Here is a 57,671-nt window from a genome sequence, read left to right on the forward strand (position 1 = left end):
AAGATGCAGGTCGTTACTTCTTCGGGCGAAAACCCGCCGGTGGACATCGCCGGCCGCCTGAACAGTGTGCGCCTGGGCTCGAACGGCAGCATTGTGCTGAACATCGCCAACGTGGGCGAAGTCGCACCGAGCGCAATTACCGCATTCAACGGTAAATCCACCTCCACCGCTGTCGCCGCTGCCGGCGCCGCCACCACCTCTCTGTAACAAGGACCCGCCATGAGCTTCAATATCGCACTGTCCGGCATCCAGGCCGTCAACGAGCAGCTGAACAGCATTTCCAACAACATCGCCAACGCCAGCACCTACGGCTACAAGGCGCAGCGTGCCAACTTCGCGTCGATGTACGCCGGCAGCCAGCCTACCGGCGTGCAGGTCGGCTCGACCACGCAGAACATCGGCCTGACCGGCGGCGTGCTGTCCACCGGCCGTTCGCTGGACGCCTCGATCAATGGCCGCGGCTTCTTCGTCAGCAAGACCGGCTCCGGCGAAACGGTGTACAGCCGCGTCGGCATCTTCACGAAGGACGGCTCCGACTTCCTGGTCGACAGTGCCGGCCGCCGCGTGCAGGGCAACCAGCTGACCCCGGGCGTGGAATCGGATGGCGTACCGGGCGATATCAAGGTGCCGACGCAGACGCTGCAGGCCAAGGCCACGACGGCGATCGATTTCGCCGCCAACCTGTCGGCCGACTGGAAGAAGCCGACAGTTGCCTTCAATGCCGCGGCACCCGATCCCGCCAGCTACAACATGACCAAGGTGACGCTGGCCTTCGACAGCCAGGGCAAGAGCCACACCGTCAGCCAGTATTTCGCCCGCACCGCCGATGACGCGAATTCCGTCAAGGTCTACACGCTGATCGACGGCAAGGCGCCGACGGCAGGCACCGACATCGAGCTGAAATTCGATGCCAACGGCAAGCTGACCAATTCGCCGACGACGCTGGACATGAAATTCACCCCGGCTCCCGCCGCGGAGGTGGCAATCAAACTGGACTACCTGGGCACCACGTTCCAGGCCGGCGAAGCCACCACCTCGGTCAATATCGCCGACGGCTACACCACCGGCCAGTATGTCGGCGTGGAACTGGCAGCGGACGGCAAGGTGATCGCCAAGTATTCGAACGGCGAACAGCAGGCTGTCGGCCAGATCAAGCTGGCCACGTTCTCGAACGAAGACGCGCTGATCCCCGTCAACGATACCAGCTGGACCGCTGACGGCGCCGACGTCGGCACCGTCAGCCTGGATAACCCGGGCAAGAGCGTGGCCGGCGCCCTGTCGACCGCGACGCTGGAAGGGTCGAACGTGGACATCACGTCGGAACTGGTGGGCCTGATGGGTTCGCAGCGCAATTACCAGGCCAATTCGAAGGTGATCACCACCGAGAACCAGATGCTGCAGTCGCTGATGCAGGCAATGTAAGGCTGAACTGACATGGATGCGCTGATCTATACCGCGATGAGCGGTGCCGAACGGGCCCTGCGGGGCCAGCAGGTACACGCCAACAACCTCGCGAACATGGACACGGGTGGCTTCCGCGCCAACCTGGAACTGGCCACGGCGCAGGCGGCGCCCGGCTACGGCTACGACGACCGCCACATGGCCACCCTGCAGGCCAACGCGATCTCGACCAAGCAGGGCACCCTGCGCCCGACCGGCCGCGAAATGGACGTGGCCATTTCCGGCACCGGCTACTTCGCCGTCGAAGGTCCGACCGGCGAGGCGTACACGCGCGCCGGCGCGATCACGCTGGACCAGGATGGCATGATGACCGTCAACGGCATGCCGATCCTCGGTGAAGGCGGGCCGATCACGCTGCCGATCCACAGCAAGGTGGAAATCGGCCAGGACGGCACCGTGTCGATCCAGAGCCCCGGCGGGCGCGGCGAAATGCAGGTGATCGACAAGCTCAAGCTGGTACGCGCCGAAGGCAGCGAACTGACCAAGAACGAAGCGGGCCTGATCGTCGCGCGCAATGGCGAGCCTTTGATGACCGACAACACGGTCACCGTGCGCTCCGGCCACCTGGAAGGCTCGAACGTGTCCGCCGTGGAAGAGATGGTCGCCACGATGAGCCTGAACCGTACCTTTGAAGTGCAGATGAAACTGTTCAAGGCCGCCGACGACATGACCCAGGCCGGCAACCGCCTGGTCAGCGGCAACTAGATCCAGCCACGCGGCATCCCGGCACCGGCCCGGTGCCGCTGCGCGCGGCCGTGCCGGCCGCGGCGTCTCGTTCGCACAACAACGTCGCCTGCCGGGCGACACAATTTTCCGCACGGCACTAAAGTTGCCGTACGGATTGTCGTAACCGGGTAAAGTTATCCCGGCACACAGAACACACCCAGGAGTATCGAATGAACCCAGCAATGTGGATCAGCAAGACCGGCGTGCAGGCACAGGATGCCAAGCTGCAAGCCATCGCCAACAACCTGGCCAACGCCAACACGGTCGGCTTCAAGAAAGACCGCGTGGTCTTCGAAGACCTGTTCTATTCGGTCGAAGGCCAGCCGGGCGCACAGCGTGCCGACAACAACACGCTGGCCCCGACCGGCGTCCAGCTGGGTAACGGTACCCATATGGTCGGTACCCAGAAGGTATTCACGACGGGCAGCACCCAGATCACCAGCAACCAGTACGACGTGGCCGTGCTCGGCAACGGCTTCCTGCAGGTGCGCCGGCCGAACGGCGAGGCAGGGTTCACCCGTGCCGGCCAGCTGGGCCTCGATGCGAACGGCGTGCTGATCAACGCCCAGGGCCTGCCGCTGGTTCCGCAGATCACCGTGCCGCCCAACGCCACGGGGATCACGATCGGCGAGAACGGTACCGTGACGGCGACCATTCCCGGCAATACCCAGCCGACCGAACTGGGCCAGCTGACCCTGACGAGTTTCATCAACCCGGCCGGCCTGCAGGCCCTGGGCGAGAACCTGTTCGCCGAAACCGCCTCCTCCGGCGCGGCAACCGAAGGCCGCCCGGGCGATGCCCAGTTCGGCAAGATCAAGCAGGGCGCGCTGGAAGCCTCGAACGTGCAGGTGGTCGAAGAGATGGTCGACATGATCGCGGCCCAGCGCACCTATGAAATGAACACGAAGGTGCTGTCGGCGGCCGACAACATGCTGCAGTACCTGGCCCAGGCCGCACGCTGATTATTTCCACCACCACCGAGGTTTCGAGTCTGATGATCAAAGCGCAACTGTGCGCACTGGCCGCGATGCTGCTGACCGGTTGCGCCTCCACCCTCGCCCCGCCCGCCGTGCGTCCCGGCCCGTTCGACGAACCGCCCCAGGTAACGCGCTCCAGCGCGCCGCGCGGCACCTCCGGCGGCGTGTTTGCCGCCGATGCCGGCCTGTCGCTGACCTCGGACAGCCGCGCCTTCCGCGTCGGCGACGTGGTCACCGTGATCCTGCAGGAAACCACGCAGGCATCGAAGAGCGCCGGCACCAAGCTGGGCAAGGATTCGGGCATCTCCGTGACGCCTCCTTCCCTGCTCGGCAAGACCTTCCCGAAGGCCGGCATCGACCTGTCGGCGGGCCACTCGTTCCAGGGCGACGCCACCGCCACCCAGCAGAACGCGCTGACCGGCGCGATCACCGTGATCGTGCAGGAAGTGATGCCGAACGGCTTGCTGAAAGTCGCCGGCGAAAAAGGCGTGACGCTGAACCAGGGCGAGGAATTCCTGCGCCTGCGCGGCTACCTGCGCGCCGCCGACATCGATGCCAACAACCAGGTGTCGTCGCAGCGCATCGCCAACGCGCGCATCGCCTACTCGGCGCAGGGCACGCTGGCCGATACCAACCAGCCAGGCTGGCTGCAGCGTTTCTTCCTCGGCCCCCTGATGCCGTTCTGAGGTCTTCCATGAAAAAACTGATTGCTACCCTGCTGGCGATGGGCGCGCTGGCGCTGGCCGCGCTGCCCGTGCAGGCCGCCCAGCCGCTGCGCAACCTCGTCTCGATCGAAGGCGTGCGCGAGAACCCGCTGGTCGGCTACGGCCTCGTGGTGGGCCTGAACGGCAGCGGCGATTCCACCCAGGTGAAGTTCGCCAGCCAGTCGGTGGTCAACATGCTCAAGCAGTTCGGCGTGAAGATGCCGGACGGCGCGGATGCTAAAAGCAAGAACGTGGCCGCCGTGATGGTGTCCGCCGTGTTCCCGCCCGGCTATCGCCGCGGCCAGCCGATCGACGTCACCGTCTCGTCGCTGGGCGACGCGAAATCGCTGCGCGGCGGTTCGCTGCTGCTGACCCCTCTGCGCGCGGCCGACAATGAAACGTATGCGCTGGCCCAGGGCAACGTGGTGGTCGGCGGCCTGTCCGCCGCCGGCAAGAGCGGCTCCTCGGTGACCGTCAACACGCCGACCGCCGGCCGTATCCCGAACGGTGCGATGATCGAGCGCGAGATTCCCACCGACTTTTCCACCAACGGAACCGTGCGCCTGTCGCTGAAGCGCCCCAGCTTCGAGACCGCCACCAATATCGTCGAGTCGATCAACAAGAGATTCGGCGGCATCGCCAGTACCGAGGATGCCACCAGCGTCGCCGTGGTGGCGCCGGAAAATCCGACCCAGCGCGTCGCCTTCATGGCCAAGCTGGAAGCGCTGGCCATCGAGGCCGGCCAGCAGAATCCGAAGGTGGTGTTCAATTCGCGCACCGGTACCGTGGTCATCGCCGACGGTTTGCGCGTGAAGGCGGCCGCCGTCACGCACGGCTCGCTGAAGGTGGTGATCTCGGAAAGCTCGAAAGTGAGCCAGCCGAACGCCTTCGCCGGCGGCCAGACCGCCGTCACGCCGGAGTCGAACGTGTCGGTGGACCAGGGCGGACGCCCGATGTTCAACTGGCCGGCGGGCGCCAAGCTGCAGTCGATCATCGACACCGTCAACAGCCTGGGCGCGACGCCGGACGACATCATGGCGATCCTGCAGGCGCTGGACCAGGCCGGCGCGATCGAAGGCGAACTGGTGGTGATCTGATGGACCCGCGCCTGACGTCCACCGCGCCGGCCGGCGGCGCGCTCGGCCTGAACGAGGCCAGTACGACGCTGCCGGCAACGGTGGCGCCGAACGACGCCGACCCTGCTGCCGCCGCCTACAAGAAAAAGGCCAGCGAAGCGGCCGTGAAGTTCGAGAGCTTCTTCATCGGCCACATGCTCAAGCAGATGCGCAGCTCGACGAAGGAACTGGCTGGCGACGACAGCATCTACAAGGATTCGATCAACAGCGACATGCTGGACATGGCCGACAACCTGGTGGCCGACCAGATGGCGAACCAGCGCGCGTTCGGGATTGCCGATGCGATCCTGCGCCAGCTGCTGCCCGCGGCACCGGTACCGGCAGCAACCACGCCGGCCGCCGCGGCAACCGCTCCCACGCAGAAAATTTCAACAAAGTCTTAATGCAGGGCAAGCTTTTGTCGCCTTGTTCAATTAAGAGAATGTCATAGCTTCGCCGGGCCCGGGTATCTTGCCCTTGTTCCGGCGGAGGCACTTCAACCGGATCAGTCCATGACCATCATCAATAACGCATTGTCCGGCGCCGTGGCTGCGCAGGCCGCCCTGAACGCTGCCAGCCAGAACGTGGCCAACCTGCAGACCAAGGGCTATACGCGACAGGGCGTGCTGCTGGCCGCCATCGCGCCCGGAGCAGGCTCGAAGCAGGCCGGCAATGGCGTGGAAGTCAGCGCCCTGCTGCGCATCTCGGACTCCTACAAGACCCAGCAGCTGTGGCGCGCCAATGCCGAACTGGGCCGCTACTCGACGCAACAGCCTTACCTGACCCAGCTGGAACAGGTGATGGGCGACGACAAATCGGGCCTGTCGTACGGCGTCGACAACTTCTTCAAGGCGCTGAACGCGGTTGGCGAGGAACCCACGTCGACGCCGCTGCGCGGCCAGGTGGTGGCGCAGGCCGGCGCACTGGCGGAGAGCTTCAACAGCATCTACCAGGTGACGCGCAACCAGCAGCTGTCGGTACAGCAGCAGCGCGATGCGATCCTGCCCAGGTTCAACACGCTGACGCAGAACATCGCCGCGCTGAACACGCGCATCGTGGCCGCCGGCGCGACCGGCACCAATGTTTCCGCGCTGATCGACGAGCGCGACATGGCGATCGACAGCCTGTCGCAGCTGGCCGCGGTGGAAGTGCTGGAACAGCCGGACGGCAGCCGCTCGGTATCGCTGCGATCCGGCCAGCCGCTGGTGGTCGGCAACCAGTCGGCCACGCTGGGCATCGACACCACCGGCGGCACGCCGCAGATGCAGGTCACGTTCGCCCGCTCCGTGTATGCGGTGAACGACACCGCCGTGGGCGGCCAGCTGGGCGGCCTCGGCGCATTCGAGAAGGACGTGCTGGCGCCGCTGCAGCAATCGATCGTGTCGATGGCCACGCAGCTGGCCACGAAGATCAACGACCAGCTCGCGCAGGGCAAGGACAGCGCCGGCAATCCGGGCAAACCGATGTTCGAGGTCGGCGCCGGAGGCGCCGGCATCCTGTCCGTCACGCCGGGCTACAGCGCGAGCGACCTGGCGCTGTCCTCCGACGGAACGCCGGGCGATTCCGGCAACCTGCAAAAGCTGGTCGCCATCAAGAACGCGACGATCGCCCTGCCCTCCGTCGGCAGCGTGATCATCGGCGACGCCGACACGCAGCTGGTGGGCAAGCTGGCCATCGACAGTCAGCAGAACAAGTCGCTGCTCAATACCGCGACAACGATCCGCCGGCAGGCGGAAGACGACTGGGCGTCGACGTCCGGCGTCAACCGCGACGAGGAAGCCATGAACCTCGTCGAATTCCAGAACATGTACCAGGCCAATATGAAAGTCATCGCGGTAGCGAACTCGCTGTTCGACGCCACGCTGTCGATGTTCGGCTGAAGGAGTCATTGATGCGCATCGCCACCACCCAGTTTCAAGCCACGCTGAGCCGCTCGCTCGATCTCAACCAGACATCGGTATCGCGCCTGACCGAGCAGATGGCAACCGGCAAATCCATGATGGTTCCGTCCGACGACCCGATCGCCAGCGTGCGCGTGTCGCGCCTGGCGCGCGAGGAAGCCATCATCGACCAGTACCGCGAGAACATCGGCGCGGTCAAGATCCGCATGTCGAAAAACGAAAGCTACCTGTCCGGCATGGTGGGCGACATGACCGAGGCCCACGACCTGCTGGTCTGGGCAGCCGACGCCAGCAACACGCCGGATGACCTGAAATCGATGGTTACCAGCCTCGAATCGCTGCGCGACAGCCTGCTGTATACCGCCAATACGCGCGACCAGGAAGGCAAGTACCTGTTCTCGGGCACGCTGACCAACACGGCGCCGATCGTCCTCGACGGCACCACGTACCGCTATGCCGGCAACGCCGGCGAGCAGAAAGTCGTCGTCGGCAACGGCATCACGCAGGCCGTCAACGTCAGCCTGGGCGGCCTGGAGACGCTGCTGAACAAAATGAACCAGGCGATCGATGCACTGAAGAACACCACCACCGGTTCTTCCGTGGAACCGCTGAAGTCGGTGATCGGCGAGACGATGACGCTGGTGTCTTCGACCCAGGATCAGGTGGCCGGCAAGATTGCCAGGCTGGGCGGCGCGCAGAACGTGCTGGCCACGCTGGACGGCAACCATGCCAATGTCAGCCTGTCGAACAAGATGGCGATGACCGAACTGTCGCAACTCGATTACGGTGTCGCGGCGACCGAGCTGTCAGGCTACAATATGGCACTGCAAGCCACGTATCAGTCGTATTCCAAGGTAAGCAATCTTTCACTTTTCAACGTTCTTTAATTGATTTAACACACCGCAATGCAAATACAGCGCTCCAGCACTGCCGGAATCAGCAAGGAATCGCCGGGCTCGGCGACCTCGCTGGATCAGGCCGGCCTGGCAGGCGCTGCCCAGGGAAAAACGTCGGCCAATGGTCCGGCGCCGGGAGCGCCGGCCGCGCCCCCCAACCAGGCCACGCCCTTGCGGCGCGGGCTGAGCAACTGGGACCAGCCCCTGCAGACCGATATTTCCAGCGCCCAGCAGGCGGTGGATTTCCTCGAACAAAGCGCGGCGCAGTTGCGCGCGCTGAAAACCGATCTCGCCACCAGGCTGGCCGCGCGCGAGATGCGGGACGGCCAGGTCGAGCAGCAGGTACGGCAGTTTGCCGATACCTGGCGCAACCGCCGCCAGGCATCCGGCGGATCGCTCGATGCACGGCTCAACTACAGCGGCGCGGAACAGTCGAGCCAGCGCTTCACCGTGCGCGGCATGTCGCTGGCGAACCTGCGCAACGGCGCGCGCGAGACGCTGGCGGTCGCCATCGGCGGCGGCGCGCAGGGGCTGCGCTCGGTGCACCTGTCGCCCGGCCTGTCGGACGAGGAGATCGTTGCGCGCTTCGACCAGGCCCTGGGCCCGGTCGGCGTGCGGGTGTCGTCGAACGACGATGGCGACCTGGTATTTTCCACCAGCGAAGGCAGCTGGCCGTCGGTACGCGATTCGATCGCCGTGCAGGGCAGCGGCATCCGCTTCCCGACCGGCCAGTTGAACCGGCTGAAAGCGGAGGCGGAGCCGCCCGCGGTGGCGCCCGAGAACTGGGACATCGCCGACATGGAATCGATGCGCGACACGCTGCAGCAGGTGATGCAGGCGCTGTCGCACGTGGAAGCCGCGCTGGCCAAGGTCCGCAAGGAACTGAACACGGCAACCCGGCGCGCCGAGAGCGCGATGCCGGACATCGAGGTGGCCGGCGTGGACGACCTGGCGACCCGTTTTTCCAAGATCGCCAACGAGCCGGGCTACCAGTCGCTGCTGGCGCTGACCTCGGCGCTGGTGGGAATCAACCGGGACCGGGTAGTTTCGCTGCTGGGCTTGCGCTAGAAGTACCGGCTTCGAGCCGCCCCAGCCGCGCCAGCGCCAGCAGTTCTGGCGCCGGCATCGGCCGGGCAAACACATATCCCTGCGCCAGGTCGCAGCCGGCGGCTTTCAGCAGCGCCAGCTGCGCCTCGGTTTCCACTCCCTCCGCCACCACTTCCAGTCCCAGCTTGTGGGCCAGCAGGATGATGGCTTCGCACATCGCCAGGTCGCCGGAATCGCCGGCCAGGCCGGCCACGAAGCTGCGGTCGATCTTCAGGTAGTCGATGTCGAACTGCTGCAGCTGCGCCAGCGCGGAGTGGCCGGTGCCGAAGTCGTCCAGCGCCACCTGCATCCCCATCGCATGCAGCCGGCCGAGGCGTTCGAAGACGTGCCCGGCCGGTTCGTTGAGGATGTCTTCCGACACGTCGGCAACCAGGCTGCGCGGCGGCAGACGCAGGCTTTCCACATAGGCGAGCCAGCCGTGCGCCTCGTCGCGCAACTGGGCCGACGTGACATTGATGGTGACCTGGAACGGCCGGGCCAGTTCGCGCTGCCACGCCAGCACCTGGTCGGCAGCCTGGCGGAAGGCCCGGTCGCCGATGTCGAGCAGCACGCCGGACGATTCGGCGCCGGCGATGAAATCTGCCGGATTCAGCAAGCCCCGCTCCGGGTGGCGCCAGCGCAGCAGCGCCTCGGCGCGCTCGACGACGCCCGTCTTCAGGTTGACGATCGGCTGGTAGTGCAGTTCGAATTCCTGCTGCGCGGCGGCACGGCGCAAGTCGAGCGCCAGCCGGGCGCGCTGCTGGGCCGCCGACTGCATGTCGTCGGTGAAATACATAAAGCGGTTGCGGCCGCCGTTCTTGGCCGCGTACATCGCCTGGTCGGCGTGCCGCAGCAATTCCTCGGCATCGCCCGCGTCCGACGGATACAGCGCGATGCCGACGCTGCCGGAGATATTCCCCTGCGCGCCGCCGGCCAGCTCGAACGGCCTTTGCAACACCGCGATGACGTCCTGCGCCACCCGTTCGGCATCCTGCACGTGGCCTAGGCCCGGCAGGATCGCCACGAATTCGTCGCCGCCGATGCGGGCCAGCGTGTCCGTGGCGCGCATGCAGGCCCCCAGCCTTGCCGCCGCCTGGACCAGCAGCGCATCGCCCTGCTGGTGGCCATGGCGGTCGTTGATCTGCTTGAACTGGTCGAGGTCGATGAACAGCAGCGCGAGCAGGCCGCGCTCGCGGCGCGCCTTCTTCATTTCATGGCGCAGCCGTTCCTGGAACATATTGCGATTCGGCAGGCCTGTCAGCACATCGAAATTGGCCTGCTGCCAGGCCAGCTCCGCCGATTCGCGGTGCTCGGTGATGTCGGACACCAGCGCCAGCGCGCCGAGGAAGGCGCCGCCGGCATCGAACAGGGGATTGGCGGTCAGGTGCGCCCACAGCGCGGTACCGTCGCTGCGCATGAACTTCAGCTCATGCCGCCCCGGCATGCCTTCCTGCTGGCGCGCGACGTTACGCTCGAGCAGCGAGCGCCCTTCCGCGTCGAGGAACGACAGCAGTGGGCGGCCGGCCATCGATTCGACCGGATAGCCCAGCATCTCGGCCATGCGCGGGTTGGCGAAACTGGTGCGCGCGGCGGCGTCGAATTCCCAGATGCCCTCGCGCGCGGTCTGCACGATGCGGCGGAACCGCTCTTCGCTTTGCTCGAGGGCGGCGAGGCGTCCTTCCGCCGGCTCCACGGTCAGGCGCAGCGCGCCCGCTACCGCGCAACCGAGCAGGGTGACGGGCACGCCCCGGTCGCCACGATCGCGCTGCAGCTGGACGCCGCAGCGAACCGGCTCGCGGCTGCCCAGGGCGCGCGCGGCAAACGCGTCGAAATCGGCGAGAAAGCGCTGCGCCACGTAGCTGCGGAAGCGTTCCCGCCCGGCGCCGGCGCGGTCGATGCCCAGCAGGCCGGCGCCGGCCAGGTTGGCCTGCAGGATCGTCCAGTCCTCCGCCAGCAGGAAGACCCCGACCGGCGCCAGCAGATAAAGTTCATCGAAGCGCTCGTTTTCCTGCCCGGCGCCGCTGGACGGCTGCAATTGGCCGCCGCCCCCGAGCGCGGCCAGCAGTCCTTCCTGGGACAGGCCGGCGGACAGGCCGGACAGCAGCGAGTCGGGTGGGTGGAGCGACGGCATCGGTTCGGGCGCGGGCATGGTGCTGTCCATGGGGTGATCCCTATCGTGATGAAACCCTCGTTTCGTGATGAAACCCTCGTTATCTGGCGGCTGGGCTTTCTGGAACGCCGAACCAGACTAGCATGCACGATTTGCCAAGTCGAGCACGCGCCGCACCCGCGCGCGCGCCCGCTTCTTTCAGGACCAGCGCCGGCGCCCGAAGTTGTGGCCGACCACCAGCGTGGTACTGGCGACCAACGTGGACAGGCCAAGGATCAGCTGTACCAGCTTGTCCGCCGGCAGGATCCACATCGACCCTTTCGGTGGCTCCGCCTGGGAGACCGCGGCGATCAGTGGCGCCACCCACTCGGCGTCAGGCGTAATATCGAGGACGACGGCGTCATCCGAAGTCTGCATGAAGATGTCGCCTCCGGCGGCCAGTGTGAAGCACACGCCATAGCCGGTTTCGTTCTTGCCGACGTGCTCCTGCAAGGCCAGGTCGTGCTCGGCGATCCACAGTTCGGCATCGGCGGGGGTTTCCAGTGCCGTCCACGGCACGGGGCGGAACCGTGGTTGCGCCCCATCGTCTTTTTCGTGCTGCATGGGTCTTTGCTGTTCGTGTCCGCGAGGTGCTCGCGAATGGTGATTGGTCATCGATCGGCCCGCAGTGTAACCGAAGATAAGGAGGAATCATGAAATACACGCGCTATGTCTCGGAATTCGAGCAATTCCTGAACCGCTACAAGGAGGAGCATCCCAACGTCGAGGCGGACCAGCGCCGCGGCTGGAAGATCTGGTGGGACCACCGCCAGGACCTCGATGCGCTGGACCGGCAGCGGCGCGACTCGGTGGAGACCAAGCCGTACTATTACGGATGATCGCTTGAGAAAAACGGGCTCGGCGTCAGGCCGGGCCGCTTCGCGAGCGGCAATGCGTTGAGCGGCAATGCGCTGTCAAGCCGCAGCCCTGCATGGCCGCGGCGTTTCCATCACCCTTTCCAGGTGCGCTTGAGGCCGGTGTCGGCATGGATCCAGCCGCCGCGCGGGCCGCTGCGGTAATAGAAGCCGACGCCGCCGCCCCGGAAACTCTTGATGAGCCCGCCCACGACTTCCTCGTTCAGGTTGGCGATGCGAATGTCGGCGGCCTTGCCTTCGAGGTGCAGCGATTGCCGCGCGGCCGGAATGCCCTGCTCGCGCAGCCGCTGGTTCGATGCGGGCGTGCGGTAGCCGGACAGGATCTCCACCGGGCTGTTGATGCCGTAGCGCGCCACGAACGCCTGCGCACCCCACAGCGTTTCCAGCAGCTTCGGATCCATGGGCGCGGTGGCCTTGCCGTTCACATCGCGCAGCAGGTGGCACAGCTCCTGGTAGGCCGAGTCGATCAGTTCGCCGTCCTTCCAGTACAGGACCGACGCCTTCTCGCCGCTCTGCGGCCGCGTCACCGTGAGCGTGCGCGGCTTGACCCAGAATTCCAGGTCGAGCGCCTGGGCGTCGAAAATATCCGGCGGCGGTTCCAGGTCCTGCGCGCGCGCCGGCGCCAGGCCCACCAGCGGAGCCCCGATGAAGCTGGCGGCGGCTGCCCCCAGTGTCTTGTGTAGAAAATCTCTGCGCGTTGCCATAGCTATCCCATTGGTGCGGTGAAACGGATGCGAGCGTAACTATAGCCGATGGCGAGCGAAGGTGAGAAAGCTCTTTAACTGTGTGGCGTAAATTGTATCATTCGTGGCTCAACATTTAAGCCTCGCTTAATTCAGGCCCACTTGTGCACCTAGCCTGCTGCAACAGCCCTGTCATCGTCCTTGCCTGCCGGGCAACACGCCGGCGCGTCAGGCGGCCGCCCGCACCGGCGGGGCCGGCAGGGACGCGCGCGGCAGGTCCAGCGCGTGGCCCTGCGCCAGCGGCTGCACGCCGGCCAGCCCGGCGATGCCCCGGAGCGCCGCCAGCGCGCCCGCCCCTTCGGCGTGATGAAACAGGATCCGCGTGCCGCGCGCGCCCGCTGCCGCCAGCAGGCGCGCCATGCCGTCCCAGTCGCGCGCAGTGCGCGCATCGCAGCGGATCACGTCCGGGCGCACGCGCTCCAGCAGGGCCAGTCCTTCCGCCGCGCCGCCCGCATGCGCGGCGAAGCGGAAGCCGTTGCGCCGGTAATTGTCGGCCACGTAGCCCAGCAGCCAGCCCTGCTGCGGCGTCGTCGGCGGCAATTGCAGCACGATGTTCGCCAGCGGCAGTTCGAGCGCATCGAGGATGCGGCGAAATGCGTGGCCATGGTTGCTGCTGACGGCGGACAGCAGGCGCCCGTGCACGTTCAGGTGCAGGTCGAGCCCGGCGCACTCGGGCTGGCGGAAGAAGTTGATCGCGTGAAGCATGCGGCACAGGCGGTCGAGTTCGACGGACTCATCGTCGCTGGCGGCATTTTCCAGCAGGCGCCACAGCGACAAACCCTGGTCTTCCGCCGACGGCCCGCGCGCCAGCCCCTCGCAGGCGACGGGCGCGCCGCTGTCGAGTGCGCGTACCGGCTGGAACACGCTCGTCATCGTGCAGTTGAAAAAACGTCCGTGCGCGCGGCCGGCGCCGTCGAGCCACAGCGACGACGCCGCGGCCTCGCCCGCGGGATCGGCCAGCCGGGCCAGGTACTGTTGCAGGATGGGGAAACTCATTGCAGCCTTTCGAAAGCGGAAGCGGTTCGACAAGGCTAAGGCGCGGCAGCGGATTACAGAACGAATCGTTTTGCCGTTTGTTATTCGCCCCATGCATATCGCCGCCGGACGCGAGGCTATCGCTGGACAGCCATGCACACACATAAGCATATTGAAAAAGATTCGTTCCGGCGCGCCGCGTGTGCGGGTATCTTGAACGCAACTTCAACGATTCCCGATGCCATCATGTGCCAGCTCCTCGGATTGAACAGCAGCGTACCCGCCGGACTGGGCCCGTTCTTCGACGTGTTCGCGGAACGGGGCGGCCGTACCGACGAGCACAAGGATGGCTGGGGCATCGCCTTCCACAGCGGCAAGCGCTGCCGGTTGTACACGGATCACCGCGCCGCCATCGATTCGCCGCTGGCAGCCCGCATCCGCCGCCGTCCGCTACGCGCCCGCAACATCCTGGCCCATATCCGCAAGGCCACGCAGGGCCGCATCGCGATCGAGAACGTGCACCCGTTCGCCCGCCGCCTGTGGGGCCGCACCTGGTGCTTCGCGCACAATGGCGACCTGAAGGAATTCGCCCCCGTGCCGGGCCGCTTCGCGCCGCAGGGCGATACCGACAGCGAGGCGGCGTTCTGCCTGCTGCTGTCGAACCTGGCCGCCCGCTTCCCGGACGGCGAACCGGCGGCCGGCACGCTGCGCGACGCGCTGGCCGACGTGGCGGCGGGGATTGCCGCGCACGGCACGTTCAATTTCATCCTGTCGAATGGCGAGACGCTGTTCGCCCACTGCTCCACGCACCTGCACTACCGGCTCGACGAAGGCCGCGCGATGATCGCGACGCAGCCGGTCGATGCGCGGGAAGGCTGGGTCGCGTTCGCGTCCGGAGAGTTGAAGGCGTTTGGGAGTGGCACGCTGCATCCATGATGTTGCAGCGGGACCCGCATTGGTGATATTGCAGCGCAACCCTGCATCCTGATTTCCAGCGCCAGCCTGCATCCTTGCGGATGCAGCTACGCCGAATTGCAGTTGCAGAAACGCTTGCGCGCATCGGGCTGGGCGCCCTGCACCAGCGGTTTCCAGAACAAAATCGTTTCCACGCCGTACGGCGAACGCACATTGCCGTCTCGCCGGTAGCCGCTTGCCTCGAAGAAGCGTTCGGCAGTCGCCGTGCTGTGCAGGTACAGCGCCTTCATGCCCGCCGCCAGCGCACGCTCTTCCATCTGCCGCAGCAGCGCGCTGCCGGCGCCCTGCCGCTGCGCTTCCGGCAACAGGTAGCACAGCGCCAGCTTGCCCGCACCGGTCAGCAGAGACACGCCAACGACGGCGCCGTCCTGTATCGCCAGCAGGGAGTAATTGGTGGGCGATTCGAACCACGACGCCACCATGCCCGGATGCTTGTTGCCCAGCCAGGCCGCGAGGATGTCCGGATCGTTGCGATGGTCGAGCACGCAGCACTCGGCGATCGAACGGCGCAAAACCTGGCAGACGGCGGCGGCATCGGGAGGGACGGCGGGACGGATCTCGAAACTCATGGACAGTCGTGAAAAACAGCGCAGTGCGGTTGGCTCATTAGGCGGACTATACACCAGTCAGCAGGAAGCCGCCGGCAGCAAGCGCGCGCGGCGAATCTAAGCAAATTACGAAAATATAGTTTCCGTTGGGGCGGCATTTGACGGACCATGCATATCTGTTTTCTTACACGAGCACACCATGCCAAATAAAAAAATCGCATTTAGCGCAGTTTTCAGCAATACCCGCAGGCTGCTGCTGGCCGGCGTTGCCGCTTCGGCCTTGGCCGCCGCGCCGGCCCACGCGGCCGACGTCACGCTGCTGAACGTGTCGTACGACGTGGCGCGCGAGCTGTACAAGGACATCAACCCCGTCTTCGAAGCCCAGTTCAAGAAGCAGACCGGCAAGAGCATCGAAGTGAAGCAGTCGCACGGCGGCTCCTCGAAGCAGGCGCGCTCGGTGGCGGACGGCCTGGAAGCCTCGGTCGTCACGATGAACCAGGCCAATGACATCGACATGCTGTCCGACCGCGGCCTCGTCGTGAAGGATTGGGCCAAGCGCTTCCCGAACAATGCGGCGCCGATGTACTCGACGATGGTCTACCTGGTCCGCAAGGGCAACCCGAAGGGCATCAAGGACTGGGCCGACCTGGCCAAGCCGGGTGTCAAGGTCGTCATCCCGAATCCGAAGACCGCCGGTAACGGCCGCTACACCTACCTGGCCGCCTGGGGCTCGGTGCTGCAGAACGGCGGCAACGATGCGCAGGCGCGCGACCTGGTGACGAAGATCTTCCGCAACGTGCCGGTGCTGGACGGCGGCGGCCGTGCCGCCACCACCACGTTCACGCAGCGCCAGATCGGCGACGTGCTGGTGACGTTCGAGAACGAGGTGAACCTGGTGCGCGCCGAAATGGGCAGCAACTTCGACATCGTCTACCCTTCCGTGTCGATCCTGGCCGAATCGCCCGTCGCGGTGGTCGACAAGGTGGTCGACAAGCGCGGCATCCGCAAGGAAGCCACCGCCTACCTGAACTTCCTGTATTCGGACGCCGGCCAGGAAATCATCGCCAAGCACTACCTGCGTCCCCGCTCGCCCGCGGTGCTGAAGAAGTACGCGGCACAGTTCAAGGAGATCAAGCTGTTCACGGTGGACGACGTGTTCGGCGGCTGGCGCGCGGCGCAGAAACGCCACTTCGACGACGGCGGCGAGTTCGACAAGATCTACGCGAGCAAATAATCCACACAAGCAGCAGGGCAAGCAGTAATACCCCGTCAGTTTCGGGAAAAGGGACCGCAACGGTCCCTTATTTGTCATGATTCGTCCCGCACGGCTGACATAGTCTGGACTGGGCCTTGGCGCGCATGCTATCTTTCCGCCTCCTGGACATTGCTCCATAGCACTGTCCCGTCCGCTCGCCCACTCCACGCATAATAATGATCAAGAAACTCGCAGCCGCCCTGCTGCTGTCCGCCTCCGCTGCCGCGCTTGCCGTGCCGCTCGGTTCGCAATCCGTGCTCGTCGTCGACGACGCCGGCAAAATCATCGTCGAAAAGAATGCCGGCGCCGTCGTGCCGATCGCGTCGCTGACCAAGCTGATGACCGCGATGGTCGTGCTCGATTCCAAGCTCGACATGGAAGAACAGATCAGCATCGACCGGCAGGACGTCGATACACTGAAGCACAGCACCTCGCGCGTCCCGGTCGGCGCCACGCTGTCCCGTGCGGACGTGCTGCACCTGGCCCTGATGTCGTCCGACAACCGCGCCGCCGCCTCGCTGGCGCGCACCTTCCCCGGCGGCCCGACGGCGTTCAAGGCTGCCGTCAACGCCAAGATCCGCGCGCTGGGCATGACGCGCACGCGCATCGACGAACCCACCGGCCTGTCGCCGAACAATATGTCGACCGCCGAAGACCTCGTGAAAATGGCGGCCGCCGCGGCGCGCTACCCGACCATCACGCGCATGACGACCGACAAGAGCGACATCATGCAGATCAAGGGCCGCCAGGTCGAATACCACAACACCAATCGCCTGGTCGGCGCGAAAGGCTGGGACATCGGCCTGTCGAAGACCGGCTACACGGAAGAGGCGGGCCGCTGCCTGATCATGCGCATCAATGCCGCCGGCAGGAACGCGACGATGGTGCTGCTGAACGCCAGCGGCTCCTCGGCACGCATATCGGACGCGCTGAACATCCGCCGCATGATGACCGGCCAGGACGAACCGCGCGTGATGAAGGCAGCGGCCAAGGCGCGCAAGGCCGCCAGGGGCAGCAACGTGCGCAAGAAGGCCATTGTCAGCAAGAAGAAAAAGAAACCGGTGCGGCGCCGGGCGTCATAGGCGCACGGTCCCCCGGCAAAGCCGGCCTTGCGCCGGCTTTTTTGCGTCCCGTGCCAGCGGCCGGGTCATCAAGCGGTCACGCGAGCACCCTAGAATTCGGCGCTCTCATCAACCCTTGCATGACTGACATCGACACGCATGAGCAAAATCTCCCGCCCGCCCGAACCCGAAGACTTCGGTACCAACCAGTCCGGCAACCCGTATTTCGGCGACATCGTCCAGGCGCGCCTGTCACGCCGCGCCATCCTCACCGGCGGCCTCAGCACGGTAGCGCTGGCACTGTTCGGCTGCGGCGGCAGCGACGATCCCGCCCCCGCCACCACCGCGCCGGTCACGCCGGCGCCCGCCGAACCGGGGCTGCCGGCCAACACACTGAACTTCGAGAGCGTGAAACGCACGCCGATGATGGCCGGCGACGACCTGGTCGTGCCGCCCGGCTACCGCTGGACCGCCGTGACGAAACAGGGCGACCCGATCGGCAGCAGGCTCGGCGCACCGGTGTTCCGCACCAGCGCCGCACGCCGCTTCGACACCACGGGGGCCGAAGCGGAACTGCAGTTCGGCGACAACCACGACGGCATGGCGTACTTCCCGCTGCCCTACGGCTCGAAGAGCAGCGACCGCGGCCTGCTGGCCATCAACCACGAGGCGGCGCGCGCCAACGTCATCAGCGGCTTCCGCTTCACCGGCGTGAATGCCGCGACGGACCCTGCCACGCTGGACCCGGCCGGCGAGACGGCGATGAACCCGGACGTGGTGCGCAAGCAGAAGGCCTACCACGGCGTCTCCGTGGCCGAGGTCTACCGCGACGCCGCCGGCCAGTGGCAGGTGCAGCGCGATTCGGCGTACGCCCGCAAGGTGCATGCCGATACCTGGATCGCGATCGGCGGCCCGGCACGCGGCCATGCCGCGCTGCGCACGGGCGGCGATCCTTCCGGCGAACAGGTGCGGGGCACGCTGGGCAATTGCGGCAGCGGCGCCACGCCATGGGGAACCTACCTCACGTGCGAAGAGGACTGCCACAAGAACTACTTCGCCACGCGCGAACTGCCGGCCGACGATGCGCGCTTCCAGGACCCGAAATGGGCGCGCTACAACATCGTCAGCGGCTATGTGCGCGACTACACCTGGCACTTCGTCGACCGGCGCTTCGACCTGGCCGCCGAACCGAACGAGACCAACCGTTTCGGCTGGGTCGTCGAGATCGACCCCTACGATCCCACCTGGCAGCCGGTCAAGCGCACGGCGCTGGGCCGCTTCGCGCACGAGAACGTGGCGCACCTGGTGAACGCCGACAAGCGCGTGGCCTTCTACATGGGCGATGACCAGGGCTTCGACTACATCTACAAGTTCGTGACCGCGAAGGCGATGGACCCGGACAACCGCACCGCCAACCGCGGCCTGCTCGACGACGGCACGCTGTACGTGGCGAAGTTCGGCGAGGATGGCAGCGGCGAATGGCTGCCGCTGGTGCACGGCCAGAACGGCCTGACCGCGGAAAACGGCTTTGCAGACCAGGCCTCGGTACTGATCTGGGCGCGCCTGGCGGCGGACAGGGTCGGCGCCACGCAGATGGACCGGCCGGAATGGCTGGCGTCCGATGCAAGCAGCGGCTGGGTCTATGCCACGCTGTCGAACAACACCAGCCGCGGCAGCGCGACCGCGCCGGGCAGCACCGCCGCCACGCCGCGCGCAGCGCAGCCGAAGAACGCGATGAACCCGCGCGACAAGAACCTGCATGGCCACATCATCCGCATGCGCGATGCAGGCGGCAATGTGACCGGCACCCGCTTCAGCTGGGAGATGGTGGTGCTGGCCGGTACCGGCACGGCCGACACGCCGGACCCGGCCAACCGCGGCACGATCAGGGGCGACGCCTTCAGCTCGCCGGACAGCGTGATGTTCGACGGCTGGCAGCGCCTGTGGATCGGCACCGATGCCGGCGATGCGCTGAAATCCTCGGACTGGAGCGGCGCCGGCACCGACTGGTCGGGCCTCGGCAACGACATGCTGCTGGCGATGGATACCCGCAGCGGCGAAGTGAAACGCTTCCTGATCGCGCCGGACGGCGCCGAAGTGTGCGGCGCGCAGATGACGGCCGACGGCCGCACGCTGTTCGTCAACATCCAGCACCCGGGCACCGAGCAGCCGCGCGACACGCCGATCACCGCCATGACCTGGCCGGACAAGGTGCCGGTCGCCGACGGCGGCATCGTGCGCTCCGCCACGGTGGCCATCACGCGCATCGATGGCGGCGTGATCGGCATCTGAGGTTCGATGCCCCGGTGCCGCGCAGCGGAGCTCAACCCAGTCGCCGGCGGCAGCGTTCCGGTGTCGGACACCGGCTCCTGGGTGTCTGACACCGGTTTCGGCGACGATCCATGCTGTTTGCGGGTCTTCGCCAACCTACCGCACCGCTTCCCCCACCAGCGTGACCGGCCCCAGCAATCCTGCCGGCTGCGGCGCGATCTTCGCCGTATCCTGCAGCTCGAAGCGGTTGCCGTAGCGCAGGCGCAGCAGCTTGAAGTCGGGCAGCTCGCGTCCGGCCAGCGCATTCACGCCCAGGTTCGCCACCTTCACCTCGATGTCGTTGTCGCCCGCCTTCAGGAACGGCGTCACGTCGAGCCGGTACGGCGGATGCCACAGCGTGCCGGCGCGCTGGCCGTTCACCGTCACGATCGCAACGTCGCGCAGGGCCGGCTCGTACATCGCCCGCATGCCTGAATGGTGCGCGTGCACGCCGCTGTCCGGCAACGGCGTGCCGGTGCCGAAGTCGAGCGACAGGCGCCTGCCGTCCAGCTGTCCGGCGCCGACGGCGAGCTTGCGGCTGTACACCGCCTGGCCCGAGAAATAGCGCGTTGCCTCGCTGTCGGTCCACGACACCAGCCGGTCCATCGCCACCGGCGGCCGGTCCGGGAAGCGCACCTGCCAGCCGGCCGACAGGTCGGCCAGCACGGCGGCGGCACCGGTCTTCGCTGCCGGCGCGGCGCCCGGCAGCGGCGCGTCGCTCATCACGTACACCACCGATTCGTACGGCGCCAGCTCCAGCGCCGGCGCGGCTGCCGACTGCGTCAGCCTGCCGCTATCGGGATCGAGCCGGGTCGCATGGCGGCGCGGCTGGCGGAATGCCAGGCTGGCCGATACCGGCTGGTTGCTGGTGTTGGCGATGAAATAGATGTCGGCATCGGCCAGCTTGCGGCGCACGAAGCTGACACGGTTATGTGCCTCGCTCAGTTGCACGTCGCCCGGCAGCACGGCCTGCAGCGCGCGGCCCAGTTCCAGGTCGGTGCCGATCTTCGTCACGCCGCGCCGCCCGAACAGCGCGGCCGATGCGCGTTTCACCTCGGCGGTGATGCGCTGCGCATCCCTGAAGCCCGGCGCCAGCGACGGCGTGGCGCCGATCGCGATGATCCTGCCACCGCCTTTCACGTACGCATCCAGTTTCGCCAGCACCTCGGGCGCCAGCCGCGTGACGTTCGGCATCACCAGCACCGGGTAGCGCGCGAGCCCGACGCGCAGCACGGCTTCCGGATCGACATAATCGAGGTTGTGGCCGCTGTCCATGATCTGCTGGACCAGTTCCGGCTTGATGAACTTCGGCATCTCGGCCGACAGCGACGTCTTGCCCGGCCGGTTGACCGCATACACGTCGTCGTTCGGCAGCAGCACGGCCACCTGGTTGGCGGGCGCGCCCTGGCGCAGCAGGTAACTGACCCGGGCCAGGTAGCGGGACACTTCCGGCATCGCCACGTACCACGGCTGGTGGTGGTTGAACACGGCGGCGGCGTACAGCTGGTAGCCGGGTTCCGGCGCGTTCGGCGGCGTGTAGGGCCAGCCGTGGCCGATGATCTGGGTAACACCCTGCACGAACATGCGGTCGGCCTCGGCCTTCATGTCCAGCGGGCTGGCCGTGTGCGCGGGCGAGCGCAGCCAGGTCCACGTTTCGGCCGACACCACCGGCTTGCCGTACAGGTGCGCGGCGGACGACGCCAGCCGCGTGAACGAAAACTGCCGGTACTGCGCGCCCTCGCCCTCGAACAGGTCCTGGTGGCGGAAGCTCGACAGCGATGCCGGCGGTTCGCCGTAGGTCTGCGAGCGGAACCGCGTGCCGTGCCGGTGCGCCCAGTCCGTCACGGGCTTCAGGTAGTTGTCCTCCACCAGTTCGGTCTGCGTGAGCGCCCAGTCGTGCCGCAGCGCGGGCGCGTCGGCGCCCTGGCCTGAAAACACCAGCGGCAGGTAAGGCCGCAGGTCGTAGCCGCGGCGGCGCTCGAACTGTTCGAGGAAATCGCCGGTCCAGTCGGTGCCGTAGCTCTCCAGGCTGTCCGAGAAGATCGCGTAAGGCGGCTGGTCGCCGAACGCCTTCAGCAGCGGTTCGCCGACGTTCTTCAGGTGGTTGTCGATGGCGCGGCGGCTCATGTGATCGAGCACGAAACCTTCGCCGCCCACCGACGGCCGCTTGACCTGCATGCCGGAACGGCTGGCGATGTAGTACACCGCCACGCGCGGCGCGGCGGCCGGGGCCACGGTGCCGCGGCCGTCCGGCGCGTCGGCCAGCGAGGCCGCCGGCAGCGCCTGCAGCCGCGTCGCATCGTATTCTTTCGCCGTGCCGCCGCCGATGAACGCGGCTTCGATCTTCTCGCCTTCGGACACCACCGGCAGCCGGTAGCTGGATGCGCCCGCCGGCACCTCGACCGCCACCACGCGCATCTTGCCGATCGCGTCGCCGATGCCGATGTGCGGGCCGCCGAACGGCCAGCCGCTGCCCAGCGTGAGGTCCACGCGCAGGCCAGCCGCGCGCCCCTTTTCGTTGGCGAAGCGCAGCGCGTCGAGATGTTCCGGCGACAGGAACGGCAGGTTCTTCACGCCGCGCGACGGGTCGTCGAGCGCCATCGGATACACGGCCTGGATCTCCACGCCGCCGATGCCGCCCTCCTTCATCCGCTCGATTTCCAGGGCCAGCTGGTTCTTCTCGACGGCGGGGCCGAACCACCACCAGCGCATCATCGGCCGGGCGTCGGCGGGCGGCGTGGCCAGGTGTTTCGCCACGTCGCCGATACGCTGGAACACGGTCGGGTCATGCGGCGCCGCGTGGGCCAGGCCGGCACACAGCGTGGCCGAAAGCGCGGCGGCCATGGCGCTCCGGCGCAACCGGCCGGGTGAAGCCGCCCGTGGCACGGTTGCGGGGGATCGGTGGACGTGGCGCTGGGGCATGAAGGTCTCCTGTTCTGGTTCGCGGCGGCGGGACATGGCCGCCGGCAGTAATGATGATGACCTTGCGCCGATTTTCCTATGCGCACGTGTCGTTTACGCCGGAATACTCAGCCGATTGATCGTTTGCGCGGCGCCGCGAGCGTGCGACTTCCGGTGGCAAGAACTGCGATACTCCACGGTCCACCAACCCTGTCGGGAGCACAGCATGGAAGCTCAAGAGGTTCACCGCGGCCGCCTGATCGACCACGTCCAGCTGGTCGTCAAAGACCTGGCGGCGTCGCGGAAGTTTTATACGGCGATTTTCGGCGCACTGGATATTCCCATCGGCGGCAGCGCCGATGATTATTTCTGGGTGGACGAGCTGTTCGTGTCCGCGCAGGACAGCGAGACCGCGCAGGGCCAGCTGACGGGCCGCCATCACCTGGCGTTCCAGGCGCGCGACCGCGCCATGGTCGACGCCTTCTACCGGGCCGCGCTCGACGGCGGCGGCCAGGACCACGGCGCGCCGGGCGAAAGGCCCTACCATCCCGGCTACTACGCCGCCTTCGTCATCGACCCGGACGGCAACAACATCGAAGCCGTCTTCCACGGCGAATCGAAGCGCAGCGCGCCGTCGGTACTTATCACGTGGTGATGGCGCCGCCGCTGCCGCAATGACAAAGGGCGCCGCGGCGCCCTTTGTCATGGAAGATGAAGCGACCGGTTACCGCGCGCGGCGGCGCGCCGCGAACGCCAGCACGGACATCCCGCCGAGCAGCATGCCGTAAGTGGCCGGTTCGGACACCGGACTGGCGACATTGAAATCGCCGCCGTAGGAAGCAAACGCCGCCACGCCTGGCACCGCCTTGACGGTGCCATTGATGACCAGCGTCAGCGGACCTGTCACATTGACACCGTCGAGCGAAATAATTGAGCGGCCGAACATCGGATAGAACGTCACATCCAGCGCCACGCCATTCAGCGTGGCGCTGGTGAAGACCATCTGGCCGAGGTTCGTCGCCGTACTGGTCAGCGTACCGTCCACGATGCTGGTCGCGGCCGTGTAATCGGAGAACGTGAACGTATCGCTGAAGTCGCCCGCGCCGTGCCGGCTACCGACCTCATGCGTCGACCAGGTGTATGGGCCACCCACCAGGCCGATATCGAACGTCTCGGCCATCGCGCTGCCGAAAGTGCCGGACAGGGCGGCGGCCAAAACCAGGGAATGCAGTTTCATATCTTGATCTTCTTAAATAATAATTGCTATACGTATAAGTTAAGCAAAATTTAAGGGATTGTCAATGAAACTTGCAATTATTTAATTATCCATGGCGCAAGACAACACGCCCAACGGTGCCGGAACGCCTTACTCGAACCAGCTGAAACCGTCGCGCGCCAGCAGCGCGAACGATTCGGACGGGCCCCAGGTACCGGCCGCGTACGAGCGCGGCTTTTCGTTCAGCGTGCCCCAGCCCTCGATGATCGGATCGGCCCATTCCCACGCCGCTTCCAGCTCGTCGCGGCGCATGAAGTGGGTCAGGCGGCCGCGCACCACGTCGATCAGCAGGCGTTCATAGGCTTCGGCGCGGCGCTGCGTGAAAGCGGAATGCAGGTCGAGATTCAGCGCCACCTGCTGCATGTGCATGCCGCTGCCGGGCTGCTTGGCCATCACCTGCAGCTTGATCGCCTCTTCCGGCTGCAGTTCGATCACCAGCCGGTTGGCGACGCCATCGGTACTTTCCGGGAACAGCGGGAACGGCGGATTGGCGAATTCGATGACGATCTTCGACGAGCGGCGCTCCATGCGCTTGCCGGTGCGCAGGTAGAACGGCACTTTCGACCAGCGCCACGTGTCCACGTAGGTGCGCAGCGCTACAAAGGTTTCGGTGCCGCTGTCCGGCGGCACGTTCTTCTCTTCCAGGTAGCCCGGCACGGCCTGGTTGCCGCTGGCGCCCCGCACATACTGGCCGCGCACCGTGTCGCGCGCGATGGCGGCCAGGTTGAAGCGGCGCAGCGAGCGCAGCACCTTGAGCTTCTCGTCGCGCACCGCATCCGGCGCCAGCGACGCCGGCGGCTCCATGGCGACGATGCACAGCAGTTGCAGCAGGTGGTTCTGCACCATGTCGCGCATCGCGCCGGTGCCGTCGTAGAAGCCGGCGCGGCTGCCGACGCCCACTTCCTCGGCCACCGTAATCTGCACGCTCGAGATGTTCGGCGCGCGCCACAGCGGTTCCAGGATCGAATTGCCGAAGCGCAGCACCATCAGGTTCTGCACCGTTTCCTTGCCCAGGTAATGGTCGATGCGGTAGATCTGCGATTCGGCGAAGTGCTTGCCGACCGCCTCGTTGATTTCCACCGCCGACGCCAGGTCGCTGCCGAGCGGCTTTTCCAGCACCACGCGGGCATTGGCATCGACCAGGCCGGCGGCGGAGAGCTTTTCGCAGATCGTCGTGAACAGCGATGGCGCGGTGGACAGATAGAACACCCGCACGGCACCTTCGCGCGACGCCTTCGCCAGCGCGGCCAGGTCGTCCTGCTGCACGTCGACCCGGACGAACTCCAGCCGGTGCAGGAAGCTGCGCCAGGCGTCGTCGGCGAAGTTGCCTTCCGAAATGAAGCTGCGCGAATGTTCCTCGACGAACGCCAGGTAGGCCTCGCGGTTGAAATCCTGGCGCCCGGTGGAAATGATGCGGGTCGCCTGGGGCAGGTTGCCGTGCAGGTGGGCCATGTACAGCGCCGGCAGCAGCTTGCGCATGGCAAGGTCGCCCATGCCCCCGAAGATGATCATGTCGAGTGGCAGGCTGGTATCTGGTTGTGCGGACGAGGTCATATCGATCGGTTTAGTTAATCAAGGGACAGGTTTGAAAACCTTGCAATGGTATCCGACTCTGCCTCCAGCTGCCTAACCCGCTGCGTTGTGTTCCAGCCTGCGCTCCAGTCTACGTCCCGGCTACGTACCCAGCGCCTGCCGCAATCCGCTGGCGCGCTGGGTGCGCCCGGCGATGGCCTGGTCGAATACGGCGGCGTTCGGCGACACCAGCGTGAAGAACTCGCGGGCGCGCGTGATGCCTGTATAGACGAGTTCCCGCGCCAGCACGGCGTTCGCCTGCGGCGGCAGCACCATCGCCGTGTGCAGGAACTCGGAGCCCTGCGATTTGTGGACCGTCATCGCAAACGCCGTTTCCACGTGGCGCAGCCTGGTCGCCAGCACGCTGCGCACCGCCGCGCCGTCCGAGAACCAGACCCGCAGCGAATCGGGGCGCTGCGGGTCGGGCAGGGTCAGGCCGATGTCGCCGTTGTAGACGCCCGTCCCGTAGTCATTGCGGGTCACCATCACGGGGCGGCCCACGTACCATTCGCCGCGCCGGCGGATCAGCCTTGCGCTCTCCAGCTTGGCCTCGATCGCCTCGTTCAGGCCGGCCACGCCCCATTCGCCTTCGCGCACCGCGCACAGCAGCCGGAACTGCTCGAAGCGCCGCAGCACGTCACCCACCCAGCCTTCGTAATCGGTGCCGGCGCCCGTCCCTTCCTGCACGCGCTCCAGGTAGTCGCGGTAGCCGGCGCCGGCGCCGGGGCGCCCGCCCACCGCGAGCGCCAGCACGTCGCCGGGCCGGGCGCCCTCGATCCATTGCAGCTTGCCGTCGCTGTCGCCGCGCAGCACGTCGCGGGCCGCTTCGGCATCGCCATGGTTGACGGCAAGCGCCAGCTTGCCGATCGGGCCGCCGAAGCGCCGGCTCTGGCGCAGCATCACGATACGCTGCGCCAGCGGGCCGCCATCGCGCTCGCAGAACGCCGGCGGGATCGTCTCGCCGGCGGCGGCCAGCACGTAGTCGCGGGTGGCGGCATCGTAGTTGCCGCTTTCGGCCTGTGCGCACAGGTCGCCCAGCACGGCGCCGGCCTCGACGGAAGCGAGCTGGTCCTTGTCGCCCAGCAGCACCAGCCGGGCATGTGGCGGCAGCGCCGCCAGCAAGGCAGCCATCATTTCCAGGTGCACCATCGACGCCTCGTCGACGATCAGCACGTCCACCTCCAGCGGATTGCCGGCATGGTGGGCGAAGCTGCGCGTGTCCGGGCGCGCACCCAGCAGGCTGTGCAGGGTGCGCGCGCCGCCCATCCGTGCCGCCAGCTCGCGCAGCGGCAGTGCGTCGTCCAGCTTGCCGGCCAGCTCGTCCAGCGCCGTGTCGATCGACTGTTTCAGGCGCGCGGCGGCCTTGCCGGTCGGCGCGGCCAGCGCGATCCGCAAGGCTGGCGCAGCGGCGCCGGCGGTCGCGAACAGCAGCGCCAGCAGCCGCGCTACCGTGTAGGTCTTGCCCGTCCCGGGCCCGCCGGTGATCACGGCCAGCTGGCCGCGCAGCGCGACGGCGCAGGCGATTTTCTGCCAGTCCGGCCCGCCCTCGCGCACCGGGTGGTGGAACAGCTTGTCGAGCCAGCCGCGCACCACCCCGGTATCGACTTGCGTGTTGGCCGCACCGGCCCCGTCGGGGGTGGCGGCGCGCGAACGTACCGAGGCCGCCACGGTCGACTCGTCACGCCAGTAGCGGCGCAGGTACAGGCGCTCGCCATCGAGCACCAGCGGCTGGTTGAAGTCGAGATCGCCCACCGGCCAGACCGGCTCGCAGCCTTGCAGCGCGGCGCGCCAGGCGTCGACGTTCTTCGGCAGCGCGCGGGCTTCCTTCGCGGCGGCAGCCCGCAAGGATGCCCACTCGCCATCGAGCCAGCCCAGTTGCGGCGACGGGTCGCCGGCCAGGTCGGCCAGCACCAGGCAGCTGTGGCCGCGCCCTTCAAGCTCGGACAGCAGCACGCACGCCAGCAGCAGCGGCGGCGGCGTGTGACCCAGCGTGGCCACGAAGCGGGCAAACGCGCCTGCCAGCCGGCGCAGCTTGCCGTTGTCGGTCAGCGCGTCGATCGCATCGAACAGCGCCTGGTGCGCAGGGTCGAACTTCGGGTCAGTCATCGGTATTTCCTTCTCCTGCACGGCGCAGCAGGTCGTCCAGTTCTTCCAGCAATTTCGGGTCGGGTTCCAGTACGTGGCAGCCGCGCGTCGCCGCGTTGCCGATGCCGCGCAGGAAGAAGAACACCGCGCCGCCCAGCTGTGCGGCCGGATCGTAGGCATCGCCCAGGCGGCTCGCCAGCAGGCGATGCAGCGCCAGCAGGTAGATCGCGCCCTGCACGTCGTAGCGGTGCTCGGCCATGCCCTGCGCCAGGGCCCTGGCGTGATACGCGGCATCGTTGCCGCCCAGCGCATTCGACTTGTAGTCCAGCACCCAGTAGCGCCCTTCATGCTCGAACACGAGGTCCGAGAATCCCTTCAGCATGCCGTGCAGCGCGCGCTGCGGCAATGCCGGACGGGGGATGCCGCGGAGCAGGTGGCGCCGGCACAGCGCATCGAGCGCGCCGGTGGCCAGGTGCTCGCTGGGGAACCAGAATTCCATCTCCGGCATCACGGTGCCGATGTCGCGCAAGGCGGCATCCAGTGGCGGCAGCGGCGTCGTCACCGCGGCACGCAACCAGGCCAGGGCGTCATCGAGCCGATGGCCCCAGCCGGCGCGCTCGATACGGCGGCCCATGCGCACCGCGCAGGCGGCATCGTCGATACAGTCGAAGCCTTCCTGCGCCAGCCATTCCAGCTGTTCGTGCAGGAAGTTGCCGGGCACGGAGCCGCGCGGGAAACGGTGCCAAGGCGCCTCGTCGACCCGGCCGGCGGCGACATCGCCGCCGTCGCCTTCCAGCAGCGTTTCCTCCAGCGCACGGCGCGGCGCGGCCTGCGTGCCGCGCGCCAGCGACGTGAAGCTGCCGACCGACCAGTTGCGCTCGAAGCGCGCCGCATACGGCCGCGGTTCCAGCAGCGGCGCGCGCTGCTCGACACGGTCGAGGCGGGTCACCCGCTCGGGGTGGCACAGCGAGGCGATGCCGATCGCGCCGCAATCGCCGGCCAGCTGGCGCCAGCGCTCCTGCAGGCTTTCCGCCGGCAGCGGCGCGCCGCCGGTCAGCAGGTAGCCCAGCGCGGATTCATGCAGCACGTTGCTGCCCTCCTTGCGGGCCGGCAGCGCGGCCACGCCCAGCCACAGGAAGTGGCGGGCACGGGTCAGCGCCACGTACAGCAGTCGCAGGTCTTCCTCGATGCGGGCCGCTTCCACGGCCGCCTGGGCCTCTTCGGACAATGCCATGTCGATGCGGCGCGTGCCTTCGCCATCGGTATATTCGAAGAAGCTGCGGTTGCGCTTGTCCACCTTGCGGGCGGTGACGGCGAACGGCAGGTACACCAGCGGGTACTCCAGCCCCTTCGACTTGTGCACGGTGACCACTTTCACCAGTTCGGCATCCGATTCCAGCCGCAGCACCTGCTCGTCGCCCGTCGCGCCCTCGCCTTCGACCTGTTCGGCCATCCAGCGGATCAGGGCCTGCTCGCCGTCGAGCTGGCGGCTGGCCGATTGCAGCAGTTCGGCCAGGTGCAGCAGGTTCGTCAGGCTGCGTTCGCCGCCCACGTTGCCGGGTGCCAGCAGCGCGGCCGGCAGGCCCAGTTCGTGGATGAAGCGGCGCAGCATCGCCAGCACGCCCTGCCGCTGCCAGACCGTGTGCAGGTTCTTCAACTGCTCGACACGCGCCTCCCACGCCAGTTCGTCGGACGACAGCCGGGCCAGCTCGGCCAGCGGGATGCCGGCCGTGCGGGTGGCGAACGCGGCCCGGGCCAGTGCGCCGTCGAGCGGGTTGGCCAGCGCCGCGAGCCAGCGCAGCACATCCTTCGCCTCGTCGGATTCCAGCACCGAATCCTTGTCGGACAGGTAGACGCTGGGCACGCGCCGCTGCTGCAGCGCGCGCCGGACCGCGGCGGCCTCCCTGCGGTCGCGCACCAGGATCGCGATATCGGCCGGCTCCAGCCGCCTGAAACCATCCGGGCCGGCGAAACCGGTGCCCGGATCGTTCAGCAATCCCACGATATGCTCGGCGCAGTGGTGGGCGAAGAAATCGCGGTAGCCGTCCGCCGTCAGGTCCGGCACTTCGCTGCACGACACGGTCAGGGCCTGCAGCTCGCCGTCCACGCCGACCAGCCGTTCGCCGCGCCCTTTCGCATCGACGGCGTCGAACGGCAGCGGATTGGTGGTGCCGCGCCGGAAGCGGAAGGCGCCCTGCGCGAAGCCGCTGCCGCCCGCGCCCTGTTCGGCGTGCAGGAAGATGCGGTTCACCGCTTCCACCACCTCGCGCGTGGAGCGGTAGTTCGTGCCGAGCTGGTAATGCCTGCCCTCGGTGGCGCGGCGCGCGGCCAGGTAGCTGTGGATATCGGCGCCGCGGAAGCCGTAGATCGACTGTTTCGGATCGCCGATCAGGAACAGGCCGCAGGCCGGATCGTTGTCGGCCACGCGGTACAGCAGGTCGAAGATGCGGTACTGCGACGGCGCGGTATCCTGGAACTCGTCGACCAGCGCGACCGGATACTGCTCGGTGATGCGCTGGCGCAGCGCCGCGCCATTGTCGCCTTCCAGCGCACGCTGCAGCCGCACCAGCATGTCGGCAAAGCCGAACTGCCGGTCGCGCGCCTTCAGTTCGGCCATGCGCGCGGCAATGATGCCGGCGGCGTGGCGGTGCAGCCGGTGCGGCAGCGGCTCGAGCGCCGCCAGCGCCTCCCGCAGCGTTTCAAGGGCCGCGAAATCGTCCGGGATATCGGTGCCGCTGCAGGCCTCGGCGATGCCGGAGGGCACCAGCCTGTTCCAGCCTCCTTTCAGGTCCAGGACCACCATGGCCGGGTCGCCGGCCCACGCACGCAAGGTCGAGAACCAGCCGTCCAGCCAGCGCGACTGGATCAGCTTGCCGTTCAGCTGCTTTGCCGCCTTCGCCCCTTCCAGCCACCGCGCCATGCGGTCGACCCGGTCCATCCAGCCTTCCTTCAGCGCCGCCAGCTGCTGTGCGCGTTCGCGCAGCGACCTGCCGATCAGCGCGCCCAGCGGTTCGGCCGACCGCCAGCCGTCATCGGCCCGTTTCACCAGTTCGCGCAGGCCGCGCTTGAGGCGCTCGACATCCGGCCAGCAATCGAGCAGCGCGCCCAATGCCGGCTCGCGCAGCGGATAGACCTGCTGGCGCCAGTAATCGTGCGCGGCGTCCTCGAACAGCGCCGCTTCGTCGCTGATCAGTTCCTCGTCGAACAGGCTGCCGCTGTCGAACGCATGTTCGCGCAGCATGCGCTGGCACCATGCGTCGATCGTGAAGATGGCCGCCTCGTCCATCGTCTCGGCGGCCAGCATCAGCCGGTGCGCGGCCTGCTGGCGCTGCGTCTCGTCCGGGTAGTCGGCCAGCAGGGCCGCCAGGTAGGGATCGCAATCGGCGAGCTGGCCGCGGAAGCAGCCGGCCGCCTCGACCAGCCGTTCGCGGATGCGGTTCGACAGTTCGCGCGTCGCCGCGCGGGTAAACGTCATCACCAGGATGTCGGCCGGCAGCAGCGGACGGCCGAAAGCGTCGGCGCCGCCGTGGCCCAGCACCAGGCGCAGGTACAGCGCGGCGATGGTCCACGTCTTGCCCGTGCCGGCGCTGGCCTCGATCAGCCGGCTGCCATGCAGCGGGAAGGTCATCGGTTCGAGCAGGCGGCTCATGCGGCACCTCCGTCGATCGGCTGCACTTCGACCGTCGCCAGCCACGCCACCAGCGGGCCGTACAACGCGTGCGCCGTCGCCGTGAAGCCAGGTTCCGCGGCCAGGTCGCCGTACTCGGGCCACAGCCGGTACAGGCAGGGGTCGTCCTTCTCGCCGCGGTACTCGAAGCCGTGTTCGTAGGTGCCACGCGGATCGCCGCCGGACACCAGCGCCAGCGCCGTCTTGCTGGCCACCGGCAGCGGCCCGTCCATGCCGCGGCGCCATAGCCCGACGACGTCGGCCAGCATGCCGCGTGCGGCGGCGCCGTCCATCGGCGGCATCGACAGCACGGCGTCGCGTGCCACCAGCAGGCCGGTGACGGGCACGCCCTGCGCCGCGGCGGCCAGCTGGCGCAGCCACGCGCCGATCAGCTTGTCGCCGCGCGGCTGGCCGGACTTGTCGAGCGCCTTCGACGACATCTGCGCCAGCCACACCTTGGCATCGCCGTCGGCGCGCAGGCCGTCGATCCAGTCTTCCAGGACCACGCCGTTCAGTTCCATGCTCACCGGCAGCCTGGGCGCCGCTTCCGGGTAGGCGCCGCGCAGCTGCAGCCAGGCGCGCCGCACCGGCAGCAGCGCCTCGATCAGGCCGTCGCGCACGCGATCGCCGATCACGCCGATCGGCAGCACGCCTTCGCGCTGCAGGCGGGCCGCCCGCCCCGCCAGGCTGGCGCGCACGTCATCCTCTTCCACGGCGCCATCGTCGTCGAGCATCTCATCTTCGAGGAAGTAGCGCTCCAGCGCATCGAGCACGAACGGTTCCTCGTCCTCGCCGACCAGCGCCGAATCGGCGAAGCGCACGCCGAGCCGCTGGCCGAAGAAGTACTTCACCGGCTGGCGCAGGAACGCCGCCAGGCCGGCCAGCTTCAGGCGGAAGCGCTCATCGAGCTCGAACGGCGCGAGTTCATGCTGTGCGCGTTCTTGCTGCGCCAATTCATGCTGTGCGGGTTCGTGCGGCGGCTGGCCGCCCGGCGCCGCCGCCGTTGTTCCCGGCGCGTGGGCCGAGCGCCATTCCGCCGCGTAGGTGAGCAGGCCGCCCTGTTCGAAGTAGCGCCGCGAGAACGGCTGCAGCGCGTGCTCGACCGTGCGTTCGTGCAGGTCGAGGTGCCAGCCGGCCTTCAGGTAATCGAGCAGCTGCGCCACCAGCACCGACGGCGGCTGTTCGCTGTTGTCGCGCGCGTTGCGGCCGCACCAGCTCACGTACAGCACGTCGCGCGCGGCCAGCACCGCTTCCAGCATCAGGTAGCGGTCGTCGTCGCGCCGCGAACGGTCGCCGGGGCGCGCCATGCCGGGCAGCGCCAGCAGGTCGAAATCGGCGCGGCTGGCGCGGCGCGGGAAATCGCCATCGTTCATGCCCAGCAGGCAGACCATCCGGAACGGCACGGCGCGCATCGGCATCAGCGTGCAGAAGGTGACGCCGCCGGACACGAACTGGTGCTCCAGCGAGGGTTCGTCCAGTGCGTCCAGCCACGCTTCGCGCAGCACCGACAGCGGCACCGGCTCGTCGAAGCCGGCGCCGTCGCAGGTTTCCAGCCATGCATTGAGCGTGGCATCGAGTTCGTTCATCGTCAGCCGGTCGGCTTCGTCGCGGGCATCGAAGAACGTGGCCAGCAGCGCACGCGCCTCCTCGCCCCATGCGGCCGGCGTGCGCGGCTGCGCCAGCCGTTCGCGCCAGTCCAGCAGGGCTTCGACCAGCTGGGCCAGCGATCCGGCCAGCGCGGCATCGAGTCCGCCCACCTCGCCGTACGGTTCGATGTCGCCGAAGGCGCCGCCCGCGCCGCTGGCATAGCCGAGCAGCATGCGGCGGATGCCGAAGATCCAGGCGTTCTGTTCTCCGGTGGGCTCCAGGCCCAGGCCGGCGCGGTGCGCGCGGTCCAGGCCCCAGCGCACGCCGGCGCCTTCGATCCAGCGGCCCAGGACCGGCAGGTCGTCGTCGGCCAGGCCGAAGCGCACCGCAAGCGCGGGCACGTCCAGCAGGTCGCGCACTTCGCTTTGCCGGCAGCGCTGCTGCGGCAGCCGCAGCAGCCACTCCAGCGCCACCAGCAGCGGGTTGACGCTGCGGTCGTTGACGTCGCCGATCTCGAACGGGATATGGCGCGGATCGCCCTTCCTGTACTGGCCGAACACGGCGTGGATGGCCGCCGTGAACACACCGATATCCGGCACCATCACGACGATGTCGCGCGGCCGCAGCGCCGGGTCGGCGGCGAAGCGCGCCAGCAGCTGGTCGTGCAGCACTTCCACTTCGCGCTGCACGCTGTGGGCGATGTGGAACACGATCGAGCGGTCGTCGCTGTCCGGCACCGGGAAATGGTGCTCGGACAGCGGCAGCATGTCGCGCACCGCGCCCTGCAGCTGCTCGAGCAGCGTGGCGCCGTCGCCGTCGCTGAACAGGTCCACGCGCAGGTGCCCGGCGTCGGCGCCGGAGGCTTCGTCGAATTCGTCCAGCATGCGCACGTAGTCGCGCCCCTGCCGGCCCCAGCTCGCCAGCAGCGGGTGGCTGTGGGCGTGCAGCGCCTCGATCGGCACCTGCGCCAGGTCGACGCCGTTGCGATGCGGATGGCGGCGCCGCGCGGCACGCAGCAGGTCGCGGCCATCGATGATGTCGCCCCAGTAGAAACGGCAGGGGTTCGGCACCGCCACGATCACCTGGGTGAACCGGGCCAGCGCGGCCAGGGCCTGCAGGGTCTGGTACGGCAAGGCGGAAACCCCGAACAGCACAACGCGACGGGGCAGCCGGCCGGCCGGCTGCGCGCCGCTGTCCACGGCGCGCAGGAATGCCGTGTGCACGCCGGCGCGGCCCAGCGTGCGCTCCTCTTCCGGCACGCTGGCGATGATGGCGCGCCACAGCGCGGCCTGCCAGCGCTGGCCTTCGGGCAGCGGGTAGTGCACGCCGCGCGGGCAGCACATCCGGTCGCGCCCCGCCGCCCAGTCTTCCAGCCAGTCGGCGCGGTAGACCTGGTACTGGTCGAACAGATCGGACAGCCGCTCGGCCAGTTGCAGCCGGCGTTCCTGGCAGCCCCCCTTGAGGAAATGGCGCAAGGGCTCGAACGCGTCGTCGCGCAGCAGCGCCGGCAGCAGGCGCATCAGCCGCCAGGTCAGCGGCCCCTTGTCGAAGGCCGCGATGCGCGGCACGCGGTCGCGGCCCAGCATTGCCCGGTAGGCTTCCCACAGGAAACGCGCCGGCAGTGCGACGCGGGTGGCGGCGCACACGCCGGCCTGTTCGGCCAGCGCGATCTTCAGCCATTCGGCCACGCCGTTCGACTGCACCAGCAGCACGTCCGTTTCAAGCGGGGCGAGCGGATTGGCGTGCAGCCATTGGAACACGGCGGCACGCAGCTGTTCGAGCTGGTTGCCGTGCAGGATCAGTAAGCCGGGAGCGATGCCAGTTGCCATGGTGTGTTCTTGGTCGTGGGAGCCACGCTATTATCGCCGATGCTCGGCGGCAATAGAGATTCCATTCTCATTCTTGCGGGACTATGCGTCGCTTCAGCCCGGCTGGTCGCCCAGTTCGCGCAGCAGCGGCTCCAGCTCCTCGTCGATAAAGCGCTGCAGCCGGTCCAGCATCGGCCCCATGTGGGCGACGATGCGCGCCGCGCCGGCCGGGTCGTCCTGCGGCTTCAGCCGTTCCAGCGCGATGCACAGTTCGGCAAAGGCAAGCGCCCCGACAGCGCGAGCGGAAGACTTGATCCGGTGGCCCAGTTCGGCCAGCCGCTTCAGGTCGCGCGCCGCCAGCGCCGCCTCGATCTCGACCAGGCCGTCGCGCCCGGACGACAGGAACATCACCGCGTACTTGCGCATCTTGTCGGGCCGGTTGCCGAAGGTCTGGCCCAGCACGCTCAAGTCGAACAGCGCCGGTTCCGGCGGCACGAAGGCCGGCACCAGGTCCGTGGCGCGGCGCGCCGGCGTGGCGGCGGAAGCACTGGCAGAAGCGTTCGAGGAAGCGCTGGAAGAAACGGCGCCGCCTGCCGGCCCATTGACCGCCGCGCCGCTGGCCGCCGACACGGTACGCACCTGCGCCGTGCGGCCATCCGCCACGCGCTGGCTCAGCCACTTCGACAGCGTGGCCAGCAGCAGGTTCGGCACGACCGGCTTGGTCAGGAAATCGTCCATGCCCGCTTCCTGGCAACGCGCCTGGTCCTCGCGGCCGGCGTTGGCCGTCATCGCGATCACCGGCAGGCCGGACAAGGTCGCATGGCTCCTGATCCTGCGGGTCGCCTCGTAGCCATCCATGACCGGCATCTGCACGTCCATCAGCACGCAGTCGAAATGGCCCTTCTGCAGCAGGTCGATGGCTTCCTGGCCGTTGTTGGCGATCACCACCGTGGCGCCGGCGCCCTCGATCAGTTCCTGGCCCACCTGCTGGCTGAACACATTGTCCTCGACCAGCAGGATGGCGGCCCCGCGCAGCGGCGCCAGCAGTTCCTCGCGCAGCGCCGTGTCGCTGGCGGCCGACGCCAGCTGCACGCCCTTCTCCAGCCGGGCGGTAAACCAGAACGTGCTGCCCTGCCCCGGCGTGCTTTCCACGCCCACGCTGCCCCCCATCAGTTCGGCGAGCTGCTGGCTGATCACCAGTCCCAGCCCGGTGCCGCCATACCTGCGCGTGGTGGACGTGTCGGCCTGGTGGAACGACTGGAACAGGCCGGCCACCTGGGCCGGCGTCATGCCGATGCCGTGGTCCTGCACCTCGAAGCGCACCGTTACCCGGTTGTCGCGCTCCTCGACCACGCGGGCGCGCAGGTAGATGCGGCCCTGTTCGGAAAACTTGATCGCATTGCTGGTGAAGTTGAGCAGTACCTGCTCCAGCCGCAGCGGGTCGCCGCGCAGCTGCGCCGGCACGTCGGGCCAGGTTTCAAACACCAGTTCCAGGCCACGCCGCGCCGCTGCCTCGCCCAGTAGCGTCGACACGTTGCCGAACAGCGCATCGAGCGGGAAATCGAGCATCTCGAGATCGAGCTTGCCGGCCTCGATCTTCGAGAAGTCGAGGATGTTGTTGATGATGCCCAGCAGGTGCTGGCCCGAATGGTAGATCTTCTGCAGGTAGTCGCGCTGCTTCGGGTCGGCCACGGATTTCAGCGCCAGGTGCGCCATGCCGATCACGCTGTTCATCGGCGTGCGGATCTCATGGCTCATATTGGACAGGAAGTCGCTTTTCGCGCGGCTGGCGGCCTGCGCCGCCTCCTTCAGCTCATGCAGCTCGGTCACGTCGGTGGACAATGCGATCACGGCCGGCCCGCGTTCCAGTTCGACGGCCGCCTTCACCGTCCACAGGTGCCGCGTATTGCCCTGTGCATCGACGAACTGCCCCTCGCTGCTGCGCTTGATGCCATCGGCCAGCACTTGCCGGTCTTCCAGCCAGTCGCGCGTGGCGGCGCGGTTGGGCAACAGCTCGCGGTCCATCCGGCCGACGATCTGCTCGACCGGGCGGCCCATCACCTGCGCCATGCGCGCGTTGACATAGATGAAGCGCCGCTCGCCATCCTTCATGTAGACATGCGCGTCCACGTTGTCGAGCACGCTGTCGAGCAGGCGGCGCTGTTCCTGCGCGTTGCGGCGCTGCGACGTCAGCATGAAGACGTAGCTGTACAACAGCATGGTGCCGGCAAACCCGGTGACCAGCGCGGCCAGCGGCAGATGGCGGTCGAAGCCGCTGATCATGTCGGCCTTGCGCGTGTAGAAACGGGCCTTCCACAGCGCGCCATTGAAATCGATCGGCAGTATGGCCACGAAGTAATCGTCGACCTCGCCCGGCAGGGTGCCCGGCGCATCCAGCGACCCCGTGTCGTTGTACAGCAGGCGGTCGTCGCTTTCGATCTGCAGGCGGCGCTGCTCCGCAGGGGTATTGCCGTCGGAGTACAGGACCAGGCGCACCTTGCGGTCCGCCAGCTCGTCGATCGCGCCCTGCACCAGCGCCGACACGGAAAAGCCGATGCCCACGGAACCCAGGTAGGCGGCCCGGCGGCTCGCCACGTCGTCGAGCGGCATGGCGCGCCGGTACACCGGCAGGCGCATGCCCAGGCCGATGTGCGGCACCGGCCCCTGCACCTTGACCGGCTGGCCCGATGCGCTGATCTGGCCGGTATCGCGCGACAGGTCCATGGCCCGCGCGATGGCCGGATGGGCGGTGATGTCGACACCCATTTTTTCCCGCAGCGGCGGTTCCAGCCACGCCAGCGGCGCGTAGCGGTCGCGCTGCCCCGGCGGGCGGATGTCGAAGCCGGGGTAGCCGGCCGGATCCACGCTGCGGTCGGCGCGCACGGTGGCCACGAATGCCGCGCGTTCGTCGGCACGCACGTCGGGCGCGAAATTGATCGTCTCGATCGCCGGGAAATAACGCTTCACGTCGAGGCTCTCCACGTATTGCCGGAATTGCAGGCGCGACAAGCCGTCGGAGGTGTTGAACAGCGCCACCAGCCCGCGCAGCACGTCCGAATATGCCTTGACGCTGGCGCTGATGCTGTACTGCGTGGCGCGCGCCGCGTTATCGAAGCGCACGCGCGCATTGTCCTGCACGGACTTGGCCGTGGCCGCATACAGCGTGAGCCCTACCGCGGCCGCCAGCAACAGCCCGATGCCCCCCTGCAGGGCCCGGGACGCCGCGGATGCCTTCCAGAATTCGCCGGTTTTGCGCATGAGTTTCATTAAGTACTTCTTGCAATACAGCAGCATACCTTGAAAGACCGTTCCAGTCATCGATGCGCTACACTCGACCGGATTCACCCAGCCTCCCGTCGCCATCTTGCACACCCCGCCCTCCCCGCCCACGCCGCCATTGCCGACGGGCCTGTCCGACGCACGAGTTGCCGCGATCGGGCAGGTGCAGGCCATCGCGCTGCAAGCTGGCTGGCGCGAGGCATCGCATGCCACGTCCAGCGCGGTCGCGATCGCCGGCAGCGGCCTGGCGGGCGACGTGCACGCGGATCACCTGTCGCCGCGCCAGGTATTGCTGGCGGGCGCCCCGGCCTATGCGCGGCACCACCTGCCGGCCCGCACGCTGCGCGAGAACCTGCTGCTCGATATCGATACCGCGGGCCTTGCGTCCGGCATGTTGCTGCGCGTGGGCCCGCAGGCCGTGCTGCGGCTCACGTTTGCCTGCGAAGCCTGCGGCTATCTCGATGCCCGCCAGCCGGGCGTGGCGGCCGCCATCGGCCGCGCCCGCGGCATGCTGGCGCGCGTGGTCCGCGGTGGCACCATCGCTGCTGGCGACCCGGTGGTTGTGCTGCCCCGGCGGCTACCCGCATGGGATGACGACTGGCGTGCCCGCGTGGCCGCGATCCTGGCGCAGGTACCGCCGGGCATGGTGGTGGAATACCGCCAGCTGGCACGGCTGGCCGGCGTGCAGCCGGTGTATTGCCGCACCTTCCCGCGCCTCGCGCGCAGCCTCGGCTTCGGCCACGCGGCCGTGGCGATGGCTGACCGGCCGGGCCTGCCGCGCTGGCAGGGTAACGAACTGTTCGAGGATGCTGGCAGCGCCCTCGGGTAACCCGGTTCCCGACTCGTTGCCGGGTCCCATAAGTCCGGCGACTTCCGGGGGCTACGGTAAAATCGGGCATGGTGCGATTCGCGCCATGTCACCGATCATGCAATGGAAGAGGTAATGGTATGGCCAAGAAAGAGGAACTGGACGAAGAAACGCTGGCGTTCATCCAGTGGTGTATCGAAGTGGAAGGATTCCTGGTGGCGGGCGGCGCCACCGTCCAGCAGGCGCAAGACCATATCGAGGAGCAGGTCGAGTGGTTCACCGATCAGTTCTACGACGGGCTGACGCCCGAGGAGGCCGCCAAGGAGGCGCTGGCCTGACGTGCGATTGCCGGGCCCGCGCCAACCCGGGACCGAGACCGGGACCGGTGCGGGAATCGTCCATCGCCCTCAGGGTACTTCCTTCGCCTTCACCTTCGCTTTCGGAATCTTCTTCGGATCCAGCTCGATCCACGTCGGCGCGTGGTCGCTGGGCTTTTCCCGCCCGCGCACGTCGCGGTCGACACCGGCGGCTTTCAATGCCGGCGCCAGCGAAGGGCTCAGCAGCAGGTGGTCGATCCGGATGCCGGCATCGCGGCCGAACGCATTGCGGAAGTAATCCCAGAACGTGTAGATCTTCTCGCCCGGGTAAAGCGTGCGCAGCGAATCGGTCCAGCCCTGCGCCATCAGCCGTTCGAACGCTTCACGTGTTTCGGGCCGGAACAGCGCATCGTCGAGCCAGCGCTCCGGCTTGTACACGTCGAGGTCGGTCGGGATCACGTTGTAGTCGCCGGCCATCACCACCGGCGCGCCGGTCGCCAGCAACTGCTCGCCGCGCAGGATCAGGCGCTCCATCCAGCTTAGCTTGTAGTCGAACTTGGGGCCGGGGGCCGGGTTGCCGTTCGGCAGATACAGGCCGGCAATCACGACATCGTTGACCACCGCCTCGATATAGCGGCTCTGCTCGTCCGAAGGGTCGCCCGCCAGGCCGCGTCCCACCTCCACCGGCTGGGTGCCGCGCGCCAGGATGGCCACGCCGTTCCAGCTTTTCTGGCCGTGCCAGATCACGCCATAGCCGGCCGCCTCGATGGCCGCGACTGGAAATTTTTCCTGCGGCGCCTTCAGCTCCTGCAGGCAGGCCACGTCCGGCTGCTTTTCTTCCAGCCATTGCAGCAGTGCCGGCAGGCGGGCACCGATGCCGTTGATGTTGAAGGTGGCGATGCGCATGGACACTCCGTAAAACGATTTTGAGGAGTTGCGATTGTGACAGTACGGCGCGACATTTGCCACACCCCTGCAGTACCCCAGGGCGCGGCGGCCATCGTGTAGAGTACGCCTTCCCGTAACCCCTTCCGCAGACAGGAGCCAGCATGAGTTCGCCCCACCCAGACATCCCCGAAGATCCGCACCAATGGCTGGAAGACGTCGGCGGCGAGCGGCAACTGACCTGGGTCCGGCAGCAGAACGACGTGGCGCTGGGCGAACTGGAGGCGCGGCCCCACTATCCCGCCCTTCACGAGCGGCTGAAAACCATCTTCAATTCGCACGAGCGCATCCCGTTCGTGCGCCAGCATGGACAGTTCCTGTACAACTTCTGGCGCGATGCCCAGCACGTGCGCGGCATCTGGCGCCGCACCACGCTGGACCAGTACCGGCTGCCTGAGCCGCAATGGGAAACCGTGCTGGACCTCGACAGGCTGGCCGCCGACGAGAACGAGAACTGGGTGTGGAGCGGCGTGTCGTCGCTGTACCCGCAAGGCGAGCGCTTCCTGCTGTCGCTGTCGCGCGGCGGCGGCGATGCGGTGGTGGTGCGCGAATGGGACATGCCGTCGCGCAGCTTCGTCGCCGATGGCTTCAACCTGCCGGAAGCCAAGACGGACATCGCGTGGATCGACGCCGACACGCTGTTCGTGGCCACCGATTTCGGCCCCGGCTCGATGACGTCCTCCGGCTATGCCCGCATCGTCAAGGAGTGGCGGCGCGGCACGCCGCTGGCCGCGGCACGCACCGTATACGAAGCGCTGCCGGACGACCTGGGCGTGGGTGCCTGGCGCGACTTCACGCCCGGCCATGCATTCCAGTTCGTGATGCGCCAGATCGGTTTCTACAGCAGCGAATTGTTCCTGCGCGAAGGCGACCGGCTGACCAGGGTCGCCAAGCCGGACGATGCCAGCGCCTACACGGTGCGCGACCAGCTGATCGTCGAACTGCGCTCGGAGTGGACCGTGGACGGCCAGTCCTATCCGCAGGGCGCGCTGCTGGCCACCGACTTCCGCCGCTTCATGGCGGGCGAACGCCGCTTCGACGTGCTGTTTGTGCCGACGCCGGAGACCTCGCTCGATGGCGTGTCGGCGACCCGCTCGGCCCTGCTGCTGAACGTGCTCGACAACGTGAAGAACCGCCTCGTCGAACTGCGCCACGCGGATGGCCGCTGGCAGCGGCGCGAAGTCGATGCGCCCGCCTTCGGCACACTGGAGGTGGCGCCGCTCGATGCGATCGCCTCCGACGACTACTTCCTGACCGTCACCGATTTCCTGACGCCGACCACGATGTACCTGGCCCATGCCGGCAGCGACGCCCGCACGGCACTGAAATCGCTGCCTGGCTTCTTCGACGCCAGCCCTTACGAGGTGCGGCAATTCCAGGCGCCGTCGAAAGACGGCACGCTGGTGCCCTACTTCGTTGTCCAGCGCAGGGATACGAAGGCCGATGGCGGCAATCCGACGGTGCTGTACGGCTACGGCGGCTTCGAGGTGTCGCTGAAACCGTTCTACAGCGGCGTCACCGGCGAGGCCTGGCTGAAGCATGGCGGCGTGTACGTGCTGGCCAATATCCGCGGCGGCGGCGAGTTCGGCCCGCGCTGGCACCAGGCGGCGCTGAAGGAACACCGCCAGCGCGCCTTCGACGACTTCATCGCCGTCGCGCAAGACCTGATCAAGCGCAGGATCACCAGCCCGCGCCACCTCGGCATCATGGGCGGCAGCAATGGCGGCCTGCTGGTGGGCGCCGCGCTGACGCAGCGGCCGGACCTGTTCAATGCGGTGGTCTGCCAGGTGCCGCTGCTCGACATGCGCCGCTACAGCAAGCTGCTGGCCGGCGCCTCGTGGATGGGAGAGTACGGCGACCCGGACGATCCGGCACAGTGGCAATACATCGCCGAATACTCGCCGTACCACAACGTCTTCCCGGACAAGCACTACCCGCGCGTGCTGTTCACCACGTCGACCCGCGACGACCGCGTGCATCCCGGCCATGCCCGCAAGATGGTGGCGAAGATGCGCGAACAGGGGCACGACGTGCTGTACTGGGAAAACACCGAGGGCGGCCATGCCGGCGCCGCAAACAACGACCAGCAGGCGAAGATGTGGGCGCTGACGTATGCGTTCCTGCTGGAGCAGCTGAGGTAGCGTCAACGGCCGGGGTGCGGCGAGCCTCCATGCGATCCACCGCACTGCAGCTGGACAATGTCCCAAGTCTCCGAAGCACGCTGCTGGCCGCCGGCCTTCTCGATACGCCGTAGCGCTGGAAGGCCGTGCTGATGAGCCATGACCAGGGCGGATTGCCGGTTTACCTGATGGCGAAACGAACGCTGACGGCAGGCTTGTTCGGCAGCGTGACCCGCGTCATCACCTTGTTGCCGGCTTCGAGCTTTACGTCATCTTTCGCTACCAGCGTATTGCCCGGGCCGGCAGCCAGCGTCGTTTCGGATTTTTGCGTGCCCTTCAGGACCGTCAGCGTGCCGGTGGCTCCCGCGGTTGTCACGGCCTCGCCATGGTCGTCGACATGGATCGTGACCTTGCCTTCCTTGTTGACCAGCTCGAACGACAGGTCGCCCGCGCTCTTGACGATGCCGCCGTGCTTGGCCGGGCTTTCGTGGGCGATTGCCGGTGCGCCGGCCGCCATTGCCAGGCCCAGGGCCATCATTGCTGCGAATTTCTTCATTATCTGCTCCATTGCGTTAAGTGATGCGGCGGGCTTTGGGCCCCGCCGCCGGACCCTTGAATCAATAGTTTTCCTCGCCGCTGCGTGCCAGTACGGCTTCCATCGGCTTCCTGCCCACCAGCCAGAAGATCAGTGGCGTCAGCAGCGAATCGAGCAGCGTCGAGCTGACCAGGCCGCCGAAGATCACCACCGCTACCGGGTGCAGGATTTCCTTGCCCGGTGCGTCGGCGGCCAGCAACAGCGGCACCAGCGCGAACGCCGCGACAAGTGCCGTCATCAGCACGGGCGTCAGCCGCTCCAGGGAGCCGCGCACGATCATCGGCCACCCGAAGCTCTCGCCCTCGAATTTGCAAAGGTTGATGTAGTGGCTGATCTTCAGGATGCCGTTGCGGGTGGCGATACCGGCCAGCGTGATAAACCCGACCATCGACGCGACCGACAGCGATACCCCGGCCAGCCACATCGCCACGACGCTGCCGACCAGGGCGAAGGGGATATTGGCCATGATCACGGCTGCCAGCACGGCCGAACGATAGCGTGTGTACAGCACCAGGAAGATCAGCACCAGCGACGCAAGCGACAGGCCGACGATCAGGCGCTGTGCCGCCTCCTGGGCCTGGAACTGGCCTTCGATGCTGATGAAATAGCCTCCTGGCAGTGGCGTGGCCGCGACAGCGCTGCGCACGTCGCCGATGATGCGCGACATGCTGGAGCCGTCCGTGTTTGCATACACCACGATACGGCGCCGGCCGTTCTCCCGGCCGATCTGGTTCGGACCATCGCTTTCCTCGACCGTGGCGATCGATGACAGCGGCAGCCGGCCCGCCGGTGTGTCCAGCATCACGCCCGCCAGGCCCTGCGGCGTACGCTGCGCATCGCCGAGCCGCACCACCAGGTCATGGCGGCGCGCGCCATCGATCACCTGCGTCACCCTGATGCCCTCGGACATCGCTTCGATCGAAGCAAGTACCTGCCCCGCCGACAGGCCGGCCTGCGCCGCCTTGCGGTAGTCGACGCGGATATTGATCTGCGGGATCAGCACCTGGCGCTCCACCGACAGATCGACCAGCCCCGGCACGCCAGCCAGGCGCGTACGCAGCGTTTCGGCCAGGCCGCGCAGCGTGTCGATGTCGTCGCCATAGATCTTCAGCGCGATCTGCGCACGCACGCCCGACAGCAGGTGATCGAGCCGGTGCGAGATCGGCTGGCCGATCGCCACCGATGCCGGGATCACGGACAGTTGCGAGCGGATCGCCGCCATGACCTGTTCGCGCGAGCGCTCCGACGGTTTCAGGTCCATGTCGATCTCGGACGAGTGCACGCCCTCGGCATGCTCGTCCAGTTCGGCGCGGCCCGTGCGGCGGCCCACCTTGATCACTTCCGGCACCTGCCCGATCAGGGTCTCGGCCAGCGCGCCCATCCGGTTTGCTTCTGCCAGCGACGTGCCAGGCGTAAATGTCATGCCCATCACCAGCGATCCTTCGTTGAACGCGGGCAGGAATGCGCGGGGGAAGAAAGGCACCGTCGCCACTGCGCCGGCCACGGCGATCACGGCAATGGCCAGCACGCCCCGTGCGCGCGGCAGCGACCAGTGCAGCAGCCGCTCGTCATGCCGCTTGAGCCAGCGTACCAGCGGGCTGTCGCCATGCCGCAGGCGCTTCATGCGGGGCAGCAGGTACATCGCCAGCACCGGCGTAATCGTCATCGACACCAGCATCGACGCCATGATCGACGTGATGTAGGCGATGCCCAGCGGCGCGAACAGCCGGCCCTCGATACCGGGCAAGGCAAACAGCGGCACGAACACGAGCACGACGATTACCGTGGCGTAGACGATGGCGGAACGGACCTCGACCGAGGCGTGCCAGATCGTCTCCAGCACGGAGCTGCCCTCCTGCCGCTGCCGCAGGCGGCGCAGGATGTTCTCGACATCGACCACGGCATCGTCCACCAGCTCGCCGATCGCGATCGCCAGGCCGCCCAGCGTCATCACGTTGATCGACTGCCCCAGCAAGTGGAACGCCAGTGCGGTCACGGCCAGCGACAGCGGAATCGCCACCAGCGAAATGATGGTGCTGCGTGCACTCAGCAGGAAAGCGAACAGGATGACCGCGACGAGGATCGCGCCGTCGCGCAGTGCCTCGACCACGTTGCCGATCGAAGATTCAATGAAATCGGCTTGCCGGAACAGGATCTCGGGTGCCGAGAGCCCGGCGGGCAGGCCCTGGTGCAGCTCGGCCAGCGCAGTCTCGATCTGGCGCGTGAGCTGCACCGTGTCGCCGGCGGGCTGCTTCTGGACGCTGACGATCACGGCCGGCCGACCGTTCATGCCCGCGTCTCCCCGCTTGAACGCGGGCGCGTAGCGCACCTGCGCCACCTGCTCGAGCAGCACCGGCGTACCGTTGCGATAGGCCACCGGCAAGCCGCGTACATCGTCGAGACGCGTGGTGCGGCCCAGGTTGCGGATCAGGTATTCACGACTGTTCAGGTCGATAAAACCGCCGCTGGTGTTCGACGCGAATCCCTGCAGCGCACTGGTCAGCTGGCCCAGCGTGATGCCGTATTGCGCCATGCGGGCCGTGTCGGGCTCGATGCGCAACTGGCGCACCTCGCCACCGATCGGAATCACTTGCGAGACGCCGGGAATCGACAGCAGGCGTGGCCGCAGGACGAAATCGGCGTACTCGCGCGCCTTCATCGGATCGGCCCTGGCCAGGTCGATGGGCAGCGCGATCAGCATGATCTCGCCCATGATCGATGACACCGGCCCCATCACCGGATTCACGCCGGCAGGCAGTTGTTCGCGCACCAGCGACAGCCGTTCGGCGACGAGCTGGCGGTTGCGGTAAACGTCGGTATCCCAGTCGAATTCCGCGTAGACGATCGACAGGCCGACACCGGACACGGAACGCACGCGCGTCACGCCGGGCATGCCGTTCAGGCTTGTTTCCAGCGGGAACGACACCAGCTGCTCCACTTCCTCGGGTGCCATGCCGCCGGCTTCGGTCAGCACGGTGACGACCGGCTTGTTCAGGTCCGGGAACACGTCGATCGGCGTGCGCTGGGCCGTGATCGCGCCATACACCATCAGCAGGACGGCGGCAGCCAGGACCAGCAGCCGGTTGTTCAGGCTGAAACGGACGATTGCATTGAACATGGCGTTACCGGATCTGGTTGATCAGCGAGGCACCGGAAACCACCACGCGGTTTTCCGCGGAAAGGCCACGGGTGACGACGATCGTGTGCGCATCGAGCGGGCGCGCTTCCACGGGCTGCGCGATGAAACGCATCGCTCCCGACTTGATCCACACCACCGGTTCGTTCGCCGGATTGCGGACCAGGGCCTCGGCCGGCAGGACGATGCCCTTGACTGTCGTGTTCAGCTTGGCCAGCACCGATACCGGCTGGCCCACCGCCAGCGGCAACGCCTTGCCGGTGGCGCGGAAGCTGATCGGCACGGCGCCGTCACGCAGGCTGCGCCCGCCGCCGATCAGGGCCAGCCTGGCATCGGGGGCGGCCGGCAGCGTTGCCGAGGCGATGCGCGATGCGAGCGTAACGTCGGGCGTGCTCGCCTCGACCAGTGTGCGCGCCGGATCGATGACCTCGAACAGCACGTCGCGGGCGTCGACGATCTGCCCGGCCAGCACCTGGGCACTGGCGATGATGCCGTCCGCCGGTGAGACGATGGCTTCGCTGCCGCGCACCGTGCCCGCTACCGCCTTCGCCCGCCCGACGATGCTGGCCAGTTCGGCGCGCGCGGCGTCGATCTCCTTCGCGGGCACGGTGCCTTCCAGGGACTCGAGCCGGGCGACCCGGCGCTCGGCCAGCACACGCATCGCACGCAGGTCGGCCAGGGTCGCTTCCTGGTTGCCGCGCTCGACCGCGCTTGCCACCGGTGCCAGCCGGGCCAGCACCTGGCCTTTGCGAACGGCCTGGCCTGCGGCCGGCAAGCCTCGCGGTCCCGGCGCGATGCGGCCGGCGAACGGCGCCTGCACGCGGCCGCCCGCATTCGGGTCGATGGTCACGCGCCCGTTCAGCTCGACCGTCAGCGGATGCTCGCCTTCCACCACCTTGACGGTACGAATCGCCATGCGGCGCTGGGCCAGCTTGGGGACGTTCACGCTGCCGTCGGGCAGGCGGGCCAGGCCGCTGGCGGACGTCGTTGCCTGCCCGTCCAGGTGTTCGCCGTTCGGGCCATGGGCGCCGGGAGATGCATGGACATGGTGCATGCCGAGCAGTCCAACAACGAGTGCGACCGAGAAGTGACGGAAGTTCATGCCCGCGCCTCCTTCGCGGCACGGCGCCTGGCGCGCACCATCAGCGCAGCCGGAATGGCGATCGCCGGCAAGGCACCGAGCCACCACCAGCGGCGCGCATGTCCGTGGCCGTGCTCATGGGCCGCGGCGACCGGCACTTCCAGCGTTCCTTCCAGCAGATCGCTCTCGCCATCGGCCGTGAACGTGAACAGCAGCGCATGCTTGCCGGGTACCGACAGCGCCTGCAGGAATTTCTCGTCGTCGATCGCATAGTCGCCGAGATCGGCATGGAATGTCGCGCGCGCCTTAAGGTTCCTGTATTCCACCTCGAGCGTTCCGCCGAGGACAGGTTCGTTGGTTTCGTATCGATCGATCATCACCGACAGCTCGCCGCCCGACAGGTGGCCGACCAGCTCGAACAGCTCGGTGAACGTTTCGACGCGCGGCACGCTGCCCTGCGTTGTCGCCGCGGCAGGGCCATCGAGGTGTTCGCCATTCGGCCCGTGAGCACCGGGCGAGGCTTGTGCCGGCATGGCGACGGCCAGTGCGAGCAACAGGGGAATGAGGGTCTTCATGGGAGGATTCCGGAGGCTTGGTTCATTTGGGAGTGGGCGAGCGCCAGGGCGATGCGCTGCTGGCGGACGGCCACCTCGGCTTCGTGAGTGAGCGCGCGCGAACGCAGCAGGTCGGCCAGCGGCTTTTCGCCCTGGCGAAATGCGTGTTCGAACAGGGACGTATGCTCGCGCATTGCCGCGGCGCGGGCAGTGGCGGCGTCCAGTGCGGCACGCGCATTGGCAAGCTGGTCCTGCGCAAGCGCCAGGTCGGCGTCCACGATGGCCTGGGTTTGCACCAGCTCGGCGGAGGCTGTCGCCAGCTGCGTGCCTGCCAGTGCTTCGGCCGGCCGGTGACGCAGCTTGCCGGACAGCGGGATCTGCAGCGCGATGCCGATGCTGCGGTCGACGCCGGGCATATCGCCGTCGCGCTCGCGGCGCATCGACAGTGCGACAGTCGGCGCAGCCTGGCGGCTGGCCGATACCAGCTCGACGCTCGCCCGCGCGCGCGTCTCCGCAGCCTGCGCCGCCCGCAACCGTGCATGGCCCGTAGCGGACATTTCAACCGGCAGCGGTTCGGCTGCCACGTCAGGGAGGGAGGACGCGCCGGTCAGCAGGCGAAAGCGGGCCAGCGCTTCGCCAGCACGGCCGCGCGCCAATGCAAGATCGGTACTGGCCGCCAGCAATTCCTGCCTTGCCAGCAGGGCGTCGCTGCGGGCCAGATCGCCCGCCTTGACGCGGCGGTCGACATCGGCCGCCAGTTCTTCCAGATGGTGCAGATGGTCGCTCTTTTCGGCCAGCACTTCGCGGGCGGCCGCCGCTTCCCACAGCCGGGTGCGCACTTCACCGGCAATGGCGAGCCGGGCCTGGAGCAGCTGCGCATCGAGCTCTTCGGCGGCCCGTTCGGCCAGCTGGCGGCGCGCGCCGTGCTGGCCGGGCAGCACGATGGGGGCCGACAGGGACAGTTCCGTCTCGCGGGCATTGCGTCGATCGGTCCACCGGTCGGAGCGGTCCGATACCCCGAGGGTCGGGGCGGCGGCCAGCCATGACGCGGCGACGTCGCGTGCGGCTGCGGTTTCCTGCTGGCGGGCGCCGAGGGTATGCGCCAGCGGCGAGCGCTGCCAGGCGGCTTCGACCAGCGCATGCAACGTCGGCGTGGCCGGTTTTGCGGGCGCGGTCTGCGCGTTCGACAATGGCGGCAGCATGCAGGCAGCGGCCGCCAGATAAAGGGGCAAGCGTGAAATACGCATCGATGTTCCTTGGGTGAGTTAACTCATCGCCAAGGGAATGCGCACGGTGCGCGGTGACGCCGCGCTGGAAATGTGCAGTGTTCCCCCGGCGGCTCAGCCGAGGGATGCGGAAGGTGGTCGGTGTGGACAGTCCAGCAAGGGATCCGGCATCGGGGCCGGACCGTCCGGACGGACGATGGAAATCAGTTGCGTCGGCAGAACGGCCTGCGACGGCAGCAGGATGGTGGCTGGCTGCGGCGAGCAGGTGTGATCCTGCACGTGCGTGGCCGACTCGTCGGAGTTGTCGTAATGGATGGACCCGTCGTCGCCGTGGTGATGCTGGACGTGCTCATCGTGCTCGATCTCGTGCGCCAGCGTGGTTTCGCCGGCGAGCACGTGCTCCCACTGCAGCGCGAAGCTTTGCAGGGGCAGGCACAGCATCAGCAGGATAAGAAGCAGGTGGCGCACGGTGAAGGTCCTTGATTGCCGCCGATTATAGCAGCAGGAATGGCGGCTGCTACCGCGCCATTTCCAGCCATCGGGCGCGGCGCCTGTGCCGGACGACGGTAGCGGGCATTGACCCGATCACGAAGCCTGGCCGGGCTGCCGATGCAGCCCGGTGACTGGCCTGCCGTGCAGTCCGGGCTTCCTAGACTCCCGCCGGCGCGATCGTCTGCGCGAACTGCGATACCCCGTCGAGGTTGAACAGTTCGACCGTCATCGCCTTGCTCCGCGGGTCGATATTGACTTCGCCGAAGAACTGGTAGCCGGCAAACGGCGAGGAAGCCTGGATCGGCGGGGCTTTGGAGAAGACGACGGTCGGCCCGAAGGTCTTGTCGAGCACGCCGGGGCCGAAGCTGCCGGCGTTCATCGGGCCGGCAACGAATTCCCAGAACGGGGAAAAGTTGGTGAAGCTGGCATTGGCCGGGTCGTAGTAGTGCGCGGCGCAGTAGTGGACGTCGGTGGTGATCCAGACCACGTTGGGCACTGCCTTGATGCTGCTGAGCAGACGCGCCATCTCCAGCTCGCGGCCGAGCGGCCCGCCGTCGTTGCCGTTGGCCAGCGCTTCCCACAAGGCGCTACCCTGCCCGTCCCTGCCGTCGCCGACATTCAGGCCGAGCGGCATGTCGGCGGAAATGACTTTCCAGGTCGCGGTCGATGCTTTCAGTCCGGCGATCAGCCATTCCACCTGTTCGCTGCCCAGGAATGCCGACGCGGCGTCTTCCGCGGTCTGCAGGTTGGTGCTGTTCGGCCCGCGGTAGCTGCGCATGTCCACCACGAACACGTCGAGCAGCGGGCCGTGCGAGATGGTGCGGTAGATGCGCTGTGGTTCGGTCTGCTTGTAGTAGCGCATCGGCGCATATTCGAGGAAGGCGCGGCGGCCCCGCGCCGTCAGCGTGGCGATGCTTTTTTCGGTGTACCGCGTGTCGGCCGACAGATCCTTGGCGGCGCTGTAGTTGTTCGTCACTTCATGGTCGTCCCATTGCCAGACCTGCGGCACCTGGGCGGCGAACCGGCGGAAGTTCTCGTCCATCAGGTTGTAGGCATGACGGCCGCGGAATTCCTTCAGCGTCTCGGCGACCTTGCCGACTTCCTCCGTGACCAGGTTGCGCCATACCTGGCCGTTCTCCGCCGTTACCTGGGCCAGGATCGGGCCGTCGGCATACACCGTGTCGCCGTTGTGGACAAAGAAATCCGGGTCGCGCAGGCGCATCGCTTCGTAGATCTTCATGCCGCCGAAGTCGGTGTTGATGCCCCAGCCCTGGCCGCACTGGTCGCCGCTCCAGTGAAAACGCACGGGCCGGGCGGCATCGATGGCTGGCGTGGTCCTGAACTGGCCGGTCAGGGTTTCGCTTTCGATCCTTGCATTGTCGGGATCCACGTAGCGCACGCGCACGAAGACCGTTTGCCCGGCGGGCAGGCCGCCCAGGTCGACACGGGTCGTGAAGTCGGTGGCGTCGCTCGCATACGGGCCGGCGATGCGGCTGGCATTGGTGAAACGGTCGCTGGTGTCGTATTCGACGATCATCTGCGCATTGCGGTCGCTGCGGCTCCAGATGATTGCCCGGTTGTCGGTAATGTCGCCAAACTGTATGCCCGATGGCATCTTCGGCCGTTCCTTGTCGCTGACGCCGATGGCGGTGTGGCTGCCGCCGCAGCCTTCGAGCAGCAGGGAGCCGCCCAGTGCCGAACTGCCCAGCAGCAGGCCGCTTCGGGAAAGAAAACCGCGGCGCGAAAGAATTGAAGTCATGCTTGCTCCGATGATCTGAAAGCAGGCAAGTCTAAATTGTCGATATGACATGACAATGAAACGGCGTGTGGGGCGCGCGCCTTGCACACCCTCGCGCGCGCCCCGCCCGTCCCCTCTGCATTAAGCTGCCAGATTGTTTCCTATTGTTATTGCTTTTTTGCTATATTCAGACGGTGGACCATCGCTTGAATCTGCTTGACTCGCGCCCGTACAAGCGTATCTTTTACGGCAACAAAACTACAACCAAGACCAGGCCAGGTGACGTGTCTGTGCATATCCCCAAAGTCCTTCTCGTAAATGACGATCCGGCAAGCCTGCTGGCACTGGAATGCCTGCTGGCCGCCGATGCCGATGCGTCCGGCTATGAACTCGTCAAGGCCCCCTCGGGCAATGCCGCGCTGCGCGAGGTGCTGCGCCACGATTTCGCCGTGATCCTGCTCAATGTCGACATGCCGGACATGGGCGGTTTCGATACCGCCGCCGCGATCCGCTCGCATCCCCGCTCGGCGGCCGTGCCGGTCGTCTTCGTCAGCACCACGGATGACGGCGAGACGCGCCGGCTGGAGGCGTATGCACAGGGCGCGGCCGATTTCCTGCAGGCGCCGCTGGAGCCCCGGGTCGTGCAGGCCAAGGTGCGCACCTTCGTCGAGTTGACACGCAAGCACCTGCACCTGGCGGCACAGGCCGAGGAATCGCGGCGCATCACCGCCGAACTGCGCTCGCAGCGGCTGCAGGACCTGGAACAGGCCAACCGCGAGCTGGAACTCGAAGTGGCCGAGCGCAAACAGGCCGAGCAACGCGCGCACGAACTTTCCACGAAGGACCCGCTGACGGGCCTCGTCAACCGCCGCTCGCTGATCCAGCACCTGGAGCATGCGGTGGCATCGTGCGACCGCCGGCGCAGCCAGTTCGCGCTACTGTTCCTCGACCTCGACGATTTCAAGCAGATCAACGACGGTTTCGGCCATGACGTGGGCGACGAGCTGCTGCGGCAGGTGGCGGCGCGGCTGTCCGCCGCGGTACGCGCGTCGGACGTGGTGGCACGCCTGGGCGGCGACGAATTCGTGGTGCTCATCGAAGGCAAGGCGCCCGGCGAGAACGCGGCGCGGGTGGCGCGCAAGATCGCCCATGCGCACGCGCGGCCCTTCTCGATCGGCGGGCACCGCGTGCACACGTCCACCAGCATCGGCATCGCCATTTATCCGCACGATGGCGGCAGCGCGCGCGCGCTGATGAAGCACGCCGACCTGGCGATGTACCGCGCCAAGGAAGAACGGGAACGCCATGGCGGCAAGGGCGGCAGCCAGGGCGGCAACATCCGCTTCTTCCACGAAGAGATGAACCGGCGCGAGCACGAGCGCGAACAGTGGACGGGCGAACTGCGCCATGCGTTGTCGCACGACCAGCTGGCGCTGCTGTACCAGCCCCAGGTGGACCTGGCCGCCGGCCGCGTGCGCGGCGTCGAGGCGCAACTGGTGTGGAATCACCCGCGCCTGGGCCGCATCGGCGCCGCCGCCGTGCTGCCCGTGGTGCAGGACCGCGGCCTGCTGGAGCGGGTCGATTCGTGGGTGATGGCCGCGGTGTGCGCGCAGGCCGCGGCGTGGCGCGCCGGCACGGGGCCGCTGTCGACAGCGCGGGTCGCGCTGAACCTGGTCGCACCGGTGCTGGGGCCGGACCTGCCGGCGCGCCTGCTGGCCGAGGTGCGCCGGCACCAGTTGCCGGCCGGCGCCATCGTGCTGGAAATTTCCGAAACGCTGCTGGCCGCGCACCATGCCGCGATCGAGCCGCTGCTGCGCCAGCTGCAGGGCGGCGGCGTGCTGCTGGCGCTGGACGATTTCGGCCATGCCGGCACCAGCCTGGCCGCCTGCAAGAAGCTGGGACTGGACATCCTGAAGATCGACAATGCCTTCGTGCGCAATATCGGCGACGATGCGGGCGGCACCGACCTGGTTGCCGCCATCGTGCACCTGGCGCGGGCGCTGTCGATGGACGTGGTGGCGACTGGCGTCGATCACGCACACCAGCTGGCCGTGCTGGCAACCCTGGGTTGCGACGACTGGCAGGGCACGCTATGCTGCGCGCCGCGCGACGCGGCCGAACTGGCGCTGGCATTGCCGGCGCTGAACCTGGTTGACTTGCTTGAACAACACTCCTGAATACATGGACTGGCGATGAACGACATGACCGAACTGCCCGAGGAACTGGATCTGAAGCTGATCCTGCAAACCCTGATGGCATTGAAAAAAGGCGATTTCTCGGCGCGCATGCCGTCTGACTGGACCGGTGTTTCCGGCAAGATCGCCGACACGCTGAACGACATCATCGAAACCAATGACCGCATCGTGCAATCGGTCACCGAAGTCTCCCGCGTGGTGGGCCGCGAAGGCCGGCTGACGCAGCGGGCGCCCGTCACCAACGTATCCGGCGGCTGGGCCACGATCATCAGCGCGGTGAACACGCTGATCGACGACCTGGTGCGCCCCACCACCGAGATGGCGCGCGTGATCGGCGCGGTGGCCAAGGGCGACCTGTCGCAGACCATGGCGCTGGAAGTCGACGGACACCCGCTGAAGGGCCAGTACCTGCGCGCCGCCACCACCGCCAACACGATGGTGGAACAGCTGCTGTCGTTCTCGTCCGAGGTGACGCGCGTGGCGCGCGAAGTCGGCACCGAAGGCAAGCTGGGCGGCCAGGCGCAGGTCAAGGGCGTGGCCGGCACCTGGAAGGACCTGACCGACTCGGTGAACTCGATGGCCGGCAACCTGACGTCCCAGGTGCGCAACATCGCCGAGGTGACCACCGCGGTGGCCAACGGCGACCTGTCGAAGAAGATCACGGTGGACGTGCGCGGCGAGATCCTGCAGCTGAAGGACACCATCAACGTGATGGTGGACCAGCTGCGCTCGTTCGCCTCCGAGGTCACGCGGGTGGCGCGCGAGGTCGGTACCGAAGGCAAGCTGGGCGGCCAGGCCTACGTGCCCGGCGTGGGCGGCACGTGGAAGGACCTGACCGACAACGTGAACTTCATGGCATCGAACCTGACGGGCCAGGTGAGGAATATCGCAGCCGTGACCACCGCCGTGGCGAACGGCGACCTGTCGAAGAAGATCACGGTGGACGTGAAGGGTGAAATCCTCGAACTGAAGAACACCATCAACGTGATGGTCGACCAGCTGTCGTCGTTCGCTTCCGAAGTCACCCGGGTGGCGCGCGAAGTGGGCACCGAAGGCAAGCTGGGCGGCCAGGCGCAAGTCAAAGGCGTGGCCGGCACCTGGAAGGACCTGACCGACTCGGTAAACTCGATGGCGGGCAACCTGACCGGCCAGGTGAGGAACATCGCCGACGTGACGACCGCGGTGGCCAACGGCGACCTGTCGAAGAAGATCACGGTGGACGTGAAGGGCGAGATCCTCGAACTGAAGAACACCATCAACGTGATGGTCGACCAGCTGAACTCGTTCGCCTCGGAAGTGACGCGGGTGGCCCGCGAAGTGGGCACCGAAGGCAAGCTGGGCGGCCAGGCCAACGTGCCCGGCGTGGCCGGCACGTGGAAGGACCTGACGGAAAACGTCAACCAGCTGGCCGGCAACCTGACCGGCCAGGTGAGGAATATCGCCGAGGTGACCACCGCGGTGGCGAACGGCGACCTGTCGAAGAAGATCACGGTGGACGTCAAAGGTGAAATTCTCGAGCTGAAGAACACCATCAACGTGATGGTCGACCAGCTGTCGTCGTTTGCTTCGGAAGTGACGCGGGTGGCCCGCGAGGTGGGCACCGAGGGCAAGCTCGGCGGACAGGCCTACGTGCCCGGCGTGGGCGGCACATGGAAGGACCTGACCGACAACGTGAACTTCATGGCATCGAACCTGACGGGCCAGGTGAGGAATATCGCGGCGGTGACCACCGCCGTGGCGCGCGGCGACCTGTCGAAGAAGATCACGGTGGACGTGAAGGGTGAAATCCTCGAGCTGAAGGACACCATCAACGTGATGGTGGACCAGCTGTCATCGTTCGCGTCGGAGGTGACGCGGGTGGCGCGCGAAGTCGGTACCGAAGGCAAGCTGGGCGGCCAGGCCAATGTGCCCGGCGTGGCCGGCACGTGGAAGGACCTGACGGAAAACGTCAACCAGCTGGCGGCCAACCTGACGAACCAGATGCGCGCGATCGGCGAGGTGGCCACGGCGGTGACGCGCGGCGACCTGTCGCGCTCGATCCAGGTGGAAGCGCGCGGCGAAGTCTCGTACCTGAAGGACAACATCAACGAGATGATCCGCAACCTGAAGGAAACCACCCAGAAGAATGCCCAGCAGGACTGGCTGAAGACCAACCTGGCGCGCTTTACCCGCCTGCTGCAGGGCCAGCGCGACCTGCAGGCGGTGACGAAGCTGATCCTGTCCGAGCTGGCGCCGCTGGTGTCGGCGCACCACGGCGTGTTCTACATGATGGATTCGCAGTGGGACGATGCGCGGCTGCGCATGATCGCCAGCTACGGCTACCGTTCCAGCCGCAAGCTGCCCACCTCGTTCCTGCCGGGCGAAGGCCTGGTGGGCCAGTGCGCGCTGGAGAAGGTGCGCATCTGGCTGACGGATGTGCCGCGCGACTACATCGTGGTGTCTTCCGGCCTGGGCTCGGCGCCGCCGACCAATATCGTCGTGCTGCCGATCCTGTTCGAGCAGCAGGTCAAGGCGGTGATCGAGATCGCCTCGCTGGACAGGTTCACCGAAACCCACCTGTCCTTCCTCGACCAGCTGATGGAGTCGATCGGCGTGGTGCTGAACACCATCGAGGCGAACAGCCGCACCGAATCGCTGCTGACCCAGTCCCAGTCGCTGGCGCAGGAACTGCAGCAGACCAACCAGGAACTGGCCGAGAAGGCCCGGCTGCTGTCGGAGCAGAACATCGAGGTGGAACGCAAGAACCGCGAGGTGGAACAGGCCAAGCTGGCGCTGGAAGAAAAGGCCACGCAGCTGGCGCTGTCGTCGAAATACAAGTCCGAGTTCCTCGCGAACATGTCGCACGAGCTGCGCACGCCGCTCAATTCGCTGCTGATCCTGGCGCAGCAGCTGGGCGACAATTCGGAAGGCAACCTGTCGTCGAAACAGGTCGAGTTCGCGAAGACCATCCACGGCTCCGGTTCCGACCTGCTGACGCTGATCAACGACATCCTCGACCTGTCCAAGATCGAATCGGGCACCGTCACGCTGGACGTGTCGGAATACCGCTTCGCCAACCTGCGCAACTACGTCGACCGCACCTTCCGCCACATGGCCGAAGCCAAGCACCTGGGCTTCGCGGTGGCCTTGCGGGACAACCTGCCCGCCTCGCTGATGACGGACACCACGCGCCTGCAGCAGGTCCTGAAGAACCTGCTGTCCAATGCGTTCAAGTTTACCTCGCACGGCCAGGTATCGCTGGACATCGGCCTGGTCGAACATGGCTGGAGCCCGGACAACCCGAACCTGGCCAATGCCGACGCCGTGCTGGCGTTCTCGGTGCGCGATACCGGCGTGGGCATCGCCGCCGACAAGCTGCAGCTGATCTTCGAGGCGTTCCAGCAGGCCGACGGCTCGACCGCCCGCAAGTACGGCGGCACCGGCCTGGGCCTGTCGATCTCGCGCGAACTGGCACGCCTGCTGGGCGGCGAGATCCGCGTCGAGTCGACCGTGGGCAGCGGTTCCACCTTCACGCTGTACCTGCCGTACAACCGGGCCGGCTTCGTCACCATCGACCAGCCGCGCCCCGCCACGCAGCGCACGCTGCCGCTGCCGCCGAAGGTGATCTACACGCCGCCGCCGGCCGACGCGTTCGCCCTGGAGGCCGGCGAGCCGCCCGCCGCGGAGGCGCACGCCGACGGCGAGCCGTATGGCGCCACGCTGGACGACCGCGGCCTGACGGCGCCGGGCGACCCGTCGGTGCTGATCATCGAGGACGATGAGCGCTTCGCCAAGATCGTGCTGGAATTTGCCCGCGAAAAAAACTTCAAGGGCATCGTCACCGTGCATGGCGACTCGGCATTGTCGCTGGCGCGCGACTATGCGCCATCGGCGATCCTGCTCGACCTCGACTTGCCGGACATCGACGGCTTCACCGTGCTGGACCGGCTGAAGCGCGATCCCGGCACCCGGCACATCCCGGTGCACGTGATGTCCGCGTCGCGCGAGCGCGAGCGGGCGCTGCGCTCGGGCGCGATCTCGTTCATGAACAAGCCCGTCAGCAAGGAAGCGCTGACCGAGCAGTTCGCGCGGATCCAGAAGTTCCTGCTGGGCGGCAAGCGCAGCCTGCTCGTCGTCGATGACGAACCGGGCCAGCGCGATGCGATCGTGGCACTGATCGGCGCCAACGATGTCGACATCGCCGCCGTCGGCACCGGCGCGGAAGCGCTGGCCGCGCTGCGCACCAGCCACTTCGACTGCATGGTGCTGGACCTGACCCTGCCCGACATTTCCGGCTTCGACCTGCTCGATATCATCGGCAAGGACCTGGCGCTGCGCGACCTGCCGGTGGTGATCAATACCGCGAAGGAACTGAACCGCCGCGAAGTGGCCAAGCTCAAGCGCTACGCCAAGACCATCGTGATCAAGGATGCCCGCTCCCCCGAGCGCCTGCTGGACGAGACGGCGCTGTTCCTGCACCGTTCGCAGGCCAGCCTGCCGGAACCGCAGCGCCGCATGCTGGAACAGGTGCACGCGCTCGACTCCGGGCTGGC

Annotated in this window: 41 protein-coding genes (2 of these 41 cut by a window edge); 21 read left to right on the top strand and 20 right to left on the bottom strand. The window is 67.3% G+C overall.

Annotated elements, in window-relative coordinates; genetic code table 11:
• From ACY34H_RS18665 to ACY34H_RS18710, 10 genes are all read left to right on the top strand, one after another.
• Positions 1-207, top strand: partial view of a flagellar hook capping FlgD N-terminal domain-containing protein gene (locus tag ACY34H_RS18665; protein ID WP_464978958.1) — the 3' portion only. 498 nt of this gene lie to the left of the window's left edge; 207 of the gene's 705 nt are visible here — the last part of the coding sequence; its start codon lies beyond the left edge, outside the window; the stop codon is at positions 205-207.
• Between the two features lie 12 nt (positions 208-219).
• The gene (locus ACY34H_RS18670; RefSeq protein WP_464978959.1) at positions 220-1,422 is read left to right on the top strand and encodes a flagellar hook protein FlgE; all 1,203 of its coding nucleotides are present in this window, start codon (positions 220-222) and stop codon (positions 1,420-1,422) included.
• Positions 1,423-1,434: 12 nt separating this feature from the next.
• The gene (flgF, locus tag ACY34H_RS18675; RefSeq protein WP_464978960.1) at positions 1,435-2,166 is read left to right on the top strand and encodes a flagellar basal-body rod protein FlgF; all 732 of its coding nucleotides are present in this window, start codon (positions 1,435-1,437) and stop codon (positions 2,164-2,166) included.
• A 191-nt stretch (positions 2,167-2,357) separates the two neighbouring features.
• Positions 2,358-3,149, top strand: a complete 792-nt coding sequence (gene flgG, locus ACY34H_RS18680; protein ID WP_464978961.1) for a flagellar basal-body rod protein FlgG — start codon at positions 2,358-2,360, stop codon at positions 3,147-3,149.
• A gap of 32 nt (positions 3,150-3,181) precedes the next feature.
• Complete coding sequence (gene flgH / locus ACY34H_RS18685; RefSeq protein WP_464978962.1) at positions 3,182-3,850, top strand: flagellar basal body L-ring protein FlgH; 669 nt, start codon at positions 3,182-3,184, stop codon at positions 3,848-3,850.
• A gap of 8 nt (positions 3,851-3,858) precedes the next feature.
• Complete coding sequence (locus ACY34H_RS18690; RefSeq protein WP_464978963.1) at positions 3,859-4,965, top strand: flagellar basal body P-ring protein FlgI; 1,107 nt, start codon at positions 3,859-3,861, stop codon at positions 4,963-4,965.
• Entirely contained in the window at positions 4,965-5,387 is a 423-nt protein-coding gene (locus ACY34H_RS18695; RefSeq protein WP_464978964.1) for a rod-binding protein, read from the top strand. The genes ACY34H_RS18690 and ACY34H_RS18695 overlap by 1 nt, the downstream gene beginning before the upstream one ends.
• A 108-nt stretch (positions 5,388-5,495) precedes the next feature.
• Positions 5,496-6,863 (top strand): flagellar hook-associated protein FlgK, encoded by a 1,368-nt coding sequence (gene flgK / locus ACY34H_RS18700; protein WP_464978965.1) that lies wholly within the window; start codon positions 5,496-5,498, stop codon positions 6,861-6,863.
• A gap of 11 nt (positions 6,864-6,874) precedes the next feature.
• On the top strand, positions 6,875-7,771 hold the full coding sequence (flgL, locus tag ACY34H_RS18705) for a flagellar hook-associated protein FlgL (RefSeq protein WP_464978966.1): 897 nt from the start codon (positions 6,875-6,877) through the stop codon (positions 7,769-7,771).
• An 18-nt stretch (positions 7,772-7,789) separates the two neighbouring features.
• Entirely contained in the window at positions 7,790-8,848 is a 1,059-nt protein-coding gene (locus tag ACY34H_RS18710) for a hypothetical protein (protein ID WP_464978967.1), read from the top strand.
• Here the strand turns inward: ACY34H_RS18710 and ACY34H_RS18715 are convergent.
• On the bottom strand, positions 8,808-11,027 hold the full coding sequence (locus ACY34H_RS18715) for a putative bifunctional diguanylate cyclase/phosphodiesterase (protein ID WP_464978968.1): 2,220 nt from the start codon (positions 11,025-11,027) through the stop codon (positions 8,808-8,810). The two genes, ACY34H_RS18710 and ACY34H_RS18715, sit on opposite strands and share 41 nt — an antisense overlap.
• A gap of 147 nt (positions 11,028-11,174) precedes the next feature.
• On the bottom strand, positions 11,175-11,579 hold the full coding sequence (locus ACY34H_RS18720) for a hypothetical protein (protein WP_464978969.1): 405 nt from the start codon (positions 11,577-11,579) through the stop codon (positions 11,175-11,177).
• Positions 11,580-11,668: 89 nt separating this feature from the next.
• Here ACY34H_RS18720 and ACY34H_RS18725 point away from each other — a divergent pair, with 89 nt between their 5' ends.
• Positions 11,669-11,854 carry a DUF3460 family protein gene (locus tag ACY34H_RS18725; protein WP_131145177.1) on the top strand — a complete coding sequence of 62 codons (186 nt, stop codon included), beginning with the start codon at positions 11,669-11,671 and terminating at the stop codon, positions 11,852-11,854.
• A gap of 110 nt (positions 11,855-11,964) precedes the next feature.
• Here the strand turns inward: ACY34H_RS18725 and ACY34H_RS18730 are convergent, their stop codons facing one another.
• On the bottom strand, positions 11,965-12,594 hold the full coding sequence (locus ACY34H_RS18730) for a YcbK family protein (protein ID WP_464978970.1): 630 nt from the start codon (positions 12,592-12,594) through the stop codon (positions 11,965-11,967).
• A gap of 207 nt (positions 12,595-12,801) precedes the next feature.
• Positions 12,802-13,629 (bottom strand): EAL domain-containing protein, encoded by an 828-nt coding sequence (locus ACY34H_RS18735; RefSeq protein WP_464978971.1) that lies wholly within the window; start codon positions 13,627-13,629, stop codon positions 12,802-12,804.
• A 192-nt stretch (positions 13,630-13,821) separates the two neighbouring features.
• Between ACY34H_RS18735 and ACY34H_RS18740 the strand changes: the two genes are divergently transcribed.
• Positions 13,822-14,544, top strand: coding sequence for a class II glutamine amidotransferase (locus ACY34H_RS18740; RefSeq protein ID WP_464978972.1), 723 nt, complete (start codon positions 13,822-13,824; stop codon positions 14,542-14,544).
• An 86-nt stretch (positions 14,545-14,630) separates the two neighbouring features.
• Here the strand turns inward: ACY34H_RS18740 and ACY34H_RS18745 are convergent, their stop codons facing one another.
• Positions 14,631-15,152 (bottom strand): GNAT family N-acetyltransferase, encoded by a 522-nt coding sequence (locus tag ACY34H_RS18745; protein ID WP_464978973.1) that lies wholly within the window; start codon positions 15,150-15,152, stop codon positions 14,631-14,633.
• 178 nt (positions 15,153-15,330) lie between these two features.
• On the opposite strand from ACY34H_RS18745, the gene ACY34H_RS18750 reads away from it, so the two are divergent.
• The 3 genes from ACY34H_RS18750 (at position 15,331) to ACY34H_RS18760 (ending at position 19,739) form a co-directional block, all read left to right on the top strand.
• Positions 15,331-16,365 (top strand): sulfate ABC transporter substrate-binding protein, encoded by a 1,035-nt coding sequence (locus ACY34H_RS18750; RefSeq protein WP_464978974.1) that lies wholly within the window; start codon positions 15,331-15,333, stop codon positions 16,363-16,365.
• Positions 16,366-16,562: 197 nt separating this feature from the next.
• On the top strand, positions 16,563-17,468 hold the full coding sequence (locus tag ACY34H_RS18755) for a serine hydrolase (RefSeq protein WP_464978975.1): 906 nt from the start codon (positions 16,563-16,565) through the stop codon (positions 17,466-17,468).
• Between the two features lie 138 nt (positions 17,469-17,606).
• Positions 17,607-19,739 carry a PhoX family protein gene (locus tag ACY34H_RS18760; protein WP_464978976.1) on the top strand — a complete coding sequence of 711 codons (2,133 nt, stop codon included), beginning with the start codon at positions 17,607-17,609 and terminating at the stop codon, positions 19,737-19,739.
• A 135-nt stretch (positions 19,740-19,874) separates the two neighbouring features.
• Here the strand turns inward: ACY34H_RS18760 and ACY34H_RS18765 are convergent, their stop codons facing one another.
• Entirely contained in the window at positions 19,875-22,601 is a 2,727-nt protein-coding gene (locus ACY34H_RS18765) for a glycosyl hydrolase (RefSeq protein WP_464978977.1), read from the bottom strand.
• A 283-nt stretch (positions 22,602-22,884) separates the two neighbouring features.
• Between ACY34H_RS18765 and ACY34H_RS18770 the strand changes: the two genes are divergently transcribed.
• Positions 22,885-23,313, top strand: coding sequence for a VOC family protein (locus ACY34H_RS18770; RefSeq protein WP_464978978.1), 429 nt, complete (start codon positions 22,885-22,887; stop codon positions 23,311-23,313).
• Positions 23,314-23,382: 69 nt separating this feature from the next.
• Here the strand turns inward: ACY34H_RS18770 and ACY34H_RS18775 are convergent, their stop codons facing one another.
• The 6 genes from ACY34H_RS18775 to ACY34H_RS18800 form a co-directional block, all read right to left on the bottom strand.
• Positions 23,383-23,895: an FxDxF family PEP-CTERM protein gene (locus ACY34H_RS18775; RefSeq protein WP_464978979.1), complete on the bottom strand. Its 513-nt coding sequence runs from the start codon at positions 23,893-23,895 to the stop codon at positions 23,383-23,385.
• A 129-nt stretch (positions 23,896-24,024) separates the two neighbouring features.
• Positions 24,025-25,488: a glucose-6-phosphate dehydrogenase gene (gene zwf, locus ACY34H_RS18780; protein WP_464978980.1), complete on the bottom strand. Its 1,464-nt coding sequence runs from the start codon at positions 25,486-25,488 to the stop codon at positions 24,025-24,027.
• A gap of 120 nt (positions 25,489-25,608) precedes the next feature.
• Positions 25,609-27,612: an exodeoxyribonuclease V subunit alpha gene (gene recD / locus ACY34H_RS18785; RefSeq protein WP_464978981.1), complete on the bottom strand. Its 2,004-nt coding sequence runs from the start codon at positions 27,610-27,612 to the stop codon at positions 25,609-25,611.
• Positions 27,605-31,240 (bottom strand): exodeoxyribonuclease V subunit beta, encoded by a 3,636-nt coding sequence (recB, locus tag ACY34H_RS18790; protein ID WP_464978982.1) that lies wholly within the window; start codon positions 31,238-31,240, stop codon positions 27,605-27,607. The genes recD and recB overlap by 8 nt, the downstream gene beginning before the upstream one ends.
• Positions 31,237-34,674: an exodeoxyribonuclease V subunit gamma gene (recC, locus tag ACY34H_RS18795; protein ID WP_464978983.1), complete on the bottom strand. Its 3,438-nt coding sequence runs from the start codon at positions 34,672-34,674 to the stop codon at positions 31,237-31,239. Before recC ends, recB begins: the two co-directional genes overlap by 4 nt.
• 93 nt (positions 34,675-34,767) lie before the next feature.
• Positions 34,768-37,920, bottom strand: coding sequence for a CHASE domain-containing protein (locus ACY34H_RS18800; RefSeq protein WP_464978984.1), 3,153 nt, complete (start codon positions 37,918-37,920; stop codon positions 34,768-34,770).
• Between the two features lie 97 nt (positions 37,921-38,017).
• Between ACY34H_RS18800 and ACY34H_RS18805 the strand changes: the two genes are divergently transcribed.
• Together ACY34H_RS18805 and ACY34H_RS18810 are read left to right on the top strand one after the other, a co-directional pair.
• A complete protein-coding gene (locus ACY34H_RS18805) occupies positions 38,018-38,761 on the top strand; it encodes an MOSC domain-containing protein (RefSeq protein WP_464978985.1) in 744 nt (247 codons plus the stop codon).
• A 119-nt stretch (positions 38,762-38,880) separates the two neighbouring features.
• Positions 38,881-39,078 (top strand): hypothetical protein, encoded by a 198-nt coding sequence (locus ACY34H_RS18810; protein WP_464978986.1) that lies wholly within the window; start codon positions 38,881-38,883, stop codon positions 39,076-39,078.
• Positions 39,079-39,147: 69 nt separating this feature from the next.
• On the opposite strand, the gene xth is transcribed toward ACY34H_RS18810, so the two are convergent.
• Positions 39,148-39,963, bottom strand: a complete 816-nt coding sequence (gene xth, locus ACY34H_RS18815) for an exodeoxyribonuclease III (RefSeq protein WP_464978987.1) — start codon at positions 39,961-39,963, stop codon at positions 39,148-39,150.
• 143 nt (positions 39,964-40,106) lie between these two features.
• On the opposite strand from xth, the gene ACY34H_RS18820 reads away from it, so the two are divergent.
• A complete protein-coding gene (locus ACY34H_RS18820; RefSeq protein WP_464978988.1) occupies positions 40,107-42,143 on the top strand; it encodes a prolyl oligopeptidase family serine peptidase in 2,037 nt (678 codons plus the stop codon).
• A 160-nt stretch (positions 42,144-42,303) separates the two neighbouring features.
• Here ACY34H_RS18820 and ACY34H_RS18825 read toward each other — a convergent pair whose 3' ends face one another.
• From ACY34H_RS18825 to ACY34H_RS18855, 7 genes are all read right to left on the bottom strand, one after another.
• Positions 42,304-42,678 (bottom strand): hypothetical protein, encoded by a 375-nt coding sequence (locus ACY34H_RS18825; protein WP_464978989.1) that lies wholly within the window; start codon positions 42,676-42,678, stop codon positions 42,304-42,306.
• A gap of 61 nt (positions 42,679-42,739) precedes the next feature.
• Positions 42,740-45,835 (bottom strand): efflux RND transporter permease subunit, encoded by a 3,096-nt coding sequence (locus ACY34H_RS18830; RefSeq protein WP_464978990.1) that lies wholly within the window; start codon positions 45,833-45,835, stop codon positions 42,740-42,742.
• Positions 45,836-45,839: 4 nt separating this feature from the next.
• The gene (locus ACY34H_RS18835) at positions 45,840-46,955 is read right to left on the bottom strand and encodes an efflux RND transporter periplasmic adaptor subunit (protein ID WP_464978991.1); all 1,116 of its coding nucleotides are present in this window, start codon (positions 46,953-46,955) and stop codon (positions 45,840-45,842) included.
• Complete coding sequence (locus ACY34H_RS18840; protein WP_464978992.1) at positions 46,952-47,509, bottom strand: hypothetical protein; 558 nt, start codon at positions 47,507-47,509, stop codon at positions 46,952-46,954. Before ACY34H_RS18840 ends, ACY34H_RS18835 begins: the two co-directional genes overlap by 4 nt.
• On the bottom strand, positions 47,506-48,735 hold the full coding sequence (locus ACY34H_RS18845; protein WP_464978993.1) for a TolC family protein: 1,230 nt from the start codon (positions 48,733-48,735) through the stop codon (positions 47,506-47,508). Before ACY34H_RS18845 ends, ACY34H_RS18840 begins: the two co-directional genes overlap by 4 nt.
• A gap of 93 nt (positions 48,736-48,828) precedes the next feature.
• Positions 48,829-49,182 carry a hypothetical protein gene (locus ACY34H_RS18850; protein ID WP_464978994.1) on the bottom strand — a complete coding sequence of 118 codons (354 nt, stop codon included), beginning with the start codon at positions 49,180-49,182 and terminating at the stop codon, positions 48,829-48,831.
• Between the two features lie 181 nt (positions 49,183-49,363).
• Entirely contained in the window at positions 49,364-50,965 is a 1,602-nt protein-coding gene (locus ACY34H_RS18855) for an alkaline phosphatase D family protein (protein WP_464978995.1), read from the bottom strand.
• A 269-nt stretch (positions 50,966-51,234) separates the two neighbouring features.
• On the opposite strand from ACY34H_RS18855, the gene ACY34H_RS18860 reads away from it, so the two are divergent.
• Together ACY34H_RS18860 and ACY34H_RS18865 are read left to right on the top strand one after the other, a co-directional pair.
• Positions 51,235-53,121: a putative bifunctional diguanylate cyclase/phosphodiesterase gene (locus tag ACY34H_RS18860; protein WP_464978996.1), complete on the top strand. Its 1,887-nt coding sequence runs from the start codon at positions 51,235-51,237 to the stop codon at positions 53,119-53,121.
• A gap of 15 nt (positions 53,122-53,136) precedes the next feature.
• Positions 53,137-57,671 carry the 5' portion of a HAMP domain-containing protein gene (locus ACY34H_RS18865; protein WP_464978997.1) on the top strand. It continues 367 nt past the right edge of the window, so only the first 4,535 of its 4,902 coding nucleotides appear in the window; it begins with the start codon at positions 53,137-53,139; its stop codon lies beyond the right edge, outside the window.

This window comes from Pseudoduganella sp. jia 9 (assembly GCF_055502615.1).

What these genes read in the sequence shown, in the direction of transcription:
- recC (WP_464978983.1), bottom strand. Translation starts at nt 34,674, where the DNA reads ATGGCAACTGGCATCGCTCCCGGCTTACTGATCCTGCACGGCAACCAG.
- ACY34H_RS18720 (WP_464978969.1), bottom strand. Translation starts at nt 11,579, where the DNA reads ATGCAGCACGAAAAAGACGATGGGGCGCAACCACGGTTCCGCCCCGTG.
- ACY34H_RS18775 (WP_464978979.1), bottom strand. Translation starts at nt 23,895, where the DNA reads ATGAAACTGCATTCCCTGGTTTTGGCCGCCGCCCTGTCCGGCACTTTC.
- ACY34H_RS18760 (WP_464978976.1), top strand. Translation starts at nt 17,607, where the DNA reads ATGAGCAAAATCTCCCGCCCGCCCGAACCCGAAGACTTCGGTACCAAC.
- flgG (WP_464978961.1), top strand. Translation starts at nt 2,358, where the DNA reads ATGAACCCAGCAATGTGGATCAGCAAGACCGGCGTGCAGGCACAGGAT.
- ACY34H_RS18770 (WP_464978978.1), top strand. Translation starts at nt 22,885, where the DNA reads ATGGAAGCTCAAGAGGTTCACCGCGGCCGCCTGATCGACCACGTCCAG.
- recB (WP_464978982.1), bottom strand. Translation starts at nt 31,240, where the DNA reads ATGAGCCGCCTGCTCGAACCGATGACCTTCCCGCTGCATGGCAGCCGG.
- ACY34H_RS18840 (WP_464978992.1), bottom strand. Translation starts at nt 47,509, where the DNA reads ATGAAGACCCTCATTCCCCTGTTGCTCGCACTGGCCGTCGCCATGCCG.
- ACY34H_RS18755 (WP_464978975.1), top strand. Translation starts at nt 16,563, where the DNA reads ATGATCAAGAAACTCGCAGCCGCCCTGCTGCTGTCCGCCTCCGCTGCC.
- xth (WP_464978987.1), bottom strand. Translation starts at nt 39,963, where the DNA reads ATGCGCATCGCCACCTTCAACATCAACGGCATCGGTGCCCGCCTGCCG.
- ACY34H_RS18715 (WP_464978968.1), bottom strand. Translation starts at nt 11,027, where the DNA reads ATGGACAGCACCATGCCCGCGCCCGAACCGATGCCGTCGCTCCACCCA.
- flgK (WP_464978965.1), top strand. Translation starts at nt 5,496, where the DNA reads ATGACCATCATCAATAACGCATTGTCCGGCGCCGTGGCTGCGCAGGCC.
- ACY34H_RS18730 (WP_464978970.1), bottom strand. Translation starts at nt 12,594, where the DNA reads ATGGCAACGCGCAGAGATTTTCTACACAAGACACTGGGGGCAGCCGCC.
- ACY34H_RS18735 (WP_464978971.1), bottom strand. Translation starts at nt 13,629, where the DNA reads ATGAGTTTCCCCATCCTGCAACAGTACCTGGCCCGGCTGGCCGATCCC.
- ACY34H_RS18835 (WP_464978991.1), bottom strand. Translation starts at nt 46,955, where the DNA reads ATGAACTTCCGTCACTTCTCGGTCGCACTCGTTGTTGGACTGCTCGGC.
- ACY34H_RS18810 (WP_464978986.1), top strand. Translation starts at nt 38,881, where the DNA reads ATGGCCAAGAAAGAGGAACTGGACGAAGAAACGCTGGCGTTCATCCAG.
- recD (WP_464978981.1), bottom strand. Translation starts at nt 27,612, where the DNA reads ATGACTGACCCGAAGTTCGACCCTGCGCACCAGGCGCTGTTCGATGCG.
- ACY34H_RS18670 (WP_464978959.1), top strand. Translation starts at nt 220, where the DNA reads ATGAGCTTCAATATCGCACTGTCCGGCATCCAGGCCGTCAACGAGCAG.
- flgF (WP_464978960.1), top strand. Translation starts at nt 1,435, where the DNA reads ATGGATGCGCTGATCTATACCGCGATGAGCGGTGCCGAACGGGCCCTG.
- ACY34H_RS18690 (WP_464978963.1), top strand. Translation starts at nt 3,859, where the DNA reads ATGAAAAAACTGATTGCTACCCTGCTGGCGATGGGCGCGCTGGCGCTG.
- ACY34H_RS18855 (WP_464978995.1), bottom strand. Translation starts at nt 50,965, where the DNA reads ATGACTTCAATTCTTTCGCGCCGCGGTTTTCTTTCCCGAAGCGGCCTG.
- ACY34H_RS18725 (WP_131145177.1), top strand. Translation starts at nt 11,669, where the DNA reads ATGAAATACACGCGCTATGTCTCGGAATTCGAGCAATTCCTGAACCGC.
- ACY34H_RS18830 (WP_464978990.1), bottom strand. Translation starts at nt 45,835, where the DNA reads ATGTTCAATGCAATCGTCCGTTTCAGCCTGAACAACCGGCTGCTGGTC.
- ACY34H_RS18745 (WP_464978973.1), bottom strand. Translation starts at nt 15,152, where the DNA reads ATGAGTTTCGAGATCCGTCCCGCCGTCCCTCCCGATGCCGCCGCCGTC.
- flgH (WP_464978962.1), top strand. Translation starts at nt 3,182, where the DNA reads ATGATCAAAGCGCAACTGTGCGCACTGGCCGCGATGCTGCTGACCGGT.
- ACY34H_RS18820 (WP_464978988.1), top strand. Translation starts at nt 40,107, where the DNA reads ATGAGTTCGCCCCACCCAGACATCCCCGAAGATCCGCACCAATGGCTG.
- ACY34H_RS18710 (WP_464978967.1), top strand. Translation starts at nt 7,790, where the DNA reads ATGCAAATACAGCGCTCCAGCACTGCCGGAATCAGCAAGGAATCGCCG.
- ACY34H_RS18765 (WP_464978977.1), bottom strand. Translation starts at nt 22,601, where the DNA reads ATGGCCGCCGCGCTTTCGGCCACGCTGTGTGCCGGCCTGGCCCACGCG.
- ACY34H_RS18825 (WP_464978989.1), bottom strand. Translation starts at nt 42,678, where the DNA reads ATGAAGAAATTCGCAGCAATGATGGCCCTGGGCCTGGCAATGGCGGCC.
- ACY34H_RS18750 (WP_464978974.1), top strand. Translation starts at nt 15,331, where the DNA reads ATGCCAAATAAAAAAATCGCATTTAGCGCAGTTTTCAGCAATACCCGC.
- flgL (WP_464978966.1), top strand. Translation starts at nt 6,875, where the DNA reads ATGCGCATCGCCACCACCCAGTTTCAAGCCACGCTGAGCCGCTCGCTC.
- ACY34H_RS18800 (WP_464978984.1), bottom strand. Translation starts at nt 37,920, where the DNA reads ATGAAACTCATGCGCAAAACCGGCGAATTCTGGAAGGCATCCGCGGCG.
- ACY34H_RS18695 (WP_464978964.1), top strand. Translation starts at nt 4,965, where the DNA reads ATGGACCCGCGCCTGACGTCCACCGCGCCGGCCGGCGGCGCGCTCGGC.
- ACY34H_RS18845 (WP_464978993.1), bottom strand. Translation starts at nt 48,735, where the DNA reads ATGCGTATTTCACGCTTGCCCCTTTATCTGGCGGCCGCTGCCTGCATG.
- zwf (WP_464978980.1), bottom strand. Translation starts at nt 25,488, where the DNA reads ATGACCTCGTCCGCACAACCAGATACCAGCCTGCCACTCGACATGATC.